This is a genomic window from Peptoniphilus ovalis (genome assembly GCF_018919265.1).
GTDB lineage: Bacteria > Bacillota > Clostridia > Tissierellales > Peptoniphilaceae > Peptoniphilus_A > Peptoniphilus_A ovalis.
Map to the genome: position 1 here is coordinate 115,344 of NZ_JAHLQO010000001.1, position 57,671 is coordinate 173,014.

Annotated in this window: 50 protein-coding genes (2 of these 50 cut by a window edge); 9 read left to right on the forward strand and 41 right to left on the reverse strand. The window is 31.9% G+C overall.

Annotation, left to right across the window (positions count from 1 at the left end):
* Window positions 1-247: the 3' end of a 3-hydroxyacyl-CoA dehydrogenase family protein gene (locus tag KQI68_RS00540; RefSeq protein ID WP_216547988.1), read on the forward strand. Its footprint begins 716 nt before the window's first position; the window shows 247 of its 963 coding nt (coding positions 717-963); the start codon falls outside the window, past its left edge; its stop codon occupies window positions 245-247.
* 96 nt (window positions 248-343) lie between these two features.
* Window positions 344-571: a type II toxin-antitoxin system PemI/MazE family antitoxin gene (gene mazE / locus KQI68_RS00545; protein WP_216547989.1), complete on the forward strand. Its 228-nt coding sequence runs from the start codon at window positions 344-346 to the stop codon at window positions 569-571.
* A gap of 105 nt (window positions 572-676) precedes the next feature.
* Here the strand turns inward: mazE and KQI68_RS00550 are convergent, their stop codons facing one another.
* From KQI68_RS00550 to KQI68_RS00600, 11 genes are all read right to left on the reverse strand, one after another.
* Window positions 677-1,675, reverse strand: coding sequence for a zinc-ribbon domain-containing protein (locus tag KQI68_RS00550; protein ID WP_216547991.1), 999 nt, complete (start codon window positions 1,673-1,675; stop codon window positions 677-679).
* Between the two features lie 9 nt (window positions 1,676-1,684).
* Window positions 1,685-2,233 carry an NYN domain-containing protein gene (locus KQI68_RS00555; RefSeq protein ID WP_216547992.1) on the reverse strand — a complete coding sequence of 183 codons (549 nt, stop codon included), beginning with the start codon at window positions 2,231-2,233 and terminating at the stop codon, window positions 1,685-1,687.
* Window positions 2,234-2,245: 12 nt separating this feature from the next.
* Entirely contained in the window at window positions 2,246-2,953 is a 708-nt protein-coding gene (gene rlmB, locus KQI68_RS00560; RefSeq protein WP_216547994.1) for a 23S rRNA (guanosine(2251)-2'-O)-methyltransferase RlmB, read from the reverse strand.
* Window positions 2,950-3,711 carry an FAD-dependent thymidylate synthase gene (thyX, locus tag KQI68_RS00565; protein WP_216547995.1) on the reverse strand — a complete coding sequence of 254 codons (762 nt, stop codon included), beginning with the start codon at window positions 3,709-3,711 and terminating at the stop codon, window positions 2,950-2,952. Before thyX ends, rlmB begins: the two co-directional genes overlap by 4 nt.
* Window positions 3,708-4,115 carry a Mini-ribonuclease 3 gene (locus KQI68_RS00570; RefSeq protein WP_216547997.1) on the reverse strand — a complete coding sequence of 136 codons (408 nt, stop codon included), beginning with the start codon at window positions 4,113-4,115 and terminating at the stop codon, window positions 3,708-3,710. Before KQI68_RS00570 ends, thyX begins: the two co-directional genes overlap by 4 nt.
* On the reverse strand, window positions 4,100-5,497 hold the full coding sequence (gene cysS, locus KQI68_RS00575; RefSeq protein ID WP_216547999.1) for a cysteine--tRNA ligase: 1,398 nt from the start codon (window positions 5,495-5,497) through the stop codon (window positions 4,100-4,102). Before cysS ends, KQI68_RS00570 begins: the two co-directional genes overlap by 16 nt.
* 23 nt (window positions 5,498-5,520) lie before the next feature.
* A complete protein-coding gene (locus KQI68_RS00580; RefSeq protein WP_216548000.1) occupies window positions 5,521-6,027 on the reverse strand; it encodes an NUDIX hydrolase in 507 nt (168 codons plus the stop codon).
* Between the two features lie 121 nt (window positions 6,028-6,148).
* Window positions 6,149-7,741, reverse strand: a complete 1,593-nt coding sequence (gene pyrG, locus KQI68_RS00585; protein ID WP_216548001.1) for a CTP synthase — start codon at window positions 7,739-7,741, stop codon at window positions 6,149-6,151.
* Between the two features lie 8 nt (window positions 7,742-7,749).
* The gene (locus tag KQI68_RS00590; protein ID WP_216548002.1) at window positions 7,750-9,822 is read right to left on the reverse strand and encodes a glutamine synthetase III domain-containing protein; all 2,073 of its coding nucleotides are present in this window, start codon (window positions 9,820-9,822) and stop codon (window positions 7,750-7,752) included.
* Between the two features lie 136 nt (window positions 9,823-9,958).
* On the reverse strand, window positions 9,959-11,188 hold the full coding sequence (locus KQI68_RS00595) for a sensor histidine kinase (protein WP_216548004.1): 1,230 nt from the start codon (window positions 11,186-11,188) through the stop codon (window positions 9,959-9,961).
* Complete coding sequence (locus KQI68_RS00600; protein WP_216548006.1) at window positions 11,188-11,880, reverse strand: response regulator transcription factor; 693 nt, start codon at window positions 11,878-11,880, stop codon at window positions 11,188-11,190. Before KQI68_RS00600 ends, KQI68_RS00595 begins: the two co-directional genes overlap by 1 nt.
* 73 nt (window positions 11,881-11,953) lie before the next feature.
* Here KQI68_RS00600 and KQI68_RS00605 point away from each other — a divergent pair, with 73 nt between their 5' ends.
* Entirely contained in the window at window positions 11,954-12,877 is a 924-nt protein-coding gene (locus tag KQI68_RS00605) for a YihY/virulence factor BrkB family protein (RefSeq protein ID WP_216548007.1), read from the forward strand.
* Here KQI68_RS00605 and KQI68_RS00610 read toward each other — a convergent pair.
* The 3 genes from KQI68_RS00610 to KQI68_RS00620 form a co-directional block, all read right to left on the reverse strand.
* Entirely contained in the window at window positions 12,874-13,479 is a 606-nt protein-coding gene (locus KQI68_RS00610; RefSeq protein WP_216548009.1) for a ComF family protein, read from the reverse strand. The two genes, KQI68_RS00605 and KQI68_RS00610, sit on opposite strands and share 4 nt — an antisense overlap.
* Window positions 13,463-15,640, reverse strand: a complete 2,178-nt coding sequence (gene recD2 / locus KQI68_RS00615; RefSeq protein ID WP_216548010.1) for an SF1B family DNA helicase RecD2 — start codon at window positions 15,638-15,640, stop codon at window positions 13,463-13,465. Before recD2 ends, KQI68_RS00610 begins: the two co-directional genes overlap by 17 nt.
* 132 nt (window positions 15,641-15,772) lie before the next feature.
* Entirely contained in the window at window positions 15,773-16,165 is a 393-nt protein-coding gene (locus KQI68_RS00620; RefSeq protein WP_216548012.1) for an ATP-binding protein, read from the reverse strand.
* 179 nt (window positions 16,166-16,344) lie between these two features.
* On the opposite strand from KQI68_RS00620, the gene rd reads away from it, so the two are divergent.
* Window positions 16,345-16,506: a rubredoxin gene (rd, locus tag KQI68_RS00625; protein WP_216548013.1), complete on the forward strand. Its 162-nt coding sequence runs from the start codon at window positions 16,345-16,347 to the stop codon at window positions 16,504-16,506.
* Between the two features lie 446 nt (window positions 16,507-16,952).
* Here rd and KQI68_RS00630 read toward each other — a convergent pair whose 3' ends face one another.
* Complete coding sequence (locus tag KQI68_RS00630) at window positions 16,953-18,218, reverse strand: Glu/Leu/Phe/Val family dehydrogenase (protein WP_216548015.1); 1,266 nt, start codon at window positions 18,216-18,218, stop codon at window positions 16,953-16,955.
* Between the two features lie 358 nt (window positions 18,219-18,576).
* Between KQI68_RS00630 and KQI68_RS00635 the strand changes: the two genes are divergently transcribed.
* Window positions 18,577-19,461, forward strand: coding sequence for a YitT family protein (locus KQI68_RS00635; RefSeq protein WP_216548017.1), 885 nt, complete (start codon window positions 18,577-18,579; stop codon window positions 19,459-19,461).
* 30 nt (window positions 19,462-19,491) lie between these two features.
* On the opposite strand, the gene trxB is transcribed toward KQI68_RS00635, so the two are convergent.
* Window positions 19,492-20,439 (reverse strand): thioredoxin-disulfide reductase, encoded by a 948-nt coding sequence (gene trxB / locus KQI68_RS00640; protein WP_216548019.1) that lies wholly within the window; start codon window positions 20,437-20,439, stop codon window positions 19,492-19,494.
* 81 nt (window positions 20,440-20,520) lie between these two features.
* On the opposite strand from trxB, the gene KQI68_RS00645 reads away from it, so the two are divergent.
* Window positions 20,521-21,414: a DUF2207 family protein gene (locus tag KQI68_RS00645; RefSeq protein ID WP_216548021.1), complete on the forward strand. Its 894-nt coding sequence runs from the start codon at window positions 20,521-20,523 to the stop codon at window positions 21,412-21,414.
* Window positions 21,415-21,433: 19 nt separating this feature from the next.
* Here KQI68_RS00645 and KQI68_RS00650 read toward each other — a convergent pair whose 3' ends face one another.
* The 3 genes from KQI68_RS00650 to KQI68_RS00660 are packed head-to-tail and all read right to left on the reverse strand — an operon-like array spanning window position 21,434 to window position 23,474.
* Complete coding sequence (locus tag KQI68_RS00650) at window positions 21,434-21,997, reverse strand: GNAT family N-acetyltransferase (protein WP_216548023.1); 564 nt, start codon at window positions 21,995-21,997, stop codon at window positions 21,434-21,436.
* 8 nt (window positions 21,998-22,005) lie between these two features.
* The gene (locus tag KQI68_RS00655) at window positions 22,006-22,425 is read right to left on the reverse strand and encodes a PaaI family thioesterase (protein ID WP_216548025.1); all 420 of its coding nucleotides are present in this window, start codon (window positions 22,423-22,425) and stop codon (window positions 22,006-22,008) included.
* Between the two features lie 14 nt (window positions 22,426-22,439).
* Entirely contained in the window at window positions 22,440-23,474 is a 1,035-nt protein-coding gene (locus tag KQI68_RS00660) for a DNA polymerase IV (protein WP_216548027.1), read from the reverse strand.
* Between the two features lie 79 nt (window positions 23,475-23,553).
* Between KQI68_RS00660 and KQI68_RS00665 the strand changes: the two genes are divergently transcribed.
* Window positions 23,554-24,183, forward strand: coding sequence for an HAD family hydrolase (locus tag KQI68_RS00665; protein WP_216548029.1), 630 nt, complete (start codon window positions 23,554-23,556; stop codon window positions 24,181-24,183).
* A gap of 799 nt (window positions 24,184-24,982) precedes the next feature.
* Here the strand turns inward: KQI68_RS00665 and KQI68_RS00670 are convergent.
* The 18 genes from KQI68_RS00670 to KQI68_RS00755 all read right to left on the reverse strand — a co-directional run bounded on the left by KQI68_RS00670 (window position 24,983) and on the right by KQI68_RS00755 (window position 48,248).
* Complete coding sequence (locus KQI68_RS00670) at window positions 24,983-26,758, reverse strand: thioredoxin domain-containing protein (protein WP_216548031.1); 1,776 nt, start codon at window positions 26,756-26,758, stop codon at window positions 24,983-24,985.
* On the reverse strand, window positions 26,755-27,690 hold the full coding sequence (locus tag KQI68_RS00675) for an NAD(P)/FAD-dependent oxidoreductase (RefSeq protein WP_216548033.1): 936 nt from the start codon (window positions 27,688-27,690) through the stop codon (window positions 26,755-26,757). The genes KQI68_RS00670 and KQI68_RS00675 overlap by 4 nt, the downstream gene beginning before the upstream one ends.
* An 8-nt stretch (window positions 27,691-27,698) precedes the next feature.
* Entirely contained in the window at window positions 27,699-28,304 is a 606-nt protein-coding gene (locus tag KQI68_RS00680; protein WP_216548035.1) for a histidine phosphatase family protein, read from the reverse strand.
* Entirely contained in the window at window positions 28,301-29,923 is a 1,623-nt protein-coding gene (locus KQI68_RS00685) for a MutS-related protein (protein ID WP_216548037.1), read from the reverse strand. The genes KQI68_RS00680 and KQI68_RS00685 overlap by 4 nt, the downstream gene beginning before the upstream one ends.
* 122 nt (window positions 29,924-30,045) lie before the next feature.
* The gene (locus tag KQI68_RS00690; protein WP_216548039.1) at window positions 30,046-30,987 is read right to left on the reverse strand and encodes a D-2-hydroxyacid dehydrogenase; all 942 of its coding nucleotides are present in this window, start codon (window positions 30,985-30,987) and stop codon (window positions 30,046-30,048) included.
* Window positions 30,988-31,179: 192 nt separating this feature from the next.
* A complete protein-coding gene (locus KQI68_RS00695) occupies window positions 31,180-32,556 on the reverse strand; it encodes an MATE family efflux transporter (RefSeq protein WP_216548041.1) in 1,377 nt (458 codons plus the stop codon).
* 714 nt (window positions 32,557-33,270) lie between these two features.
* Complete coding sequence (locus KQI68_RS00700; protein WP_216548043.1) at window positions 33,271-35,346, reverse strand: heavy metal translocating P-type ATPase; 2,076 nt, start codon at window positions 35,344-35,346, stop codon at window positions 33,271-33,273.
* A gap of 9 nt (window positions 35,347-35,355) precedes the next feature.
* Window positions 35,356-35,673: a DUF6110 family protein gene (locus KQI68_RS00705; RefSeq protein ID WP_216548045.1), complete on the reverse strand. Its 318-nt coding sequence runs from the start codon at window positions 35,671-35,673 to the stop codon at window positions 35,356-35,358.
* A gap of 428 nt (window positions 35,674-36,101) precedes the next feature.
* Entirely contained in the window at window positions 36,102-37,988 is a 1,887-nt protein-coding gene (locus KQI68_RS00710; protein ID WP_216548047.1) for a stalk domain-containing protein, read from the reverse strand.
* A gap of 316 nt (window positions 37,989-38,304) precedes the next feature.
* Window positions 38,305-40,590: an Ig-like domain-containing protein gene (locus KQI68_RS00715; RefSeq protein WP_216548050.1), complete on the reverse strand. Its 2,286-nt coding sequence runs from the start codon at window positions 40,588-40,590 to the stop codon at window positions 38,305-38,307.
* 378 nt (window positions 40,591-40,968) lie between these two features.
* Window positions 40,969-41,511, reverse strand: a complete 543-nt coding sequence (locus KQI68_RS00720; RefSeq protein ID WP_216548051.1) for a hypothetical protein — start codon at window positions 41,509-41,511, stop codon at window positions 40,969-40,971.
* A gap of 251 nt (window positions 41,512-41,762) precedes the next feature.
* Window positions 41,763-43,448 (reverse strand): ATP-binding protein, encoded by a 1,686-nt coding sequence (locus tag KQI68_RS00725; protein ID WP_216548052.1) that lies wholly within the window; start codon window positions 43,446-43,448, stop codon window positions 41,763-41,765.
* A gap of 1 nt (window position 43,449) precedes the next feature.
* Window positions 43,450-44,130, reverse strand: coding sequence for a response regulator transcription factor (locus KQI68_RS00730; protein ID WP_216548054.1), 681 nt, complete (start codon window positions 44,128-44,130; stop codon window positions 43,450-43,452).
* Window positions 44,131-44,134: 4 nt separating this feature from the next.
* The gene (phoU, locus tag KQI68_RS00735) at window positions 44,135-44,764 is read right to left on the reverse strand and encodes a phosphate signaling complex protein PhoU (RefSeq protein ID WP_216548056.1); all 630 of its coding nucleotides are present in this window, start codon (window positions 44,762-44,764) and stop codon (window positions 44,135-44,137) included.
* Window positions 44,764-45,519 carry a phosphate ABC transporter ATP-binding protein PstB gene (gene pstB, locus KQI68_RS00740; RefSeq protein WP_216548058.1) on the reverse strand — a complete coding sequence of 252 codons (756 nt, stop codon included), beginning with the start codon at window positions 45,517-45,519 and terminating at the stop codon, window positions 44,764-44,766. Before pstB ends, phoU begins: the two co-directional genes overlap by 1 nt.
* Complete coding sequence (gene pstA, locus KQI68_RS00745; protein WP_216548060.1) at window positions 45,519-46,400, reverse strand: phosphate ABC transporter permease PstA; 882 nt, start codon at window positions 46,398-46,400, stop codon at window positions 45,519-45,521. Before pstA ends, pstB begins: the two co-directional genes overlap by 1 nt.
* Window positions 46,393-47,310 carry a phosphate ABC transporter permease subunit PstC gene (pstC, locus tag KQI68_RS00750; RefSeq protein WP_216548061.1) on the reverse strand — a complete coding sequence of 306 codons (918 nt, stop codon included), beginning with the start codon at window positions 47,308-47,310 and terminating at the stop codon, window positions 46,393-46,395. Before pstC ends, pstA begins: the two co-directional genes overlap by 8 nt.
* Before the next feature lie 11 nt (window positions 47,311-47,321).
* The gene (locus KQI68_RS00755) at window positions 47,322-48,248 is read right to left on the reverse strand and encodes a substrate-binding domain-containing protein (protein ID WP_216548062.1); all 927 of its coding nucleotides are present in this window, start codon (window positions 48,246-48,248) and stop codon (window positions 47,322-47,324) included.
* A 504-nt stretch (window positions 48,249-48,752) separates the two neighbouring features.
* Between KQI68_RS00755 and KQI68_RS00760 the strand changes: the two genes are divergently transcribed.
* Complete coding sequence (locus KQI68_RS00760) at window positions 48,753-49,943, forward strand: MFS transporter (RefSeq protein ID WP_216548063.1); 1,191 nt, start codon at window positions 48,753-48,755, stop codon at window positions 49,941-49,943.
* A 31-nt stretch (window positions 49,944-49,974) separates the two neighbouring features.
* On the opposite strand, the gene KQI68_RS00765 is transcribed toward KQI68_RS00760, so the two are convergent.
* The 3 genes from KQI68_RS00765 to KQI68_RS00775 form a co-directional block, all read right to left on the reverse strand.
* Window positions 49,975-50,985, reverse strand: coding sequence for an aminomethyl transferase family protein (locus KQI68_RS00765; protein WP_216548064.1), 1,011 nt, complete (start codon window positions 50,983-50,985; stop codon window positions 49,975-49,977).
* Window positions 50,986-51,100: 115 nt separating this feature from the next.
* The gene (locus tag KQI68_RS00770; protein WP_246541199.1) at window positions 51,101-55,114 is read right to left on the reverse strand and encodes an FtsX-like permease family protein; all 4,014 of its coding nucleotides are present in this window, start codon (window positions 55,112-55,114) and stop codon (window positions 51,101-51,103) included.
* Window positions 55,108-55,809 carry an ABC transporter ATP-binding protein gene (locus KQI68_RS00775; RefSeq protein WP_216548065.1) on the reverse strand — a complete coding sequence of 234 codons (702 nt, stop codon included), beginning with the start codon at window positions 55,807-55,809 and terminating at the stop codon, window positions 55,108-55,110. The genes KQI68_RS00770 and KQI68_RS00775 overlap by 7 nt, the downstream gene beginning before the upstream one ends.
* Before the next feature lie 142 nt (window positions 55,810-55,951).
* Between KQI68_RS00775 and KQI68_RS00780 the strand changes: the two genes are divergently transcribed.
* A complete protein-coding gene (locus KQI68_RS00780; RefSeq protein WP_216548066.1) occupies window positions 55,952-56,536 on the forward strand; it encodes a TetR/AcrR family transcriptional regulator in 585 nt (194 codons plus the stop codon).
* A 99-nt stretch (window positions 56,537-56,635) separates the two neighbouring features.
* Here KQI68_RS00780 and KQI68_RS00785 read toward each other — a convergent pair whose 3' ends face one another.
* Window positions 56,636-57,671, reverse strand: partial view of an FAD-dependent oxidoreductase gene (locus KQI68_RS00785; protein ID WP_216548068.1) — the final stretch only. It continues 1,412 nt past the right edge of the window; the window shows 1,036 of its 2,448 coding nt (coding positions 1,413-2,448); the start codon falls outside the window, past its right edge; the stop codon is at window positions 56,636-56,638.

Below are 57,671 nucleotides of genomic sequence, written 5' to 3' on the forward strand. Positions count from 1 at the left end.
TTTAGAACTTGGTGGAGGAAGCGAAGGTATTGCAGGATTTATGAAAAACATAGGACCTTCTATGGAGCTTTGGCTTGAAGACTTGGCAGATTGGGACAAGCTTCCAATAAGTCCAGAGGAGATTGGAGAAATCACTGCACAAGAGCTTAGAAATAGAGATGAGAAGCTTGGAAATAATAGAAAATCTCTTGGAGAATACAGGACTAAAATGCTAGTTGAGTTTTTAAAATTGCATGGAAAGATTTAGAGTTTAAGCAGACAGTCCTAAAGGACAGTCTGCAAAGTTCTATTACATGTGTCGACTTTTAGACTCTTCTCAAATTTTATTGATTGAGGTGATTGTATGTTAATAGCGCAAATAGAAAAGCTCGGAGATTCTTATTTTATTAAACTACCTGAGAAATATGGAAAAAAATTAGAAGTAAATAATGAATACTTTGTAGAATATAAAGATGATGGAAATATAATCTTAATTCCAAAATTAGAAGATTCATTTAAAAAAGCAAAATTTGGAGAACTTTACGAAAAAGAAGTTTGGGGAAATTTTGATTCAATGGAAGAAGAACTCTAAATAAATGTCTGTAGAGATTATTAAAATATGGGACTGTCCTTCAGGACTGTCCCATGCTTCAATAATTCTAAATAAATACAAAAAAGGGGCATGATGCCCCTTAATTTATTTCGCTTCTCCATTTAATGTTCTATAACTTATCCAACCATTTCCAATATTGCACCATGTTCTTCCATCGGCACTCTTTGTATCAAATACATAAACTGCATCGCCTCTGTAAAGTGAATAAGAAACTCCATAGGAAAATCCTGGTCCACTTCTTACATTTGCTCTTTTTGATGTTACATATTGATAAGTTCCTATTAAATTAGCTGCGTTTGATTTCTTAAGTTTTACAACTTGTGCTTCAAGTTCATCAGCTCTCGCCTTTTGTTCCTGAATTTGTGCTTCACTTTTTACTTTTTCTTCGTAACTTACTTTGTCAGTTGTTATTTTATCCTTTAAACTTTTAAATTCTTCATTTTCAGAATCAACTGCAATATATGCTTCAATTGCACTTAGTGCAGAGTCGTACTCATTGTTTCCAATTAATAGAGAAATTTCTGAATTAACTGCTGCGTTAATTTTTTCTTTTAGTTTCTCCTTTTTAGAAATTACTTCAACATCTTCTGTGTTTATATTTTCTAAATATTCTAAAGCTCTGTCATAAGCTCTATTTTCAAAGTTTTGTGTAGCTTTTGCTAGATTTTCTTTCGATTCAAGACTTGAGTCAATTTTATTTATTTCATCTAAGTATTTTTTATTTTCAGTTTTTTCATAAAGCTCTCTATACTTTTCTCTTGCAATGTCATAGTTTTTAGATTCCATGTTAGCCACTGCAGAACTTTCAAGTTTGGATAATTTATATTTATTAAATCCAAAATTAAAAATAAGTGAAAATGCAATAAGCCCTACAACTACAACTGCAAAGATAGTCCCTTTTTGTTTAAATCCCATTGAATTATCTTTAAAAGAATTATTTTCAACTATTTTTTCAGTATCATATTCATAATCTTTATTAATATTTAAAGTTTTGTCGAAATCATCATTTTGTAATTTCGCACCACAGTCCATACAGAAAAGAGCTTTGTCGTCATTTTCTGTTCCGCAATTTCTACATTTCATGTTAACCTCCTAACCATCGCCATTTTCCTGAATAGATTTTTTAAGTTCAATTAGCCTTGTAATGGTGTTTTCATCAAAGGGCGAAACTCTATTTTGTTTTAGTTTCTTTGCAACTAATTCCACTTTGTTTTTAGAATTCTCTACTTCAGCTTGAAGTTCTCTTGCAGAAATTCTCGTGCCACCGCGGGAGAGAATTATTTGCTGCTCCACATTGTCACTTGTTGCAACACGTACATTTGTAAGCCTTCCAATCTCATCTAGCTCTCTTTCAATATAGTGGTCAGCTGTTTCAAATTCCTTTGTGTAAATTATATCTATTCCATCTCTGTGATATGTCTTTCCGCCAGATTTTTTCACCAAGTAGGCATCAAAAACGAGAATTATATGTTCCTTAGTTGTATGAGAAAATTCGATCATATCATTAACTAGGGCTTCTCTTGCCTCTTCAAGTGAAATATTTTTCAATTTTATTAAATTGTCCCATGAATTAATAATATTGTAGCCGTCTACAAAGAGGTAATTCACTCCTCTTTTGTATCTAGTTCTCTTTCTTCTCATTTCTACTAAAGCCTATCTAAAAATTTCATACATGACAATTGCAGCTGCAACTGATGCATTGAGTGAATCAAAATCTGAAAAATTTGGTATAGTAATTATCTTGTCTGAATTTTTAATTAGGTTTTTAGAAACTCCCTTGCCTTCATTTCCTATAATAATTGCTGCCTTACCTGAGAAATCAGTTTCTCTAATATCCTCACCTTCAAGGTCTGTTGCATAAATCCAAAATCCAGCTTCTTTTAATTTTTCTATTGACTGAGAAATATTTGTAACCTTGCACACATCAATATCATAAATTGCCCCAGCAGATGATTTAACCACTGTGTCATTAACAGTTGATGCGCGTCTGTTTGGAAAAACTATTCCATCAACTCCGAAGAAATTACAACTTCTTGCAATTGCCCCAAAGTTGTGTGGATCTTCTATTTTATCAAGGATAAATAATTTTGCATCTTTTTTGTCTCGAAGTTTATTGATTAAATCTTCAAGTTCAATGTACTCAAAATCAGATACAAGAGCCACAACTGCTTGGTTATTTTTTGTCCCAGAAAGTTCTTCTAATTTTTCATTGTCACTTGTAACAACGGGAACTTTTAAATCCCTTGCCATTCCTATAATTTTTTTAATTGAGCCTGTGGCATTTTTGCCCACATAAACTTTTTCTACTTCTTCATTTTTAAGAGCCTCAATTACAGGCCCTCTTCCGTAAATATATTTCATATTAATTCTTCAAACTTCTTTCTAACTTCAGTTATTTTACCGCAAGTCATCTTGCCTTCAGGGCATGGTCCCACAACGCATGCTGGTCCTGCATCTTTAAATAAAATTGGAGAAATTTCTAGGACCTGTCTTAACATTTCTGTTGCAAGCTCTCTTATTTCCCACTGAGCCCTCTCGCAGCATCTAACTTCAAAGAAATGTTGTAGAGTTCTCACATTCATTGTAACAACAATTTTAGTTTCGCAGGCATTTGGAAATACATATCTTGCATCTTCAATTGATTCTTTTTCCACAGACTTTCTTGCCTTCTCAGGATCCATTCCATCTTCAATTAATTTCTTAGATTTTTCATCTACTAAGATTTTTACAAGATTGTCGTAATCTTCTTGATCTCTTTTCATTGACTCGATAAAGATTTTTTTCGCCTCTTCATTTTCTTCAATTGCAGGTGGAATAATGTATTCAAAACTATTTAGTCTTACATATCTTTGTGATTGTTGTGAATAAGATGCAAGTCTATGTCTTACTAATTGATGAGTTAGAGTTCTTGAAACTCCCTCAATTGCAAAGGTAAAACTCACATGTTCAAGTGGAGATAAGTGAGAAAAAGACATAAGTCTATTTAAAAATTTCTCAGTAGACTCCTCAGTTAAATTTTCTGTAATTTCTTCAACTCCAACTGGAGAGTAACAAAGCTTTGCCGATGCGGCAATTGTCTTATCTGGATTCATTGTGTGGGAAATAATTTTTACCTTCATTGGACCATCCTCCTAAATATTTCTCTAATTCTTTCGTATCTCTTTAATAAATATAAATAACCAAATAATGCTTCAACACCAGTTGCGTAGCGATAATCTATGGGATCAGCATTTTTAGGAACTGTGTGTGATTTTGCATTTCTTCCTCTTTTAAAGATTTTCATCTCTTCTTCCGTAATTTCATCTTCTATCTTTTCAAATAGAGCTCTTTGAGATTTTGCTCTGACATATTTAATACTTTCTCTGTGAAGCTTGTTTGGATTTTTCTTTTTGTCTAAAATCTCACTTCTCACTAAAATTTCAAAGCAAGCATCTCCAATGTAAGCAAGGGCAAGTGGCGACATCTCCCTTATATCAGATTCTGAAAATTCTTTGATTTCTAAAAAGTTTAAATTCTCTTCCAAGTTGTACCACTTCTTGTATCTTCAATTTCAATGCCCATTTCCTTTAGTTCATCTCTAATTTCATCGGCTCTCTTGAAGTTCTTTTCTTTTCTTGCAGCATTTCTTTCTTCGATTAATTTTTCAATATCTTCTGATAAATCTTCCTTTTCTTCTTCCATAATTCCCAAAACTCTTGTAAGTTTTTTGAAAATAGCTAATGTTTCTTCTAGGAATACTTTGGAATTTTCTTCAGAAGTTTTTAAATTTATGTCCTTAACTAAATCAAAAATTGCAGTGATAGCATCAGCTGTGTTTAAATCATCTTCCATTGATTTTTCAAATTTTTCTACGTGAACATCAAAGGATTTTAAAATTTCCTTTTCTTCATCTGTAATTGAATCAACAGTGGACTTTTCAATGGCATTTTCAAGCTTGTATTTAGCATTATACAATCTTTCACGAGAATTTTTAGTAGCTTCCATTACATCTCTAGAAAAGTTAATTGGTGAGCGGTAATGAGTTGTCAAAAGGAAAAATCTAAGTATTTCTAAATCAAACTCTTCAGAAACTTCTCTTACTGTGAAAAAATTGCCTTTAGATTTACTCATCTTTTCATTATCAACAGTAATCATTCCATTGTGAAGCCAATAATTTGCAAAAGGAACTCCGTTGCAAGTTTCTGATTGAGCAATTTCGTTTTCGTGATGAGGAAATTGTAAATCCTCTCCACCAGTGTGAATGTCAATATTATCTCCAATTAAAGTCTTTGCCATTACTGAACATTCAATATGCCAGCCAGGTCTACCTTCGCCCCATGGAGCTTCCCAGAAAGGCTCGCCTTCTTTTTTATTTTTCCAAAGAGCAAAGTCTTGTGGATTCTTTTTGTTGTCGTTTATATCAACTCTGTGGCCAGAAATTAAATCTTCAAGATTTTTCTTTGATAGCTTGCCATAATCCTTGGCTTTGGAAATGTCAAAATAAACATCTCCTTCAACTACATAGGCAGCATCTTTATCAATTAAAGTTTTTATAAAATCAATTATCTCATCAATATGTTCAGTCGCTCTAGGATTTAAAGTTTCATAATCATATAAATGAAGACCATTTGCATCTTTTTTAAATTCTTCGATATATCTTTTAGTAATGTCAGTTGTCGAAACTTTCTCTTCATTTGCCTTGTTAATTATCTTATCGTCAATATCGGTGAAGTTTACTACAAATTTAACATCCATTCCCTTGTAATTAAAATATCTTCTTAGGGTATCAAAAACTACAAGAGGTCTCGCATTACCCACGTGGATAAAATTATAAACTGTGGGACCGCAATTATAAATACCAACCTTGCCCTCTTCTATGGGAATAAATTCCTCTTTTTTTCTTGTCAAAGTATTGTATAATTTCATAATTCCTCCTATAAAAAAACGCCTCACTTGAGACGATTATTTAAAACATTTTTGAAAAATTTTTCATAATAACTTAGTCCAATAAAACTGCCCCTTTGAACCATTTGCATTATTTCATCACTCGTTGCAAGAGTAGCGTCCATAACCTCTTCCTCTTGTAAAGTAATCTCTTCAAGTGAAATATTTTTTCTAACTAAAAAAATATGAAATATTGTATTTTTTTCAACGATAATTCTCTTAAGTCTAAGTTCTTCTTCTGAGATATCAATTCCAAGCTCTTCTTTAAACTCTCGAACCATTCCCTCTTTAGGCGTCTCGCCTGAGATTACAGAGCCACCTGCAGAACAATACCACATCCCTGAAAAGGATTTTTTGTTAAGAGATCTCCTCTGAATAATAAATTTATTATCATCTCTTAAAATCCAGCCCTCAGAAATAATATGATACTCGTTTCGTCTTAACCTCGTGCCTTTTTTAATTGCTTTTCTTTTCCATTTACCGTTTTTATCATATACGTCCCAATATTCCACTTTAAAACTCCTCATGACTATTTTACACTATTTGTAGGTAATTTTAAAGATAGATTGATGTTTATAAATTATAATTTTAGATTAAAAAAGAACTATCTTAAATTAGATAGTTCTCAAAAATTTATTTATTTTTTATAGCCGCTTTTATAAATCCATTAAATAGTGGATGAATTTTTGTAGGTCTTGATTTAAATTCTGGATGGAATTGACATGCAACAAAGTGAGGATGGTCTTTAAGTTCTATTATTTCAACTAAGTCCTTGTCTTCATTTATTCCAGAAAATACTACTCCAGCCTTTCTTATTTCGCCTCTAAAGCTGTTGTTAAATTCATATCTATGTCTATGTCTTTCTTTGATTTTTTCTTCGCCGTAAAGTGAATATACATAGGAATCTTTGTCAATTGTGCAGTCATAATCTCCAAGTCTTAATGTTCCTCCAAGATTTTCAACTGTCTTTTGATTTTCAAGTAAATCAATCACTGGATAAGATGTTTCTGGGTCGATTTCTGTTGAGTTAGCACCTTTAAGTCCAAGTTTATTTCTCGCAATATCAATAAGTGCAATTTGCATTCCGTAGCATATTCCAAAGTAAGGAACATTGTTTTCACGAGCGTATTTTGATGCCTTAATCATGCCTTCAGTTCCACGAGAACCAAATCCACCTGGCACGATAATTCCATTTAAGCCTTCTAAAATCGACTCATCTTCTTCGATTTCTTCAGAGTTAATCCATTTAATCTTTACATCAACTCCATTTTCGCATCCCGCATCTTGTAGTGCTTGTGTTACAGAAAGATAGGCATCGTGAAGGCTTACATATTTTCCGACAAGACCAATAGTAATTTCGCCCTTAATATCTTTAAATCTCTCAACCATTTTCTTCCATGAATAGTTGGATTCTGGTTGATTATTAAGTTCTAGCTCTTTTAAAATATAATCATCTAGTCCTTGTTCGTGGAAAACTAGTGGCACTTCATAAATTAAATCTACATTTGTTGATTGGATAACTGCTTCAACTGGAACGTCGCAGAATAGAGAAATTTTTTCTCTCAAGTCTCTTGTTACAACTCCATTTGAACGCACAATTATTACATCAGTCTTTATACCATTGCTCATAAGTTCCTTAAATGAGTGTTGAGTTGGCTTAGTCTTTAGCTCATCTGATCCAGGAATATTTGGCACAAGAACTGTATGAACAAATAATACATCAGACTTTTCATTTTCTGAGTGAATTTGTCTAATTGCCTCTAAAAATGGCAGTGACTCGATATCTCCAACTGTACCGCCGATTTCAGTGATTACAATATCTGCACCAGATTCTTTGGCAGCTTTATAAACTGCATTTTTTATTTCATTAGTAACATGAGGGATAACTTGAACAGTAGCACCATTGTAATCGCCACGTCTTTCCTTTGCAATTACCCTTGAATAAACCTTGCCTGTTGTAATTGATGCTCTTTTAGTAAGCTCTTCATCGATAAATCTTTCATAATGTCCAAGGTCTAGGTCAGTTTCTGCACCATCCTTAGTTACAAAAACTTCTCCATGTTGATAAGGACTCATTGTTCCTGGGTCAACATTAAGATAAGGGTCGAACTTTTGCATAAATACAGAAAGTCCCCTCTCTTTTAAAAGTCTACCAATGCTAGCTGCAGAAATCCCCTTGCCAATTCCTGATACAACTCCACCAGTAACAAATATAAATTTAGTCATAATTCCTCCTAATTTAACGAATTAAAAATGTCCTCATAAGTTGGCAGATTTAAATTATCCCTTGAAATCATAGTTTCCATATCATCTGCCACTTTTCTAATTTCTAATAACTTTGTCTTTATATTTTTTTCAACATATTCCGCTCTTTTTTGAAGTTCTTTGATTTCACTAGCGTGGCTTAAAAGTGTCTTAAGGTTTTCTTCTTCCGCCATTAGCTTTTCAACTCTATTTTCTATTCTATCATATTTTGTGCTAAGGGCTTTATTATTTTTAAAGGAAAGTACTTTTGATAAGTCTCTCATCTCTTTAATACCAGCAGGTGTGATGTCTTTTTCAATCATATCTACAAGAGTCTTAGCCTCAAGGGTGTGGTAGATTACAACTTCTTCAAGATAAACATCATAGCTTGCCTTTAATTCCTTTTCAGTGTAAATATTTCTCTTTAAGAAAATATCGCTGTAATCAAAATCTTTTAAAGCCTTTAGAGCATCAAAATAAGTCTTGTGATTTGGAAGACCACGCTTTTCTGCTTCAACTTTCCACTCATCAGAATAATTATCTCCATCACAAATTACTCTGCCGTGATTATTCATTATATCTTTTACAATTTCTATGATTTTTTCACGTAATTTATTTTCATCATTTTCTAAATCTCTTATCTCTTCATAAATTCTTGAAAGAGAATCTGCAATTGCACAGTTAAGAGTGATATTTAAATCAGATCCAGTTTTTGAAGAACCAAGCATTCTAAATTCAAACTTGTTTCCAGTAAAGGCAACAGCTGCAGTTCTGTTTCTGTCACTTGAATCTTTAGGAACATTTAAAAGATTGTAGCCTTCGAAGACTCTCTTGTTTTCTTCTTTATATTCCACTCCATCTCTAATTGAGTTAAATAATTTCTCCAAATCGCTTCCAAGGAAAACTGAAACAATAGCTGGAGGTGCTTCGTCCGCTCCAAGTCTAAAATCATTAGAGGTTGAAGATGCATGAAGTCTAATTAAAGTTTGGTATTTGTCCACTGCCTCAATAAGAGCAGCGGTAAAAATTAAGAAAATATTATTGTGATATGGATCATCGCCAGGGTCGAATACATTTAGACCATAATTTGTAGTAATGGAATAATTGTTGTGCTTTCCAGAACCATTTACTCCATTAAAAGGCTTTTCGTGGAAAAGACAAACCATATCGTGTTCAAGGGCAGTTTCCTTTAAAATATTCATAAGGAGTTGGTTGTCATCAATTGCAACATTTACATTTTCAAATAAAATTGCCATTTCAAATTGATTTGGAGCAACTTCATTGTGTTCAGCTTCAGAATAAATTCCCAAAGCGTAAAGTTTTTTATTGACATCAGTATAGAAATCATCAACTCTTCTTGGAATTTGACCAAAGTAGTGATCAGATAACTCTTGTCCCTTAGGAGAAGATGCTCCCACAATAGTTCTGCCAATATTTTTAAGGTCGCTTCTCTTGTTGTAAATTTCCTTGTCAATTAAGAAAAATTCTTGCTCAAGACCAACCTTAACCCTCATTCTGTAAGCATGAGTTTCTTTATTAAGCATATTTACAATCTTAATTCCCTCTTCGCTTAAAGCTTTAGTTGAATCAATAAGAGGACCTCTCTTGTCTAGCTTTTCGCCATTGTAGGACATAAAGATTGTAGGAATATAAAGCACATCTCCAATGATAAAAGAATTAGCAGTTAAGTCCCAATAAGTATAACCACGAGCTTCAAAAGTTGATCTCATGCCGCCACTTGGAAAAGATGAAGCATCAGGCTCACCCTTAATAAGTTCCTTTCCAGAAAATCTGTTGATAGGTTCATTGTCAGAAGTTCTAGAAATAAAAGACTCGTGCTTCTTCGCAGTGTGACCACTTAGTGGTAAAAACCAGTGAGCAAAATGAGTAGCACCATTTTTAAGAGCCCAGTCTTTCATAGCATGAGCTATGGCATCAGCTGTCTCTCTGTCTAAATTTTTCTCATCTCTTAGAGCATCCTTCCACTTTAAATAAATTGGGTAGGGAAGATATTCCTTCATTTTCTTTTTGTTAAAACTATTAATACCAAAATTTTCTATCATATTACACCCCTTGATAAAAACAAAAAAATGGCAGTAAATTAATAACTGCCATTATGAAAAAACTTCTTTGGTTTCTTTTTATTTTATTTTAAAAATTATTTTTTGTCAATAATTCATCTATTCACTTTAAAATTTTTTACTCTCTTATTTCTTCATAATCCTTAGATAATCTTACCCTTGCGATAAAAAACTTCTCATCACTATTGATTTTAAGTTTTGCATCAAGTATTTCTGTTAGATTTCTAACTATGTGAAGTCCAAGGCCTGATCCTTCTGTATGTCTTGATTTATCTGCTTTTACTAGTTCTTGGAAGAGGTCTTTGCTATTTTCTATTTTTTCTATTGGTTCATTTTTTATATAGAATTCTACACTCTCGCCCATTTCTACAACTCCGCAGTAGACTTTTGTGCCAATTTTTGAATATTTTGCGGCATTTGAAAGCAGATTTTCTACAATCCTTACAAATAAATTTACATCTGTATAAATTAGTATTTCATCGTTTTCACTTTCGTAGACAAAATCTAAATTATTTTTTGTAAATAGGCTGTCGTAATCTAAATATATTTGAAGTACTAGTTCGTTTATTTCAAACAGTGACCTTTCAACTTCTATATCTTTGGTATTTGTCTTTGATGCAAATATTAAATCTTGTATCAGTTCTTTAAGCCTTGTGGAATTTCTATTTAATACATTTATAAATCCTTTTGCTTCTTCGTCCATCTCTTCTTTTGTTGTCAGTAAGTCAGAGTAATTTATTATTGATGTGAGAGGTGTCTTTAAGTCGTGGGAAATATTTGTGATTAAATCCATTTTAAGCTGTTCTGATTTTAGATTTTCTTCCATCAACTTTCTGTCACGTTTTTTAAAGTCTTCCATTAGATTTGTTATTTCATCAAGATATTCGTTTTGAAAACATTCTGGTATGTTAAATTCATAGCCATAGAGTATTGATTCTACAAGTTCTATGGAAAGTACATTTTGTGCAAACTGCATCTCCACTGTTATAATTGCTCGAAGTATCATAAATAATAATACATTTAAAAGTGTGATGTCGCCTGGAATTAGGCTGTAGAAAAATGCGTATAGAATAATCATTGTCACATTAAGAGTTCCAAAGATTGTGAAGTTTTCAAAATGTTTATACTTAAACAAATTGTAGGTTAAGATTGTGTCAAAAAATCTCTTTCTATAAATTTTTACGAGAATTATGACAAGTGAAACAGTTATGGAAAATATAAAATAATTGTTAATGCTTAGGAGCTCTCCTATTATTATCGCTGTCAAGATTATATTTTCCACAAAAACTCTGTCAATTAAATTTGTCATTAGTTCTTGAAGTGATTTTAATAAATCTCTAAGAAACATTATTTTGCCTCGATTTTATATCCCATTCCATAAACTGATTTTATTAAGTCAGGTTTTCTCGGGTTGATTTCTATTTTATCCCTTAAATGCGATATGTGAACAGAGATAATTTTTCTAACATTTATCGCTTCTTCTTCCCAAACAAGTTCATAGATTTCATTTGATGAGAAAACTCTGCCAGGATTTTTCACAAAAAGCAGCAAAATTTTATACTCGTAAGGTGTCAGGTTTACTATTTCATCTTCCACCATTACTTCTTTTGATTCATCATTTATTGAAATTCTTCCAATTTTAATATTTTCTGTATTTATATTAGATGCTCCAAGGGAGAAATATCTTCTAATGAGTGAGTTTACCCTTGCGTTTAGTTCAACTGCATTAAAAGGCTTAGTTATATAATCATCTGCACCTACATTAAGTCCTATGATTTTATCTGTTAGTTCGCTCTTTGCAGACAAGATTATTATTGGAATATTTGTCTTTTCCCTCATCTTAATAATAAGGGTGATTCCATCCATTTCTGGCATCATGAGATCAATTATTGCAAGGTGAATCTCTTCTGTATTTAAAATTTCTAAGGCATCTTTTCCATTTAATGCTGTGTATACATTGTAGTTGTCTGATTTTAAATATATTGCGATGGCATCTAAGATGTCTTTTTCATCATCACAAACTAGAATATTGTACTTCATTTTATCATCCTTTATAGTTTTAGTTCATTGTCCTCATTTAAATTATACTATATAATAATTAGAGAGGTGACCAATGAAAATATTAAAAAATTTTATCGACAAGAATAAAAACAAAAAATTTTTTACATTTTTTGATAAATTTCTTTATCGAATTACTGACCACGATACTTTCGCCTACGGTGCGAGTTTAACATATTTCTTAGTATTATCTATTTTTCCATTTTTAATTTCTTTAGTTAATGCTATTAACTATTCTGGAATTCTAGATCCAGAGTACATCATAAATTTTATGGATGTACTGCCAGCAGATATTCAAAGAATTGTACTTAATTTCTTAAAAGAATTAAATAATTCATCTTCTGGAAGTTTTTTGACTATTTCTTTTATCGCAGGTCTTTTTACTGCATCTGGTGCAGTTAATAAGCTAATTAAAATCATCAATCAATCTTATGGTTTTGACGAAAAGAGAAATTTTATTGTGCTAAGACTTACTGCTTTATTTTTCACAATTGCACTAATCGTCATGATATTTTTACTAGTCTTGACACAAATTTTTGGTGGAATCATCTATTCAAATATTATGAATTTTTTGGAAATAGACAATTCTCTATTTGATACAATTTGGATTATTGCAAAAAATGCAATTCCAGTGATTTATATGATTATTACTTTTGTGCTATTATATAAATTTTCTCCATCAAATAGCAAGAAAAATATGATTACATTTAAGGGAGTTATTCCTGGCGCAATTTTTGCAACTCTTGGAATGATTATTGCATCACTTGGTTTTGGATTTTATGTATCTAATTTTGGAAATTATTCCGTAACTTATGGCTCTCTTGGAGGTATTATTGTTTTCTTAGTTTGGCTTTATTTGATTTCTGTAATTATTCTTATAGGCGCTGAAGTAAACTCCACTCTTTATTCAATGAAGTACTTCCCAACTCTTAACAAATGGCCAAGAGGAGACTCAATATTTAAGGGAATTTTAAATTAAGCAATTTTTGTGGCTGCAATTAGTGCAGTCACTTTTTTAATGCCAGCATTTTTACTAGCACGAGCAAGTTCACTAATTGTGCTTCCTGTTGTTATAATGTCATCTACTATAATTATCTCATCTCTGTAATTTATCACTTCGAAGGAATCTTTTAAATTCTTGCCTCTCTCTTCTTTGTGAAGTCCATGCTGATCTTTTGTGGCTCTTGTCTTTTTGAAAACTTCTACAAATTCTATGTCGATTTTTTCAGCGATTTTCTTTGCAAGTATCTCAGCATGATTAAATCCTCTTGTTTTTAATTTTTCCCTATGCATGGGAACAAAGGTCATTACTCCACTAAATCCGCCTTTATAAAATAGAGCTTCTGCCATTAAATCTGCTATTATATCGGCACACTCCATCTTGTTTTTAAATTTAAAATCCAGTAGTAGTTTTCGCATAACTCCAAAATAATTCGCAGCAATTATAATATCATCTACATCTTCTAAGAAGTCATAATTAAAGGGCGGATTTTTAATTATTAATTCCTCACAATTTTCGCAAAGTCCACTGCGACTCACTGAAGTTTTACAAATTGGGCATCTATTATTTTTTAACAGCACTTGCAACCTCTAATTTCTTACACAAATTGGAATATCTGTGCTTTGTCTTGTTATTATTAATCATTTGTACTAAATATTCGCTTCTACCTATTAAAACAACTGCTTTTGATGCTCTCGTAATGGCAGTATATATTAAATTTCTCGTAAGAAGAATTGGTGGCGCCCAGTAAAGAGGAATGATTACAATTGGAAATTCCGAGCCTTGTGACTTGTGAATTGTCATGGCATAGGCAAGGGATAGCTCCTCCACATTGCTTGCTTCGTATTCAACTTCTCTAACTGAGTCAAAAAGGACTGTTAATTTTTTATTCTCTTTGTCAATTTTTGAGATGTAACCCATATCGCCATTAAATACTCCCTTTTCAGACTCTTCGTAACAATCTGATGAGAGTTTAGATTCAAGTTCGTAATTGTTTTTCGTTTGAATAACTCTGTCGCCAAGTTTAAATTTTCTTCCGGCAATTTCTACAAATTCTTCTGATTTGTTTAGGTGATCTTGAAGCTCTTTGTTAAGATTTAAAGTTCCGTGAACTCCCTTTTTTGTTGGAGTTAAGACTTGAATATCGGATTCCTCAACATTAAAATAATTTGTAAGTCTTGATTTTACTAAGTCTTTTAAAGTTTCAAGGCCTTTATTTTCTCCTCTTTCAGAAATCATAAAGAAATCTCCGCGATTTAGAATAGGCATCTTTCCATGATTTATCAAGTGAGCATTTTTTACAATCATTGATTCTTCTGATTGTCTGAAAATTTCTTCGAGATTTGCAAATTCTATAACTCCTGATTTTAAAATATCAGATAGTACATTTCCCGCTCCAACTGATGGAAGTTGATCTTTATCTCCTACAAGTATTAGTCTTGTGGGTGGATCAATTGAAGTTAAAAGTGTCTCCATTAAGAGAATATCCACCATACTCACTTCATCGACAATTAGCACGTCACATTCAAGTTTTTCAACTTCTTTAAAGCCTTCTCCACCAAATCCAATTTCTAGGAGTTTGTGAATTGTAAAGGCATCACGACTTGTCTGCTCCTTCATTCTCTTTGCAGCACGACCTGTTGGAGCTGCAAGTTTTATTTTTTTATCCATGGATTCAAATATATCTATAATAGCCTTTAATGTAGTTGTCTTACCAGTTCCAGGCCCTCCGGTAATTACAAAAACTCCTCTATTTATTGATTTTTTTACAGAATCTCTTTGTGATTTTGATAGTTTAATCTTTCGAAATTCTTCAATTTCAGAAATTTTTGCATCAATGTCAATATCTTCATCAAAGGAAATGTTTAAGTCGTTTAATTTCCCTGCTACATAATTTTCTGCTTGAAGATATCTTGCTATATAGCAGTTGTAATCTTCTCCATCTTTCTCAACAAAGAAATTTTTTTGAAGTGTTAAAGTTCTTGCAAGTTCATCAATGTCGTTAAATTCAATATCTAGAAGTTTTTCTGTCGCCTTTATTAATTTATCCATTGGAAGATAGGAATGCCCATCTGATGTTGCAAGCATAAGTGCGTATTTAAGTGCTGCGATTTTTCTCTCGTCAGAATTTTTATCAAACCCTAAATTTTTTGCGATTTCATCTGCCTTTTTAAATCCAAGACCTCGCACTCTTCCAATTAAATCATAGGGGTTTTTCTCTACAATATTTACTGACTCTTCGCCAAACTCTTTATAAATTTTTAAAATTATTGCAGAGGATATATTATAATTTGAAAAATACAAAAATATTTTTCGCATGGCATATTGCTTGTCTAGCGCCTCTTTAATATCTTTGAACTTCTTCCTACCAATTCCCGTAATGGAAAGAAGTCTTTCGGGACTATTTTCAATGACATCTAAAGTTTCGTCTTTAAATTTATCTACAATTCTCTTTGCCATTTTCTCGCCAATATGAGGAATCATCGCACTTGATAGATAATTTATTATTCCCCTTTCAGTTTCAGGGACAAGCTCTTTTATCTCATCAAAGGCAAACTGCTCTCCATATTTTGCATGATATGTAAAATCTCCACTGAATTTGTAGCTTGCACTAGTTCTAAAAATAGTTGCACTTCCAACTACAATTACCTCGCCATCTTCTGTGGAAATTAGGGCAACAGTATATCCATTTTCTTCATTTCTAAAAATAATTTTCTCCACAATTCCCTCAAGAGAAATCATATTAACACCTCAATGATATTGTATCAGTTATTTGAACTTATTAAAAACAATTTATCTATTATATTAAATATTTGCAATAAAAAAACCTTGAAATATCAAGGCTTTTTTGGATATGTAAAATAAACATAAAATTTAGAGGTATTTTATGGCTATAACTTCGTTATTATTTAAAATTAATTTGTCAGTAAGAGCTTCAACTATTACAAGTCCTCTGCCATTACAGTGCTTTTTCGTGCAATCATACAAAGAGGTATCAAACTCTACACCTCTTCCTTCATCTTTTACAATTATTTTTAGAAAGTCTTCGTTTAAAATCAAATCAAGATAGACCTTCTTATTTAAATCTTCACAATTGCCGTGCATGGCACCATTTATTACTAATTCATTTAGTATAACTTTTATATCAAATAATTTATCTTCATCTATAATATATGGGTTTAATTTTGAAATTGCTGTATCTAAAAAGGTTTTAATTAGTGATAAGTCACTATTCACAAATCCTTTGTAATTATATAAAGTATTCATAATTCTCACTCCACTTAATATTAAAATACCCAATAATTAAAGTTTTTAACAGGATAATTTTTTCTTATGATGCTGTAATTTGAGTAAAATTTAAAATTTACTTTATTATATTGGCTCAATTGGGTATAATTAAAATAGCTCTTGCTAATGCAAGTAATTTTTAGAGGAGGAAGATTAAAATGAAAAAATATGAATGTACACTTTGTGGATATATTTATGATCCAGAAGTAGGCGACGAAGATAATGGAGTAGAAGCTGGTACAGCATTTGCTGACCTACCAGAAGATTGGGTTTGTCCACTTTGTGGAGCTGAAAAATCAGACTTTGAAGAAGTAGAATAATAAATACAAAAAACACCTTTAAAGGTGTTTTTTTGTTTTGTAATTATAATGGAAATGAGCTTTCTTTTAACTTTTAAGGCTGCCCTCGCAAATGAAACAATAAAATATGCAGACAGCCCTCGCTGAAAAACAAAGGGGCAGAGGCAGCATCTAAATAGCATATGAGGACAGCCCCTTATAAAATTTTAAAATTTAATTTTCATGAAGGTTTAATAATGAAAAAATATTAAATTAATAGGAAGGGACAGCCCTCTAGGACACGCGGCAGCTTGCTAAATTAGAGCAAGAAAAGAAACAACAAAAGAGACAAGGAGGACAAGTCCCGAGTTTCATAAAGCTTATTCTTTTATTCCAAGTTCATTCTTCTCAAACTCTGAATATAAAAATTAAAAAACAAAAAAAGCTGCAATAATTGCAGCTTTTTTTAATCTAATTTAAACTTGGGATTAATACCATCCTCTAAGTTTCATTGCGTGGTCTATTGATTTAATAGCGTACATGTAAACTCCTTCTCTAGGAACTACATCAAATTCATCACATACGTGGAATACGCCTTCAATAGCTTTCATCATGTCAGCTTCTTGTTTTTCTTCAACTTCAGCTTCTGTCCAGTACATTCCGTATTGGTTTTGTACCCATTCATAATAAGATACTAAAACTCCACCTGAGTTAGTTAAGATATCTGGTGTTAGAGGAATTCCTTTTTCAGCAAGAACCTTATCTCCTTCTGGAGTTGTAGGACCATTTGCAGCTTCACAAACTAGTTTACAGTTAAGTTTTTGAGCAACTTCTCCTGTAATTACATTTTCAAGTGCTGCTGGAATTAAGATATCCCATTCATGTGTCCAGAAATCATCAGAAGAGATTTTTTCTGCATTTGGATATCCTAGAAGTGTGTGGTTTTCTTCTTTATATGCTAGAAGGTCTTTAAAGTCTAATCCATTTTCATTGTATAGAGCGTAGTTTCCTTCTTTTTTGTCCCATTCAGCTACTGCGTAAACTTTTCCGCCTTGTCTTTCAATGTTTTTACAAGTGAAAGATCCAACGTTTCCGAATCCTTGAACTGCGATTTTAGCGTGAGCAAAGTCTACTCCTTCACGTTTAGCAGCTTCTCTAGCAACTACTGCAACACCAAATCCTGTTGCTTCGTTTCTTCCTTCAGATCCGCCAAGACCAACTGGTTTACCAGTAAATGTTCCGATGTCTTGTCTATCTCCATTAAGTTTAATGTATTCATCGATAAACCAAGCCATAACTTGTCCATTAGTTCCAACGTCTGGAGCTGGGATGTCGATTCTTTCTCCAAGATATTTGTAAAGTCCTCTTACCCAACCTCTTGCAAGTTGTTCTAATTCTCTATCAGATAATTCTGATGGATCTACAGCGATACCACCTTTTCCTCCACCGTATGGAAGACCAAGTGCTCCACCTTTGAAAGTCATCCAAAGTGAAAGAGCTTTAACTTCGTCAAGGTTTACTGCTGGGTGGAATCTAACTCCTCCCTTTGCTGGACCTACAGCTGTTGAGTGAGCTGAACGCCAACCTTTAAATGTTTTAACTGAACCATCGTCCATTTTAACTGGAATAGAGATTTCAATTACTCTTTCAGGTTCTTTTAGAATTTCATATACTGCTGGATCGCAGCCTAGTTTGTCACAAGCAGCCTTTACCTTTTGTTGTGCGGCTACTAATGGATTTAATGTATCTGTCATCTTAAACACTCTCCTTTTCTTATGTACCATTTTTATGATAACAATTTCATCTGTCATTATTATATCAAAGACATTTTTTTACTTCAAGAGAGATTTATAAGTTTAACTAATTGTTAGATTTTATAAAAATCAATTTTTATTTTGTTTTTATTTTAGTAAAATATCTTCATTTCGTAAGTTTTAATAAATAATTATTTAATTTTTGTTATAAAATTATAGTTTTCAGTCAATAAAAAAATTTGCAATTTTTATTTTTTGTTTTTACAATTTTAATTGACATCCTTTTCATACATTTTAAAATTTGGAATTATTTGAAAAAGATATATAATGGTATAAAATAATTAATAGGAGGTGCTTAATGAGTTTTAAAAATCTAGATTTAAGAAGCTGGATTTTTTCCAAGACATTTTTTAGAAAATTAATGTCAGTACTTATTTGTAATTTAATAGTTGGTTTTTCCATTGTATATATAATTAGGCCTAATGAACTTATTTCAGGTGGTATGACTGGTCTTTCAATACTTATTGCAAACCTAACTGGTTTTAGTTTACCACTATTGGTATTCTTTCTAAACTTGCCAACTTTTATACTCAGTATAATATTTTTAGATAGAGATTTTACATTCTTCTCAGGTCTTTCAGTGCTACTTCTTTCTCTATTTATTTCTTTTTATCAAAATTTACTACCAGGATTTCATCTTACTAAGGAGCCAATCCTTGCTTGTTGTTACGGCGGGGTGTTAAATGGAATTGGTGCAGGTATTGCATTTAGAAGCGGTACATCAACTGGTGGACTTGATATAATAGCTGCAATTTTTAAAAAGAAATTTAATATTTCTGTTGGCAATGTTTTAATGGGATTTAATTTACTTATTGTATCTTCACTGGGATATTTATATTCCTTTGACAAGGTGCTATTTACTTTAATACTTATGTATATTAACTATTCAGTTATAGATAAAATTCAACTTGGCGTTGGAAAGCAAAAGCAAGTGTTTATAATTTCTGAACATAACGAAGAAATGGCTGAGTGCATTCACGAGGAAATTGGTCGTGGCTCCACTTTTATAAATGGAGTTACTACTTATAGGAGAAAAAATATCTACATACTTTATGTAGTTTGCTCTTCAAGGCAACTTGTCAAGGTGAGACAAATTATTCGAGAACACGATCCCGATGCCTTTGTTTCTGTGTCTGATACATCTGAGATATTGGGCAAGGGATTTAAGGAGATTTCTTTATAAAAATAAAGCAGGTATTAGTACCTGCTTTTCTTATGCTTTAAATCCTTCGTAAAGATTTCCTTCTTCTTCGTCTATATATTTTTGTGCGTTCATTGCTGCTACTGCACCATCTCCTGCCGCATTTACTACTTGGCGTACTGTTTTTTGTCTGATATCTCCTGCTGCAAATACTCCAGGGACATTAGTTCTCATTTCGCTATCAGTTTTGATATAGCCATCTTCAGTGATTTCAACCTTGTCTTTAAATAAATCAGTTTGTGGAATATATCCGATAAATACAAAAATTCCAAATGGTGAATCTGATTTTATAGATTTTTCTTCACCAGTCTTAGTATTTTCTAAAATCATTTCATTTACAATTTTATCGCCCTTGATTTCTTTAACCTGGCTATTCCAGATAAAGTCAATCTTGTCGTTGTTAAATGCTTTTTCTTGTAAATCTTTTGATGCTCTAAGTTCATCTCTTCTGTGAATTATATAAACTTTCTTAGCAAAATTAGTAATAAAAATTGCCTCTTGAACAGCAGAGTCTCCACCACCAACTACATATACATCTTCATCTTCATAAAAAGCTGCATCACATGTAGAACAGTAGCTTACACCTCTTCCCTTGTATTCCTTTTCGCCAGGTGCTCCAATTTCTCTCGGGCTAGCTCCAGTGGCAATGATAACTGTTTTTGCTTCATAATCTTCAATATATCCCTTGATTTTTTTAACTTCGCCATCAAGTTCAACATCAGTAACTTCATCCATTACAATTTTTGCACCAAACTTTTTAGCTTGCTCAGCCATTTTCTTTCCAAGTTCAGCACCTTCTATACAATCAATTCCTGGATAATTTTCAACATTAGTTGTCTCAGCAATTTGTCCGCCTTCAAGACCTTTTTCTATAATAAGTGTTTTTTTCTTACTTCTTGCAGCGTAAAGACCTGCAGTTAAACCCGCTGGACCCCCGCCAATGATAATAATATCGTACATCTCATCCCTCCATCTATTCATTACTTTAATTATACCCAATTAAAAATTTTTAACATATGATATAATTTAATTGGTGATAAAATGGATTTGAATTTAAATATTTCCTTTTCAAGCTTTGTAATTACTAATGTTTTAATGATTGTTCTTTCTCTATTTAATTTGAAAGTATTGATAAAAAAGAATAATTTAACTAATAGTAAAGATGTTGATTTAAAATATTACGAAAAAAGTTATTTTTATAAGGGTGGAAACTACATATACGACAGTATAATTTCAGTTTTAGTTTCACTTTTTTCAAGAAATAAAATTGATATTAGTAGAAAAGATTATAAGGCAAGAAATGGCGAGATGAAAACTTCTTATGAAATAAAAAAAATAGACAATAGCGGAATAGATGATTTCGAAGAAAAATTACTGGACACTTTATTTTCTTTTTCTGATGGCGAAGTTATTTCAACGAGAGCTTTAAACAATACAAGAAAAACTTCTCCTGATGATTACAACAAACCCTTTAACGAACTTATTTATTATCTAGAAGGCAGGATGAAAGACTACGGACTTATTAGTCGTGAGAAAAGTACTTCAAAAAGTGTTTTAAGTTTTGTAATTTTTTCATTTTTATTTTTAATAGGTGCTGTAACTGTTTATAATGGCCATTATTTTGGAGCTATTAGTATAATTCTTTCAATAATACTCTACGGATTTTTAATAGCAAGCTTTTCAAAAATGACTGATAGCGGCAAGAAAAAATTGAGAAAACTTGAAAGCTTGGAAGAAAGTCTTAAAAAACTTGATTTAAAAGTAGATAATCCAACACTTGTCGCAATTGGATTTGGTCTAAAGTATGAAAATATTAAAGAAATTTATAAAAAATCCAGTGAAAATGGAATGGGAATATTTTTTGAAGATGATAAACTTTTCTACGATACTTTTAAAACAGCATTAGTGGGTAATTTTTTATTAACTAGAAATTAAAAAATTGTAGGCATCATGTCTACAATTTTTCTTTTTCATAATCAATTTTTATAAGTCCATAAACATTGGCATCCACAATTCCTCTGTTGTTAAAGTCATTTGCCAAAAGTTTTCCCTCAAATTTCAAACCACATTTTTCCATAACTCTTCCTGAGGCAGGGTTATTTGGATCAAACTGCGATTCAATTCTATTAACACCGACTTCCTCAAAGAAAAACCTAATAACTTCTCTAAAGGCTTCTGTGACAATTCCCATATTCCAAAAATTTCTACCGATGCAATAACCCATGTGGACCTTGTCTATTCTCTCATCTAAACTTCCCACAGAAATTGTTCCAATAACTTCTCCAATCTCTTTAAACTCAATTGCCCATTGATAGAAATTTTTCTCAGCATAATTATTTATCCACGAATTTATTACATCTTTGCTCTCATCTAGATTTTTATGAGCCTTCCAAGTTAAAAATTCAGTAACTTTTTCATCGCTCATCCAGTTCTTATAAGCAAATTCAATATCTCTTTCTTCAAACTTTCTTAAAATAAGTCTGTCTGTCTCTAAACTAGCTGTTCCCTTATTATTCATAAATTCCCCTAATCAAAAATATTTTCTTCAACTTCTCCAGTATTGTAAAAAGTGAAAGTCCCCTTGGCAAGAATTTTATTATAACTTGTGTAAGCTGTTGCTTCTACTATTGCTGTTTTTCTACCTTTGTGTATCATCTTCGTCTTCGAGAAAATTTCTTCTCCCACTGGTACATTTGATATAAAACTAATGCTTGAATTAAGCGTTACAACTTTCATTCCTTCTATAAAACAGAGAAGTCCCGATGCAGTGTCAAGAAGGGAAAAAAGTTCGCCACCGTGAATCATTCCGTAAATATTCTTTTGATGAGAGCCTGGAACCATTTTTAAAACCAAGTCATCTCCAACTAAGTTTACAAATTCCATTGAAGAATATTTTGTAAATTCATTGCTTTCAAATAATTTTTTTACACTTTCAATATTTTCCATAAATTTTCTTCCCCCTAAAAAAATGAAAGTTGTCTCTTGTTTAAATCTGTCAAATTTGAAACAGTTAGACCAATTAGTCTAAGCTTTGAGCCTTCATAAGAATCTTCAAAAATTTCAATTGCCTTTTCATATATATCATCTTCTTCAAAAACTGCGAGCTCATAAGTCTTTGACCTGGTCTTAACTTTGAAATTTTCATCTTTCATCTTCAAAGTCAAAGTATAGCCGGCAATTTCCTTTATTATTAAATCTTCAGAAATTTCTTCCGCAAAATCTTTTAAATAATTTTCTAAAATTTTTCTAGAACTTGTAATCTCAAAAGTAGATTCAGTGCCTAGGCTTTTTCGAATAGTTTCTGGTGTGACCTCTCTCTTGTCAATTCCGCGAATCCTGTTGTAAATTTCTTCTCCTGATTTTTTAAACATTCCCATTAGAAAATCCAGCGGAAGTTCATATAAATCTGCCACAGTATTTATTCCAATATTTCTTAACTTTGCTTCAGACTTTCTGCCAATTCCGTGAATCTTTTTAATATCAAGGGGAAGTAGAATATCAGGAATATCAGATTCTTTTATAATTTTTATCCCCTTGGGCTTGTTCCAATCACTGGCAAGCTTTGCCAAAAATTTATTATAACTCATGCCACAGCTGACATTTAAACCAGTCTTTTCACGCACCTCATTTTGTAGAACTTTCAAAAAACTCTCATCATAATCTATTCCAGTAACTGCAAGATAGGACTCATCAATTGAAACTTTTTCAATCTTATTTGAATATCTTTTTAAAACATCAAAAACCTCACGAGACTTTTCTAAGTATCTTGCTCTTCTCATGGGCTTAATAATTAAATGATTGCATAGATTTTTTGCCATATACATTGGCATTGCTGAGTGAATACCGTATTTTCTTGCAACATAATTAGCCGTAGTTACAACACCATGATTGCTCTTTCCACCTACGACTACTGGTTTACCAATTATGCTTTTGTCATCTAATTCTTCAACTGATGCGTAAAAGGCATCAATGTCAACATGAATAATAATTTCCATAAAACATCACAAGATTAGTATATCATATTTAGATTTTAAATAAGCTCTGTATTTGATATAATCAGCTAGAGGTGCTCAATTGAAAAAAACAGTTTATCTTTATGACTTTGACAATACAGTTGTGGACTGCGAGTCCATAGTAGAGCTTTGGAAATACGCCTACAGAAAGAAAAAACCTATTAGAAAATCCACAAGAGATTTAATAATAGCTTACTTTAAATCAAATGTAAAAAAAGATTTCAAAATTACAAAAAACGCAATGGTTTCCATACTTAAATATTTCACAGATGATGAGATGCGTGAATTTGTAGTTGACTTTTTGTTGCCAAAATTTGTTTTTAAAGAATTCGAAGAAACTTTTGCAACACATGAAGAAGATTCAGTGAAAATACTTTGCTCAGCATCAGCAACTAATTATTTAAAATATGTAAAAGAAGTCTATGACTTTGATTACATAATTGGAACAGATCTCGATTTAAATTACAAACTCCTCTATGAAAACAATAAAAAAGAAGTTAAAGTGGATAATATAAATAATCTGCTGAAAAGAGAGGGAATTGAAATAGACTACACAAGTTCAAGAGGCTATTCAGATTCCTATAAAGACGATAAATATATGCTTGAGTTGGTGAATTTGAAATATCTTATAAATTCTAAAGTCGTGGAAGAGGGATATGTAAATTTATTTTGGAGAAGGAAGAGTAAGTAGGGTAATTTTAAAATAATTTTTAATTATATAGATTAATTTTATTTCTTAAAGAAATTTTCTAAATCAAAACTTTAAATCCTTATTGGAGGGGCCTTAGGGCGTCGTGTATGCCCTTAGCCCCTCCAAACCACCCCAGAACACCCACGACGTACTGGAGGTCCAAAAAAATCAGTCATGCTAAATTTTCAAAACTCGTTCGCTTCGCTCTCTCAAACAATTGAAAATTTTTTACGCATTACTGATTTTTTTGCTTATGAGGCATAGTTGCCTACGTTACTATTTAATTAGTAAGGGACAGTCCCAAGCTAGATTAGGCTTAACTTTAACTAACCAAAATTTATTAAGAAGTGTTATAATAACTCATCATACGGGACAGCCTTTATATTTTTTAGGGACTGTCCCTGACTGGTTAAAAAGGGGACTGTCCCATTTTTAATTTCATAAATCGACTTTTGTGAATTAATAATTTAATAATATAATTTATTTTTAATTAAATTATTAAAAGCTATGAGCTTTTATTCTTCTTGGGAAGGGGCGGCTAGGCCTTCGGAATTGGCCTCGCCCCTTCCCAATAAAGAATAAAACCTTTGGTTTAAAATTAATTTTAATAATCGATAAAATTATTTCTTCAGATGGGACAGTCCCAAAAATCATCCAAGAAGTCTTGCTTGTTAAAAAGATTTTATTTTTATGCAGACAGCCCTAAAGGGCAGCCTGTTAAAGTCTAACTCTGAAAATTTTTAAACTTATATAAATTTCAAGAGTTATTAATATAAAACTTTATTATTTTAAAATATTTTTATAAAATATAATCTTCAATCATAACCGCTATTTCATCGTAGGATTTTTCACCTTTAAATTCAAAGACTTTCTCTCCATCTTTATAAAGCGAAACTTGCGGAAGTTGATAGATTTCATATTTGTCTGCAAAGTCTTTATTTTTATCTAAATCCATGTAGAAACAATTCACTTCTCTAAATTCTTCTTCCAACAATATTTCTATTACTTCAATCAACTGATCACAGTGTGAACATCTTTCTGCTCCAAATACCACAATTGCATTTGAAAGTTCTTTAATAGTCTCTTTAAAGTGACTTCCTGAAATATTTTTAATTCTACTTTGATTTCTTCTTATGACTTTTTTATTTTCTTCCAAATCCTTAACTGATTCAGACTCTTGTGAAAGTGGGTCAATATCATTTGAAAGTTCTGCATCTGCTACATTTGTTACTTCAACTGATTTAAAATCTCCAGCTCCTTTTAATTTAAAATATGACGCGTCTTTTATTTCTTCTATATCATTTTCAAAATCATCTACGCCTAAATATTCATAAGGATATCTGTAAACTCTGTAAATCATGTTGTTCTTTAGCACATTTTCAGTGTTAGTTCTGTATGGACAAGTCCACTGCCAAACTATTTCTTTATCCCTAGTTATCTCTATTACAAGCCCTTCTGTCGCCAAAGTAATTATTGTATTTCCATTGGGAAGTCTTTGCAAATTTCCACCATAAGGCGAATAAAATTTATATCCATTAATTGGAATAGAAAATCCAAAGTCCCTTGGATCAACTGACCACTTGACTCCAAGTGTTACGGGATTTATTTCGAGAATTCTCGAATAATGTCTTACATAAGGAAGAAGTCCCGATGGCGAAGTAAGTGTTGGGCTTCCGTAGCCACATCTTCCACCATTATCAAAGATAAGAAGATTTCCCTCTCCTTCTAGTCCCTTGGGAATAATGCTTGCAAAAGTTGAGCCCACAACTGGGTCTAGCTTTTCAAAATCAGAAAACATTGGACCAAGTTTATAGCAAATTCTATTTCTTTTCTTGTCGATTATTCCAATTATATTTGCAGCTCTTGCAGTAAATAAAATATTGTCAGGATGAAATCTCGGATCGCCTTGGTCATACCACTTATTTTCTCCAATTGTAGAAATTGAAGTTACATCTAAGTAGTTTCCTACAGGTTTTTCAGTCATTCTAAGGTTTGGGTTTCTGTAAATCACATTTTTTGCAGCTTCAGAAAATCCAAGCTCATCAAAATGTTCGCTAAAAGAAAATTTCCAAATTACATTTCCTTCATAATCAATTTCTAAAATCACATCGTCTAAAATTGTCTTATCAGAAATCCTCTCATCTACAATTTCATCATGAACTAGTAAAAGTGTGTTGGGATTTTCAACTATCTTTTCTCCAGGGTAATAATATCCAACGCTGTTTCCCTCTCTTTGAAAATCAGAATGTGCTCTAGCCATCCACTTAGGTCTGTAGCCTCTGTCTTCAAAAAATGTGTGCTTGTTAAAGCTCTTTTTCACATCGCCATCTTTGTCAAATTCTAAAAGACTTATTCCATCACTTACTCCAAAATCTGATGAACGAAATGAAGAAATACTCATAAAATTTTTATTTACAAGCATTTTAGCTGGCATTGGATTGACAGAAAATCTCTTGAGCTCTGTACCGTCCATTTTTGTAACTAGAGCACCATCTTTTGCCGTTGAAATTACATTTATTCCATTGTATGCTTTGTCTTTGTTGTAAACTACTGTACCCCTTGGATAAACTCTCATCTCTCACCTCTGGCCCTAATGTATCTTTCAGCATAGACAGATGCAATTGCACCATCGCTTGTTGCAGTTACAATTTGTCTAAGACTTTTGTCTCTAATATCTCCAGCTGCAAAAAGCCCTGCTGTCTTTGTCTCCATCTTATCATCTGTTTCTACAAATCCAAATTCATCTACATCTACTAAATCTTCTAAAAAATCTGAATTGGGACTCATCCCTGCAAATATAAATATACCATCAGATGTTAAAGTAAAGTTCTTATCAAGCTTTTCGTTGTGCACTTCAATTCCACTTACCTTGTCATCCCCAAAAATTTTAGAAAGTTTTGAGTTCCAAGTGTAAGAAACTTTTGGATTATTTTTAATTTTTTCAACTTCAAGAGCATTTCCATCAAATTCGCCCTCATCATGCATAATTATCATATTAATTGAATTTACAAACTTTGAGAGGTAATCGGCCTCTTCAAGAGCAACATCACCAGACCCAAGAAGGTGAATGTCCTTGTCTTTAAAATAATCCGCATCACAAGTTGAGCAGTAAGAAACTCCACGCCCTGTAAATTCATTCTCTCCAGGTACTCCCAAGACTCTTGAGCTAGTTCCTGTTGCAATAATTACAGCCTTTGCCTTGTACTCTCTTCTCCTCTTAGTTTTTATTATAAATTCATCATCTACCTTTTCAATACTTGTCACAGTTCCGTGGACAAATTCATTAGTAGAAAAGTTTTCGGCTTGTTGCCTAAATTCAGAGGCAAGCTCCCTTCCAGTAGTCTCAATAAAACCTGGGTAATTAACGATTTTTAAAGTGTCATTAATTCTTCCTCCATAAGAAAACTTCTCAATGATAAGAGTATTTAGCATGGACCTTCCCGCATAAGTGGCTGCACTAAGACCTGCAGCGCCTCCTCCAATTATTATTAAATCATAATTATTCACAATACACCTCAAATTGAATCAACTGAATTTTTTGGCGCTTTCTTTATAATTTTAAATTCGCCATCTTTATAATCTACTATGTTAAACTCGCCATTTCTTCTAACTCTATTGCTCCAAAAATCTTTCACTGCAATTTTTTCAATAATGTCAAACATTGCAACAATAGTTACACCATGAGCCACAATTAATATATTTTCATCCTCTTCTGGATAAATAGCCTCTTCAAAAAACTTTTCGACACGATTCATTAAGTCGAAAATACTTTCTCCATCATCTCTATTATATTTTTCAGGATGATTGAAATAATCATTGTAAAGCTCGCTATCTTCTACCTTCACATCTGTAATCTTTCTACCAGACCAATCTCCAACATTTATCTCGCGAAGAAGTGGAGTTGTTATAACTTCTCTATCTCCTGCAATTAACTTTGCAGTATCAAGGGCTCTTTTTAAATCAGATGAGTAGATTTTATCGAATTTAATGTCCTTAGATTTTTCTCTTAAAGACTTTCCCATTTCAATTCCCTTATCAGTGAGAGGAGAATCAAGATGACCTTGAATAATATCTTCCTTGTTCCACTCTGTCTCTCCATGTCTAGTAAAATAAATTCTCATCTATTCTCAAACTCCTTTGACATCCCCTTAGCTTCTTCTATAATCTTTTGCGGATAATTCAAGCTTTCTAATATATTAATTGCATTTCTCGTTTTTGTAGGTCCTTCCCTTAATAAATAATCAAATTTAATATCTCCATCTACAATTTCCTCTTCAAAATGCATATTTTTAAATTCATTCTTTAAAAGTTCTGTAAGTTCAATATCATGAGTTGCAGCAATTACATGATTTTCTTTTGATAAGTATTTTAAAGTAGCAGTAGCTGCTGAAATTCTATCTACTGTATTTGTTCCTCTAAAAATTTCATCTAACAAGATAAACTTTTCTTTATCATCATCTATCATCTTTTCAATAGCTTTTGCTTCAGCCATAAAATAAGATAAATTTTTCATTATAGAATCTGAAATATCTATAGCTGAAGTAACTATCATTGGCTTAATATTAAATTCTTCTCCAAAAAATATTCCAAAGGAAAGGGCAAAGACTGCATTAATACCACAAGTTCTAAGGTAAGTTGATTTTCCAGATGCATTAGAGCCAGTAAGTAAAATAGATTTATCCATATTTAAATCATTTGGCACCGCATCTTTTATCAATGGATTATATAATTTTCGCCCATAAATTCCATTTTCAAAGCTTGCATCTCTAGTATCATATGCTAGAGAAATTGATGTAACCCCTATCTCGCAGTCAATTTTTCCTACTAAATAATATAATCTAAAAATTTCTTCACGATATGATTTTAAATATTTTGCTGATTTTGTAAATTTTCTTGCTTCTGTTAAGAAGATAATATTTCTATAAGTTTCAGCAAAATCCATCTCTAGATTTCCAGATAAGTATTTAAAGGATTTTAGAGCCTTTCTTAAAGGTTTAATTTTATCTAGAATACTTAATATTTCTTTTCTCTCTTCTTCAAAAATATTAAAATTTTTATTTGCAATTTTTTCTGATGTAAAAATAATTGTTTTTAATTTTATTAATGCGCCTAACTTTCCCAAAGTTTCTTTGTTGAACTTTTTGTAAATATAAGTATTTATAGCTAGAAAAGTCATGGCAAATACAATTCCCAAAGCTTTGAAAAATATAAAAGTTATTAAAATATATATTATGCTAAAGGAGAAAACTTTAGATAGAATATCAAGCTCTCTTTTAACTTCTATATCTTCATCAATAAGTTCGATGACATCTTCTTTGAAAAATCCAATATTTGAAAGATAAAATTGCATCTTTTTCATTTCGGAAGTATTGGTCTTGTATTTCATTCTATTATTTTGAATTTTCAAAAGGTCTTCTTTATCTAAAACCAAGCTTCTAATTTTATAATAGAAATATTCAATTCCTAATTTTGACCTAAAGTGATTCATTTTAGAAATTATTTCGTTAAAATTTAAATCATCATATGTAATATCAGATAAATTTCCACCAAGTTTTTCATAAATTCCATTAAATTTAAATTTAATTTCATTTGAATGAATATTTCCGAAATTTTCATCAATTTCTCTTTTAATTATTTTTTCTCTTTTTTTATTTTCATAAATAAAATAGGCAAAAATTATAAATAGAAAAATTGTAATTAAAAATATAATTGTCAATATGTCTTTATTTAATAGATTCATATCCACCTCCAGGAATGTCTTAAATACATTATACATTAAAAAAAATTATTTTCTTAAACTAAGAATAAAAAAAACTGCCCCATGAAAATCACAGGGCAGTTAAAATATTTATTTAATTATTTTTATTTTCCAAAAAGTTCGTCAAAGTTTCTTAGTATAACATTTCCGATATCATCTTGTGCATCTATTGTAGATCCACCAATATGTGGAGTTACATAAACTCTGTCAAGTTCGAAAAGTTTTGATTCAACTTTAACATCTTGAGTATCAAGTCCGCCAGTTCCTAGTTCGTCAGCTAATGTATCAAGGTTAGCTCCGCCTAGTTTGCCATTTTTAACATAATCATAAAGGTCGTCTTCGTTGATGATTCCACCACGTGCTGCGTTTATGATGATTGCTCCTTCTTTCATCTTTTCAAATTCATCTTTTCCAAAAAGATCCTTTGTATCAGGAGTAAGTGGCATGTGAAGTGTAACTACATCTGATTCTTTAACAAGTGTGTCAAAGTCAACTAATTTAGCATAATCAACTTTAATATCTTCTGGTTTTAAGAATGGGTCATAAGCTAGAACGTCCATGTGGAATACATTTGCGATTTCACCAACACGTCTACCAATAGCACCAAAACCACAGATACCAATAGTTTTGTTTCTTAGTTCTCTACCAATCCATCTATATTTATTCCAAATTCCAGATTTTACTTCGTTTTGAGCTTGTACAGAGTTTCTGTAAAGGTCAAGAGCTTTAGCGAAAACAAGTTCAGCTACTGCGTTTGCATTTTGTCCTGGAGAGTTTTTAACTGGAATATTTTTTTCTTTTGCATATTCAAGATCAATGTGGTTAGTTCCTGTTGATCCAACAAAAATTGCCTTTAAGTTTTTAGCAGCATCAAGAACTTCTTTGTTGATGAATGGGTCAACTCTCATGAATAAGAAATCATAAGGTTCAATAATTTCTGCTAATTTTTCAGAAGTTGGAAGCATAACCTTATCTAGTTCAATACCTCTTTCTTCAAGTCCTTTGTCAATAACTTCAGACATATAGTCTACCATTAACGCTTTCATTTCTGTAATTCCTCCTTAAATTTTTATGTATTAAAATAATTTGTCTTATCTACATCTCTATTTTATGATAAAAAGAACTCTTTTTCAAGGTAAAAAGCAGAGTTGAAGTAATTAACACTTAATTTCTAAAAATAACCTAAAAAAAGAGTTCTTTTTTACTTTAAGTTAATATTTAATTATAAAAATTTTCTATCAAATCATTTTCCTAGACATATCCCTTAATTTTTGTAATACATCTTTTGCAATAATCACAGTACAAATAGCAGTTATAAAATCTGCCGTTGGTGCTGCAAAAAGAAGTCCTTTGATTCCAAAAATATTTGCAAATATAAAGGCAAAGGGCACAAGTAAAATTACTTGTCGTAAAAGTGAAATTAAGATTCCCTTCTTAGCAAGACCAATTGATGTCAAAAATCCCATTGTAACTGGTTGAAGTCCATTGATAAATGTGAAAAATAACATTATCCTAAAAAGTTTTACTCCAAATTCATAGTAAAGAGGAGAGCCTCCACCAAATAAATTTAAAATTTGCCTTGGAAAGATTTGAAATATTACAAATGATATTGTAGAAACTAAAATTGCGTACTTTGCAGCCTTTTTATAAACTTCTATAACTCTGTCATATTTCTTTGCGCCGTAGTTAAAGGAGCTTATAGGTTGAAGTCCTTGCGAAAGTCCAATGTTTACACAGAAGAAAATCATATTGACCTTCATCACAATTCCAACTGCTGCAAGAGGAATGTTAGAGCCGTATTCTGAAAGTGCACCAAAATGTCTGTAGAAATTGTTCATTAAAACTTGTACGAAAAGTATGGCAACTTGATTAAAACCACTCGCCGCACCAAGTTTTGCAATGTCTGCTATTTTATCTAATTTAAATTCGAAAAATTTATTTTCTAAATCAATGGATTTAAAATCCTTTTTAAAATAAATTACAACCATTATTAGTGAAACAAACTGACCTATTACAGTTGCAAGAGCCGCACCTGCCATTCCCATATTAAATATGAAAATAAAAATTGGGTCTAGTACTACATTTAATATGCATCCTACAACCATGCAGTACATTGAAAATTTTGGCGAGCCATCTGCTCTAATTAGAGTTGAGCCAACATTAACTAAAATCAAAAAAATAAATCCATAGCTAGTTATGGACACATACTGAATTGCATAGGTCATTATCTCATCTGTTGCTCCGAAAAGTTTAAGTAAATCACCCATAAAAACTTGAGTTATAATTATAAAAATAAGACCTGCTATTATTGAAAAAGAAATTGCATTTCTAATGTAGTGCTTTGCACTATTCTTATCGCCACGCCCCAGCGATATATTAAAATTTGCTGCAGCCCCTATCCCACATAGTAGCGCAATTGCTGTACAAATTGTAGTTAGAGGAAAAGCGACATTTGTTGCTGCGTTACCGAGCATACCTACAGAATTTCCTATAAAAATTTGATCAACTATGTTATAAAGCGAGGAAATAATGAGAGCAAAAATGCTAGGTATTGCAAAGTTAAGTAGTAGTTTAGAAATGTCTTCTCTTCCTAAAATGTTATCATCTTTATTCATTTAAATACCCCCCTATATTATATTATCACTAACAAAAAAACATCTCAAGCAAGGAGTACAGAGGTTTTTTATAGCTATGATGGAAGTTTTTAAACTCGAGGCAGTACCGGAGCATGAAATTTTGGGACAGTCCCAAAAAGTATAAAATTATTTTTATAATAAAACATCTTCAATGCCTAGATTATTTTATTTTTAACTTGTCAGGGACAGTCCCCGTTTACATGCAGCTGTCCCCTTGTTCCCAAATGCGACAAATTTTGGGACAGTACACTTCCCTTTTGTTGATTCTTCTTTTCATGTTGTTTTTTTTGCGAGGACAGCCCTAAAGGGCAGCCCTCTTGCTTTTTTTCTTCTTTCATGCTTTTTCTTTGGGTATTTTGAGACTGCTGCATGCCCTATGGGTATCCCGAATCGCTTATAAAAAAATAAGATTAAGTAAGAAAATACTTTATTAAAAAATGAGTTTTATGAAACTCGGGACTGCTGCGTGCCCTGTGGGTATCCCACTTCCCTCTTTTGTTGTTTCTTTTCATATTGTTTCTATTGCGAGAACAGCCCCCTCTTGCATTTTTTTGCCTCTTTTTATTCTTTCTTTTTCAAAAATGGTGATTTTCCCAGAGCAGAAAATTCGGGACAGTCCCCATTTACATATTTGGACACGCACCAGTTCATAAAATAAAAAAAGAATGCATCGCTGCATCCTTTTCTCATTCATTAAATTGTGTAATCTCTCATATTCTTACCTGCAATGGCAACAGTTGAAGCATTGTGAATAAGCGCAGAGTTTGTGTTGCTCAAAAGTCCAAGCACTCCAAGTGCAATTAGACTTCCGTTAATTCCAATGATTTCTCTGTAATTATTTTTAATTCTCTTGTCTAATCCCCTTGCAATTTTAATAACATCAATTAGACTCTTTAAATCATCAGTCTTTATAGAAATATCTGCAATTTCCTTAGCAATATCTGCACCTTTATTCATTGAAATTCCAACATCAGCTGTTGAAAGTGCAATTGAATCGTTAATTCCATCGCCTATCATGACAACAGTCCTGCCAAGTGCTTTTTGCTCTCTCACATAATCACTTTTGTCTTCAGGAAGTACTTGAGATTTGTAATAATCTAAATCAAGCTCTCTTGCCACAGCTCTTGCAGAATTTTCTGCATCTCCTGTTAGCATTACAATATTTGTAAAACCAAGCTCTCTTAATGAATCTACAGTGTATTTTGCATCTTCACGAATTGGGTCTGCAATACATATAACTGCAATTAATTCATTGTCAAAGGCAAGATATAAAAGTGAATAATCTTCTTTTAACTCTTCAATTTTTTTCTCTTGCTCCTTAGATATTTTTATTCCTTCATCTTCTAAAATGAAGTGAGCAGATCCAATTAATGCAGGCTTATCATCAATGCTTGATCTAATTCCATGAGCCACAATGTACTCAGGCTTTGAGTGCATTTCTTCGTGGTGAAGATTTTTATCTTTGGCTGCTTTTACAACTGCATTTGCAATTGAATGTGGGAAATGCTCTTCAAGACAAGCTGCAATTCTCAAGCATTCATCTGCGTCAAATTCTCCAAAAGCTATTACCTTTTCTACTGAAGGTTGTGATTTTGTAAGAGTTCCAGTCTTGTCAAAAATAATTGTATCAGCTTCATTAAGTTTTTCTAAATATTTTCCACCTTTGACTAAAACTTCTTCTTCTGATGAAGATGAAATTGCCTTCATAGTTGCAATTGGAATTGTAAGTTTTAATGCACAAGAAAAATCAACCATTAAAAATGACTTTGCTTTTACAAAATCTCTTGTCACAAGATAAGTTAAAGCCGCTCCAAGGAATGAATATTTTACAATAGAATCCGCCATGGACTCAGCCTTTTTCTCTGCAAGTGATTTATTCTTTTCGCTTTCTCCAATTAGTTCAACTATGTGATTAATTCTAGAGTCGTCGTGCTTTTTAGAAGTCTTAACAAGGATTGCTCCTTCTTCAAGAACAGTGCCGGCAAATACAGTCTTGCCTTCAGTCTTTTTAACTGATTCAGATTCACCAGTAAAGGAAGCTTCGTTTACAAGACCAATTCCCTTTACGATTTCGCCATCAACTGGAATAGTTGAGCCCATTGTAACTTCAACTAAATCTCCAACTTCTACATCTTTTAATTTTTTAGTGTATTTTTTATCTCCATCTACTACAAAGACTTGATCGATGTTTAGTTTAAGAGAATTCGCCAAATCTTTTTTAGATTTTTTGAGAGTGTAGTCTTCTAATTCTTCGCCAAGATTTAATAAGAACATAATATTTCCTGCATCTGCATATTCTCTTGAAGCAATTGAAACTCCAATTGCAGTTGCATCAAGCACTTCAACGCTTAATTTCTTATTAAATAATGCTTTTATTCCATCTCTTATAAATGGATATGCCCTAATCGCTGTTAAAATTGGTCTAAGTGGCATAGGCATTAAGTATGCAAAGACTATTCTTCTGTAAGCCGCATCTCTTAAAATATGAAAAATTTCCCTATCATTTTGTGGCACAAAATCTGCATCTTCAATTTCAAACTCATCTAAATCAGATAGATTTAAATTAAGTAAAAATTTTGCAATCTTTGGCAAGAATTTTTCTTCATATTCAACTGTGATTGAGCTTGCGATTTGAGAAATCTTACACGATTTAACTCCAGTAATTTCCTCAACTTTGTATTTTAATTTATTTAAATTTTCTTTTTTGAGTTCATCTTCGAAGACAAATCTACTTCTTCCAGGAACTCTGTGGGCAATTGTTGCTATCATTTTGCCCTCTTACTTTTCTTCAGTTTCTTCTACTTCTACTACTTCAACCTCTTCAACATCTTCTTTAGCTACTTCTTCAATATCAACTTTAGCTTTTCTTTCAGCTTCTGCTTTTTCGTCTTCTTCTTTTTTTACTTTAGCTTCAGCAACTAAATCTTCTGTAGAAAGTTTGATGTTTTCAACAGTTTTATCAAGACCTTCTTTAACTTTAAGACCTTCTGCAACTGTGGAAACAGCTAAATTTTTAACAGTTTTAGATTGAAGAACTTTTCCTCCAACAACTCCTGCTATAACTCCAAGTCCAATATTTAATAATTTTTTATTCATTATAAAACCTCCTGATATTGTTATCTTTTGGAACAATAATATACCAATTGATAACTAAAATCAAGAACTTTGATTTATTTATTTATATCAATATTTCTTTGTATGTTTTTGAATAAATATGGCTTAAAAATTGTTTTTCTAGAATTATTTATTTTTTTAATTTAGGTTCTAATGTTTATTAGTTGTTTTAAATTATATGAAAAGCCCTAAAAGGCGGATTACTATTAGGACAGCCTTTTTTTAATTTTAGAACATTATTTTTATAAATTTACATACAAATTGTGTTTTAGACTTAATTACAAAGGACAGCCCCAGTTAACAGCTAAAATTATTTCAAATTTCTAATGGAGAGAGGTCCCATGAAGTGAACCCCAAAAGACCTCAAAATAACATAAAAAAGCTCCCCTAAGGGAGCCAAAAATTATTATTTATTTTTTTAATTCAATAACAACAGTTCTTGTTGCACTATCCCATTCAATATTTCTTCCTGATCCTTTATCTCCGTGAGTTAATCCAAGTGCTCTTGCTACTTCTGATATTGGAAGCATTGTTCTGTCATTCTTGATTTCTGGTTTTACTTGGAATTGTTTTTTTACTCCATTTACATAGAAGTCTGCTGAGTCAAGATAGAATATTATAATGTCTTTTCCATCTGAGATTATTGCAGATCTAGAGCTGTTTCTATATGTTACGTCATATCCTAGTGATTCTGCTACAAATCTTATTGGAAGCATTGTTCTGCCATCTTTGATATATGCTTCAACGTCCATTGTCTTTGTTCTGTCTGCACCATTAATTCTTTGAGTGATGTTCTTAGATCCAATTGTTATTACTGTTCTAAATGTTTTAGTGTCAGTAGTTGTTGTTTTTGGAGTTGTTTCTTTGTGATATCTGTCTACATAGAAGTCTAGGTTTGAAGTTGATCCAATATATGTGTTTAGGTCAACTTTGAAGTATCCGTTAGAATCAACATAAGATGAGCCTAGGAAGCTTCCATTTCTATATACTGCTACATATCTATTAGGATATGATTTTAAATATCCTGATACTGTGTCTCTTGCACTGTCAAGGCTTAATGATGTTGGATATACTTTGTAATCATAGTTGTAGTAATATCTGTCATAATATCTTCCATCATAGTAGTAGTTATAGTAATTATATCCATTTGAATTAGTTATAGAATATTCTGAAAGTAAAGTTGTTCCACTATAAGATTTTAAACTAAATTTATTTAGGTTGTAGTAATAATTATAGTAATATCCATCATAATATCTGTCTGGGTAATATCCATAGTGTCTGTAATAATCGTCCCAGTCCCAATATTTTGTTCCATCCCAATATCTATATCCATTCCAATATCTGTAATCAGAAGATCCGAAAGAATAAGAAATTGAGAATTTACCATTTGCATTTGCTGTAGCATAGTCTCCAGTGTAGGATCCATCTTTGTAAAGTCTAACTGTAGAATATGGTTCAGCATAACCTTCAACTCTGTTGTAATATACTGTTACATTTGTTATTTCTTTAGCTACATGATTTTTAATAAGTTTATCTCTAGCATCTTTTAATGCTTTTGTAGCTGCCTTAACTTGTTCTGCAGTAGCATTTGCATCTAAAGCCTTTGCTGCAACATATGCATCTTTATAAGTTTTTAGAGATTCATCAGTATATATAGTCTTATCTAAATCTTCATATGCTTTTATTGCGGATACTAAATCTTTTTTAGCTTGTTCTAATTCTTTTTTAGCTTCAGCTTCTTGGTCTTTTTTCTTTGCTTCTAATTTTGTTTTATTAACCCCATTAGCTTCTCCAGAAAGTTTATTAACAGCGTCTATTTCTGTTGCGTTATCTATCTTATCTGAATATTCTTTCTTTTCTGTATCAGTAAGTTCAGATAATTTACTTACTTCTTCTTTAGCAGCTGTTTTTGCTTCTTGTAACTTTTTAGCAGCTTCAGCTTCAGGGCTTGTTGATTGTTGTTTATTTCCTTCTCCTGAACCTGCTCCACCACCATTTTCATTATTTGAATTTTCACCAGCTGGATCTGTTGCTTCACCTGTACCAGTTTTATCTCCTGTTTGAGCTTCATCTTTTTTAGTTTTTAATGGATCAACATCTTGATCGCCAGCTCCAGCTCCGCCTACTACTGGTTGTTCTTCCGTTGAAGTTTTTTCTGGTTTGTTTGCTGTAACAGTTGTCCCATTGCCTGTTTGTGTTCCACTAGCAGGTGTTCCTTCAGCAAGTGCAGAAACTGGTAAAGCTGATGTAGCCATTACAGCCGCTAATGAAAGTGTTAATAGTTTTTTCTTTTTCATTATTCTCTCTCCTTTTCTAAATTAATAGATTTAAATTTAAACTATGTATTAGGAAATCTATTTCCTTTATTATACTATAATATTACCCAATTATCGAATTTTTATTTAATTTTTTATATAAAAGAGCTAATCTTTGATATTTTTTATCTATTAGATATAAATTAATTTCAAATTTTCTAATAATTTTTTTAACTCCACAAAAGTAGCTAATTAAATCTTAATAAAATAAAACCCAAGGCTAAATCCTTGAGTTTTTTTAAATTTAAAAGCTCCACAAAAGGAGCTTCTAAAAGTTTTTATTTAGTTTTAATTTGTTTTATTTTTTTAATTCAATAACAACAGTTCTCGTTGCACTATCCCATTCAATATTTCTTCCTGATCCTTTATCTCCATGAGTTAATCCAAGTGCTCTTGCTACTTCTGATATTGGAAGCATTGTTCTGTCATTCTTAATTTCTGGTTTTACTTGGAATTGTTTTTTTACTCCATTTACATAAAAGTCTGCTGAGTCAAGATAGAATATTATAATGTCTTTGCCATCTGAGATTATTGCAGATCTAGAGCTGTTTCTATATGTTACGTCATAGCCTAGTGATTCTGCTACAAATCTTATTGGAAGCATTGTTCTGCCATCTTTGATATATGCTTCAACATCCATTGTCTTTGTTCTGTCTGCACCGTTAATTCTTTGAGTGATGTTCTTAGATCCAATTGTTATTACTGTTCTAAATGTTTTAGTGTCAGTAGTAGTTGTTGTAGTTTTTGGAGTTGTTTCTTTGTAATATCTGTCTACATAGAAGTCTAGGTTTGAAGTTGATCCAATATATGTGTTTAAATTAACTTTGAAGTATCCGTTAGAATCAACATAAGATGAGCCTAGGAAGCTTCCATTTCTATATACTGCTACATATCTATTAGGATAAGATTTTAAATATCCTGATACTGTGTCTCTTGCACTGTCAAGGCTTAGTGATGTTGGATATACTTTATAATCGTAGTATCTATCATAATCATAATAGTATCTATTGTAATATCCTGGATAATAATATCCATCATAATATCCATCGTAATAATATGCCTTTGAATTACTTAATGATTCATCATCTATTAGTCTGCCAAGTGAGTCGTAAGATTTTAAACTAAATCTGCTTAAATCATAATTATAAGTGTAGTAATATCCATCATAGTATCTGTAGTATGGATAGTCATTCCAATAATATCCGTAATAGTCGTAATATTCATCCCAGTCCCAATATCTTGTTCCATCCCAGTATCTATCGTTCCAATATCTGTAATTTCTTGAACCGAAAGAATAAGAAATGCTGAAATAGCCATTGGAATCAGCTGTTGTAGAATATCCAGTTCTAAATTCGTCTTTGTAAAGTCTCACAGTGGAATATGGTTCTGCATATCCTGTTACTTTGTCGTAGTATACTTTAACATTTGTTATCTTATCAGCTAAAACTGTTTTTGCAGGAACTACTGTTACTTTTGAAGTTGCTTTAATAGTGTTATCAGCTTGGGAAGTTGCAGTAATAGTTGCTGTCCCTTCTTTATGTGCTGTTACTTTTCCACTTTGGTCAACTGTAGCCACATCAGTGTTGCTTGATGTCCATGTTATATTCTTATTTGTTGCATTGCTTGGAGTTATTGTTGCAATTACTTTTTGAGCTTCATTTGGTGTAAGTGTTATATTATTTGAACTTAAACTTATAGCTGTAGGTTTTACTTCTACAGTATTTTCATTTACAGTTACTGATGCTGTATCTTTTATATTTCCATCTGCTTTTGATACTGCATTTATTGTTGCTGTTCCTGCTTTATGTGCTGTTACTTTTCCACTTTGATCAACTGTCGCCACATCAGTATTGCTTGATGTCCAAGTTATTTCCTTATTTGTTGCATTGCTTGGTGTTATTGTTGCACTTATTGATTGAGTTCCATTTGGTGTAAGTGTTATATTTTTTGGACTTAAACTTATCGCTGTAGGTTTAGTAGTTTCTCCTCCATTATTAACATATATAATAACCCCAGCTGATGTCTTTTCATTACCATCTTTGTCTGTATATGTTACTGTAATATTAGTTTGTCCTTTATTAACACCTGTAACTATTGCTTCTTTGTTATTTTGAGAGTCTGCCGCTACTGTCGCAACAGTTGGATCAGAAGAATTCCATTGAATTTTTCCTTCGTAAGTTTCAGGAGTAGGTAATGCCCTTAACATAGTTGTTTCATTAATTTTAATAGTATTACTATAAGTCGAGTCTTTTCGAGCAACAGTCATACCAGTTGCTCTTTTTACTTCCTCTTGTGCTCTTACTTCTATTGGTTCTTCAATTGGGGCGAACATTAATTCTGATTCATTTTCTTTTTCTACTTCTGTTTCTTCAATTATTTTTACTTCTTGTTTTTCTTCTACTGGTGCTAATTTTAATTCTGATTCTTTTTCTTTCTCTACTTTTCTTTCTTCTAATTGTGATTCTACTTTTACACTTTCATTAGCATTATCAGAAGTTGTATTTGTTTCTGCAAACGCAGAGATTGGTGCTGTTGTTGTCATTACAACTGCAAGCGATAATGCCGCTAATTTTTTCTTTTTCATTCATCTCTCTCCTTTACAAAATTTATTAGATTTATTATGAATTAATATTATGCACCTATTTGTATTTCTATCTTTATATTGTAATAAATTGGTACCCATTTATTGTGAAGATTTTTAAATATTACAAAGATTTTACTAAACTTTTACAAATTGCTTTTTAGTTTTATGTAAGAAGTGACAATTAAGTCACTCCTATTGTATTTACGCTGCCATTAGTTCTCCTAGATTAACTATTTCAGCTTTTACAACATCTCCATTTTCATCTTTAATTTCTATTTTATAGGATTTGTCCTTTAAATCTTTTGGTAGATTTATTTCAAATTTTGCATTTCCAAAGGCATCTATTGGTTCTTCTGGTTCTACTAGTTCTATTGTTTCTTATAGTTCTATTGGTTCTTCTGGCTCTTCTAGATTTTCTTTAGCATAAGTTAATTCAGATTCTAATGAGAAAGTATTTCCATATTGATTTGAAAGGCCTAGTACTAATTTAACTTCATCGCCATTTTCTAAAGTTTTTTCAATTTCTGCAAGTTTTGCATCAAATTCTTCTGCAGCTAAAGTTTCAGCATCTGCACCTAAATCAGAACTTCTTGATAATTCTTTTGCCTCTCTAGTTTCTTCAGTAACTTCATCTTTAGTAGTTTCATTATTCCCATCTTCTAAAGATGCTCCGGTGCCAATATCACTTGCACTTACTACATCGTTTTTATCAGCTTTCTTTTCTGAAGCTTTTTCACCGCTTTCACTTCCGACTTCATCTGTAGCGTTAGAGTCTACCTTTGTAGTTTCTGTAACTTCTGCTACAGTTGATTCCGTTTCAAGAGCTGTAGTTTCTTCTTGTGCCATTACATTAAGTGGCAAGAAAATCATAAGAAGAAAAATTACTAAAACTCTAGAAATCTTTTTAAAACTTTCTTTCATTTAATACCTCCTCATCCAGTTTAATGGTATATTAAAAATATGAACTTACTATTGATTCTTTGTAAATATGATTTAAATTAATCTCTGGAATTGTAAATAAATATAATTTTTAATTTTGCGAAAATAAGTAACGATACCTGTGCTTATCTTGACAGGATACCCATAAGCAAGCGGCAGTCCGTATAGTTTTAATTCATAGTCCTATAATGCAAATAAAAAAATCCGCCAGGGATTTCCCTAGCAGATTTTAATTATTCTATTTCTTTTTCTCTAGTTTTCTTTAAGATTATTTTAAATTTAGTTCCAAGACCGAGCTTTGAGCTTATTTCAAGCTTGCCATCTATGGATTGTAGTACATGCTTTACAATTGAAAGGCCAAGTCCTGTACCGCCGATTTTTCTTGATCGAGATTTTTCAACTCTGTAAAATCTTTCGAAAATTCTCGATAAATCTTCTGAAGGTATTCCTATACCAGAGTCGATTATATCAATTTCAAGATTATCGCCAGTATCTCTTATTTCGATATCAAGTGTGCCGCCTTCTTTATTGTATTTTATACCATTGTTAATTATATTGGAGAATAATTCCCACATCATTGTCTTGTTTTCGCAAATCTTTCCGTCGCCATTAATGCTTACTTTTAGATTTTTATCTTTTATTAAAACATCTTGAGTCTTTATTATTTCGCCAATAAATTCATTTAATTTTATTTCTTCTGTAGAGAATGTCGCATCTCTTTCAAGCCCAGAGATTTTCATTATGTCTTCGATAAGATTTAGAAGTCTCTTTGAATCGTTATAAATTAGTTTATAAAATTCATTTTTGCTCTCTTCATCAACCATATCATTAACTAAAAGTTCTGAAAAACCACATATTGATGTAAGTGGTGTTTTTAGTTCGTGACTTACATTTGATGAAAATTCTTCTCGAAGCCTTAATGCTCTTATCTCTTCAGTTTCATCGATAAATAGTATTACTACACCCTTAACTCTTTTATCTTCAAACACTGGATTTACATAGGATTTAAATTCTCTGTTTTCAATATTTATTATTGTTTCAGAGCTATTTCCATTAAGGGCATCATCGATTAGCTTAATTATTTCATCATCTCTTATTAAATTTAACACACTCTCACCTGTCAACTCTCTTTTTACACCAAAGAGTTCCCTTGCGGAGTTGTTGACAGATAATAGATTTTTATTTTCATCAATTATAATTAGTGATTCTTTCATATTTTTTAGAATGGTTTGTATTGTGTCTCTTTCCCTTTGAATTTCCTTTAAATTGTTTTTTATTACACGATTTTGTTTATTAATTCTAGTAATAAATGGACTGATTTCTGGAACTTCATCTGTGCTTATATTAGAAAAATCTTCTTTTATATTATTAAGAGGCGCAAAAGTTTTTCTCGTAAGTCTTCCCGATACTATTGATGCCACAATAAATATAATACATGAGAAAATTAAATCTAATGGAAGTACCTTTGAAAAGGCTCCAATTAAATTGTCCAATTCTCTTGATAATCTAATTACTTTTCCATCATCAAGTCTCTGGCTAGCATAGTATAAATCTTTTGAAAGTGTATTTGAATATCTAGTTATGGAAGCAAACCCGTCTTCTTTTGCCTTTATAAACTCAGGCCTATCCTTGTGAGTTGGCATAAATTTTGGGTCTTCGTAAGAATCAAATACAACTGATCCATTTTCATTTATAAGGGTTATTCTAAAATCTCTTTTTTCTTCGGCTAGGATTTTTAAATACTCATTGTCCTGTTCAATATTATTTAATGCTTCTGATGTTATTGAGGTCATGTTTTGCAAATCTCTATTGGATCTTTGTACATATCCGTAATAGTAAACAAACATAGAAACTATTGTTGAAAGAAATAAACTTAAAAGGGAAATACCAAGTAGATATCTGAAAAATCTTCTTTTCATATTAGTCTTTACTAGAAAGCATGTAGCCAACGCCTCTAATTGTCTTAATATACTTTCTCTTATCCTTTAGTTTATCTCTCAATAGCTTTATGTGCATATCAACAGTTCTTGTTTCGCCTTCGTAGTCATATCCCCAAATATATGTTAAAAGTTTTTCTCTGGATATAACTATGTCTTTATTTAGGATTAAATATTTTAAAAGTTCGTATTCTTTAAATGTAAAGTTAACATGTTCCCCATCAATTGTGACAGTTCTCTTTAAATTGTCTATTACAATATCGTTAAATTCTAAAATATTTTCGCCCTTGTCTTGAATTTTTGCTCTTCTTGCAATTGCTCCAACTCTAGACAAAAGTTCCATTACAGAAAAAGGCTTTTTGATGTAATCATCTGCTCCCTTATCAAGTGCAGAGATTATATCGTATTCTGTAGTTTTTGCAGTAATCATCATTACCCAAGTATTTTTAGTAGCTGGATTTTCCTTAAGTTTATTTAGTATTTCTATTCCGTCAATATCAGGAAGCATAATATCTAAAAGAACAATGTCCGGCTCTTTTGATTCAAGCTCGTTAAAAAAGTCATTGCCGTTTTCAAAGCATTTAACATCATAACCCTTGCTTTTTAATGAATATTCAATTAACTTTAGTATCGATGTATCATCTTCTACAACATAAATTAACATGTAATCATCCTTTAATTGAAAATATTACCCACTGTGCAATGTTTACAGCGTGATCTGCAATCCTTTCTAGATATTTTGCAATCATTATAAAATCAATCGCAGCAGCAGGATCAAAGTCTGATTTAATTATATCAATTAATTCGTCTCTAATCATTACAAAATAATTATCAACTACATCGTCCTCTTTGTCTATTCTTTCTGCAGCTTCAATATCCATGTTTACAAAGGAATCAATGGCATTGTTGACAAGTGTAATTGTTGCTTCAGCCATGTCCTTAATTATTGGAAATCTATTAGTTTCATAATCATCTGGTAGAATCATGCAAATTTCTGCAATGTCTCTGCTGTTGTCTCCAATTCTTTCCATATCTGTAATCATCTTTAGAGCTGCTGAGATTCTTCTTAAATCTCCTGCAGCCGGTTGTTGTTCCACAAAAAGTTTAAGACAATGTTTTTGAATTATTTCTTCATATATATCAATTCTTTGTTCATAATTTATAACTTCATCGGCAAGTGTCTTGTCCTTTTCATCTAAAAGTGAAATAGACTTTTTAATAGAGTTTTCTATTAACATTGCCATTTCAAGTAATAAATTGTTTAAATGTCTTAATTCCTCGTCAAACTTTTTTCTCATTAGCCAAACCTTCCTGTTACATATAACTCTGTCTTTTCTTCTTTAGGATTTGTAAATATCTTAGTAGTGTCGTCAAATTCTACAATAACACCATTTAAGAAGAATGCTGTTCTGTCTGAGATTCTTGACGCTTGTTGCATATTGTGAGTAACAATTACAATTGTATATTGTTCTTTAAGTTCTTGAGCTAGGTCTTCGATCTTTCCAGTTGAGATAGGGTCAAGTGCTGATGTTGGTTCGTCCATTAAGATAACTTCAGGATTAACTGCAAGGGCCCTTGCGATGCAAAGTCTTTGTTGTTGACCACCTGAAATTGAAAGAGCTGATTTTTTTAAATCATCTTTAACTTCGTCCCAAATTGCAGCTTGTTTTAAAGAATTTTCTACAATTTCGTCAAGTTCTGTTTTATTTTTAATACCGTGAGTCTTTGGACCATAGGCGATGTTTTCGTAAATACTCATTGGAAATGGGTTAGGTTGTTGGAATACCATCCCAACTCTTTTTCTCAAATTATTTACATCGTAATTTTTTTGATAAATATCTTCTCCATCTAGAGTTACAAGTCCATCAATTCTACATCCTACTACTAAGTCGTTCATTCTGTTTAAGCATTTTAGTAAAGTTGATTTACCACAACCAGATGGTCCTATAAATGAAAGAATTTCATTTTCCTTAACATCTAAGTTTACATTGTGTAGAGCCTGGAAGTCTCCATAGAATAAATCCAGATTTTCTACAGTCATTTTAGAACTCATTAATCTACCTCCGAAAGTTTGTTAGCAAGTTTAGTTGATGACCAGTTAATTAATAATACAAGTACTAAAAGCACCATTCCTGTCGCATAAGCTTCTCCAACATGCATACCTTCAGATGATAATACATACATGTGAAGTGCAAGAGTTCTTGAAGAAGAGAAAAGTGATTTTGGTAGAGATGTAGCAGTACCTAGTGTATACATTAGAGCTGCTGTTTCACCAACTACACGACCAACTGATAGGATAATTCCAGATAAAATTCCAGGAATTGCAATTGGAAGAACAACTACAAAGATTGTTCTAAGTTTTCCTGCACCAAGTGCAAAGGATCCTGATCTAACTGATGGGTGAACTGATTTTAGTGCTTCTTCAGTTGCTCTCATTATAATTGGTAAAATCATTATTGATACAGTTAGTACACCTGAAAGAACTGAGAATCCCATTTTTAATTTAGTTGCAAAGAATAACATACCAAATAGACCATAAACAATTGATGGAATACCTGCTAATGTTTCTGTTGCAAGTCTTATCGCTTGAACTAATTTGTTTTCAACATCTGTATATTCAACTAAGAAAATTGCTGTGAAAATTCCAATTGGTGATGCAAGTAAAATTGAAAGTGCAACTGTTATTAATGTTGTTACAATTGCTGGTCCCATGGACACATTTTCTGTAGTATAGGTCATAGAAAGCATTTCTGGTCTAAAGGAGAATATTCCCTTAATTACTACGAATAGTACTAGAAAAACTAGCACTGCAAAAGTCAAAGCTGAAAATAGTCTTGTGAAAATTTTATAAAAAGAAAATTTCATTCCATAGTGTAATGCGAGCACTAAACCTATGAAGAATAAAATTACTCCTATTGTAATATACTTAGCCATTGTCACGCTCCCTAGTCTTTAGATAGAAAAATCCAATATTTATAATAAGGATAAATATAAATAATATTGCTGCAGTAGCTATAAGAGCTTGTCTGTGTTCACCAGCTGCATAAGCCATTTCAAGAACGATGTTAGTTGTCATTGTTCTTATTCCCTTAAGTGGGTTAAATGTAAGTCTAGCTTGATTACCTGCAACAAGGATTACCGCCATTGTTTCACCAATTGCTCTACCAACACCAAGGATAATTCCTGCGAAAATACCTGATTTAGCAGCAGGAACCATTACTCTTGTAATAGTTTCATCATGAGTTGCCCCAAGAGAAAGTGATCCTGAATAATATGATTTAGGAACTGTTCTAAGAGAAGACTCAGCCATTGATATAATAGTTGGTAAAATCATAATAAGAAGTAGAATAGATGCTGATAGCATATTCATACCTGTTCCACCAAAAAGTGAACGGTTAATTGGCACTATAATAGTAAGTGCAAAGAAACCATATACAATTGATGGGATACCAGTCATTAGATTAAGCGCTGGCTTTAAAATTCTGTAAATATTTTTCGGACAATCAAATGCTAAATAGCAAGATACCATTATAGCAACTGGTACTGCTGCAATTGATGAGAAGGCTGTGATTAGAACTGAACCAACAATCATTGGAAGTATTCCGTAGCTTGCTGGTGTGTTCATAGGAGCCCATTTGTCATTAAATAAGAAATCTCCTACTCCAATTTTAGCTATAAAACCAAAAGAATCTTTAAAGATAAATACACATATCAATAATAAGAAGAAAATTGACAGTATAGAACAAAGCAGGAAGAAATACTTAAATATTTCTTCCTTTGTAAATGCCTTTTTTTGGTTGTTTTTATGGAGTACCGTATTTTTAGTATCTTCCATTTTTTTCATCCTTTTTTAAATTATAGTGCGTCCCATTCAGTAACTTCGCCAGTGAAGATTTGTCTTAATTGTTCCATTGTTAAATCTTCTGTTGGGTTTTCTTTGTTTACGATAACTGCGATACCGTCTCTTGCGATAACTGTGAATTCAAGAGCAGCTTTTTCTTCGTCCTTAAGTTCTCTTGAAGCCATACCAAGTTCTGCAGTTCCTTCCATAGCTGCTGTCATACCAGCTGAAGAACCATTTGATTGGATATCGATTTGGCAGTTAGGGTTAAGAGCTTTGTAAGCTTCTGCAAGTTTTTCCATTAGTGGAGAAACTGAAGTTGATCCTGCGATTGTGATGTGAGCATCATTGTCAGTTGCTGTATAAGCTTGACCAGTAGCATCTCCTACATATCCTTCTTCTTCAACGATTTTTTGTCCTTCATCTGACATAATGAAAGTGATAAGGTCTTTTGCTTTTTTATCAACGTCTGCTTTGTAAGCTACGTTAAATGGTCTTGCAAGTTTGTAAGATCCGTTTTTGATATCATCTGCAGAAGCAACAACGCCTTCAACGTTAACTGCTTTAACAGTGTCGTTTAAAGAACCAAGTGAAATATATCCAATAGCTTGTGGGTCATTTTGAACTGTAGTAAGAACTGCATCTGTAGAAGATTGAACAGCTGCTTCTTCATAAGTCTTATCTACTTCTTCGTCGCCTTCTTTAACAAGAACACCAGTTAGTTCAGTAAAAGCTGATCTAGTACCTGAGCCTTGTTCTCTTGAAATTACGTTAATTCCACCTGTAGCTGCACCAGTTGTTTCAGTTTGAGCTGTTTGTGCAGCATTGTTTGTAGCAGTTTCTTCAGCTGCTTTTTCGTTTGCTTTATTACCTCCACAAGCAACAAGAGAAGCTGCAAGAGCGATAATAGTTCCTACCTTACTAAATTTTCTTAAATCCATTTGTCTTTCCATCCTTTCAAAAATTAAAATAATCTTTATTTCACTTGCTATTATAGAAATATATTGTAAATAAGTAAGATAACAATTGTAAATTTTGTGTAAAATAATTTACAATGTGTGAAAGTTTTGTGAACATTAATCCAGGGTTTTGTAAAAAAAATTTAAAATTTCTTTATAATATATAAGATATTTTTAGAAAGAATTCTTTCTTATTTATGTAAATAATTTATTTTTTAGATTGAATTTTGACTTGTTTCTTATGCAGGAAATATACTTTAGGACTTCCGTTATCTCTTGTAATTGATGTAAAACTTTAGCAACCTCGCTCTTAGGGCTATTTGTTTAAATTAAAACTTTTATAAACCTTACATCAATCCTAAAGTAAATCCAGTAAAAATTTAATTTATCAAAAAAGTAAAAAAAGGTATATTAACAATTTTTAGGGTATTTATTATATAATTAATATTAATAATTTATGAAATAATAGAAGAAAAGAGAGTGAATATGAAAGAGAAAAAATTATCAACAAAAGCTGTGCTAATTGAAATTATAATGTTTTTAGCTTATGCTTTCTTTGCAGTTAACTGGATCAGTGGTTCTAACTTAACTCCAAAAATCTTAGAAGTTTTTAACATTAAAGGCCCAAATGCTGTCAGCTTAATCAACAATGTGGTTACTGTTGCTAAGATTCTTGGAAACTTAATCGCAGCTACAATTTTTACGAAATTATACCCTAAAAAATCAATTGCACTTGGTGCTTTTTTAGTGCCTGCAGGTGCACTTCTTGCTGCTCTATCTCCAAGCTTTCCAATATTTTTAATTGGTAGATTCATCATGGGATTTGGTGGTGCACTATTTGTAGTTTACTTCTCACCAGTAGTTGTAAATTATTTTCACGCAGACCACAGACCTGTTGTTAACGCACTTAATAACGTATCTTACAATGTTGGATCAATTATGGCACTTCTTTTATTAGGACCAGTTATGAAAATTGTGGGACTAGGCAGATATGCATTAGTTGTCTTTGCATGTGTATCCTTTGCAATTTTTATTGGATGGATGATTATTGGAGAAGACTTTGCTATAACTGAAACTGGGGACAAGGACGAAAAAGATTTTACTTTAATAGATGCTTTTAAAGAGAAAATTGCAATTCTTATGCCACTAATGTATTTTGGGCATTTGACAATGTATATGGTAATGCTTAATATTTTCCCAAATACAAACTTTTCTCCAATTCCAGCAAATTTAATTTCTACATTATTTACAACTGGGGCATTAATTGGTACACTTCTTTCAATCTTTGTTGCGAAAAAATCTAAGAAGAGAGTTCCAGTTTTAAGAGTTGCAGGTATTCTTACAACTGCAATTATGCTTGCTCTTGTAAATACAACTAATGCAACACTAGCAAGTATCTTAGCTCTAGCACTTGGTACTATAATGTATGTTCCGCTTACAAATTTCGTTCTTATTCCACAAGAAATTCCTGGAATGTATTCAGAAAGACTTACTCAAATAATGTCAGTTTATTGGGCACTTGTTTATATTTTCGAGACAATTGCATACCAAGTTATTGTAAATATTCAATTTAGAATGGGAGACAAGGTTGCACTTATTGCAACGGGAATCCTATCAGGTACATTTATCATCGGTTCCTTCTTGATGAAAGAGCCAGAAGAATGGGCAAAAAAGTAAAAAAATAATGAGGGTTTTAGCCCTCATTTTTTTATGCATGTGTTCTTTCATTTTCTTTGTCGTAGAAAACTCTGTCAGTTAGTTTTGCTTTGACCTCGCCTTCTTTAGTTTTAATTAAGACTTCTTTATCTTCTTCAAACTTATCTTTTAAGATTAAAGCATAGCCGATGAACTTTTGAACAGTGTAGCCATAAGTGAATTTTGTAACTTTTCCTATGACTTCTCCATCAAGTATTATTTCATCTCCAGGCTCAATATCGCAATTTTTTTCAGTGTAAAAACCAACTAAGTCTCTTTTAACATTGTCTTTTTCTTTTAATAGAGCATCTTTACCAATGAAGTGCTTGTCTAAATCAACTGTCCAGCCGTAACCAACTTCATAAGGATTTGTTCCTTCCAAGTCACTCATTAGGACAAATCCTTTTTCTGCAGGAAGTGACTCAACAATTATATCTGTTGTAATATTTACAAGACCATAAGCCTTGCCTGCTGTAACTAACTTTTCTTCAAGCTCATCTTTTTTATCAGATGCTACATAAAGCTCGTAACCAAGCTCTCCAGTAAAACCTGCTCTAGCAACATAAATTTCTAAATCTCCCACTTTATTTTCTCTAATGTGGAAGAATTTTAAATCAGAAATATCATTTTCAACAATATCATTGATTAAGTCTCTAGATTTTGGACCTTGCACAGCAAACATAGTTACCTTTGAAGTGATGTCTTCATACTCAACGTCATATTCATCAGAAAACTTGTCGAACCACTTAATCATTTCGTCAATGTAAAGAGTGGAAACAGCAAAATGAGAATCATCAAGTTTAAAAACAATTACATCATCTTTAATAATTCCATCTTCGCCAAGCATTGTAGTATAAGCAGCTTCACCAACTTCAAGACCTGAAATATTATTTACAAACATCTTGTCTAAAAACTTAGCAGCATCCTTTGATTTTACATCTAGTAGAGAGTGAGTAAAATCATAATAACCTACACCATTTCTAACAGCTTCGTGCTCACGTCTTCTTAAATCATTATCTTTCATAAAATCACCTCGAATATATAAAAAACAACTTCTTATAAATGATATACCCTAAGTAATTACTTTATAACAATAATGTAATGAAAAATAACTGGCATTGTGCCAGCTATTTTATAACTTATTCATTAGATTTTAATGCACCTAGTGGATTTATTTTCTTTATTCTAAAGTGGAATATTACCATTATCACAACATTTACAAGAGCTGTTATTATTGCTGATAGGATAAATGGTTTTGCTGAGAGGTCTTCTGGTAGCATCGCCATAAATGGCACTACTATTTGAAGCACTCCGTAGTGGAGGAATTTTCCTACTACTAGTCCAATTATTATTCCTATTACTGCTAAGATGTAAGTTTCTTTGTAAATATATGATGTTGTTTCTTTTGGATAAAATCCTAAGACTTTTATTGATGATATTTCTCTTATTCTTTCTTCTACATTTATGTTTGTAAGGTTGTAAAGTACGACAATTTCAAGTATCACAGTCATTATTAAAATTATAAGCTCAACTTTTGATATTGAGTAAAGGAACTGATTGATTATTCCCTTTAAGTCATCAAGTGTCTGTGCATTCATGACTGATTTGTTTTCTATTATGTCATTTGCAAATTTATCCAAGTCTTCTTTGTCGTCTGATTTTATTAAATCTGTGTTTAATACTAAGTCAGAGCCTGTTAATTTTTCAAAGTAATTTTTGTCCATATAGATGTTGTGACCCATGTAGTACTGACAAATTCCAGATACTTCTACTTCAAATTCATTTCCATAGACATCTCTTATTTTAATGGCGTCTCCAGGTTCGATATTCTTTAGTTTTGAAAGCTTTTCTGTTATTATTGCTCCCCTCTTTGGAATTTCCATCTCTTCTGATGTCTTATAGTCATAAATTTTATTGAAGTTTTTAAATTCTTCATTGTCCCCTGGAACTATTACATTTACATCTTGATCCATTTCATCGTAATCGACAGTAAATAATTCTTGATAAATTTCTGTGTAGTCGTAATTTTTTGAGTCAACAATTTTTCTATAATCTTTGTACTCATCTTCAAACATTTCTTTTTCATAAAGCACTGAAAGATCGTAATTTAAAATATTTTCAAATTGTCTTGGCTCAATTTTTGAAACGGACTCTGCAATTCCGTAACCTAGTACAAGTAGTGCAGCACAGCCCATTACTCCAACAACTGTCATAAACATTCTCTTCTTAGACAAGAATAAATTTCTTGCAGTTACTTTTGATAAAAAGCTCAAGTTGTTCCAAATAAATGGAATTTTTTCAAGTAAAATTCTATTGCCTTTTACTGGTGGCTTTGCACGAAGTAGACTCGCTGTGTTTTCCTTTAGAATTTTATTTAGTGTTAGTATTGCTGCAACTGTTGTAAATAAAAATCCTACAACTATTGCAAAAATCATTCTAAGTGGGAAAAGTGTAATTAATAGATTGTTTTCAAAAATAGTCTTTGTTGAATAAGCATTTCCTATGATTGATGTGATAATCAGCGACCCACTAATTGCTCCTAATATTCCTCCAATAAGTGATGCAAGTGCTCCATAAAGTAAAAACTTCTTAGAAATTTCTTTATTTGTATAACCGAGAGCCTTGTAAGTTCCAATGATTGTTCTATTGTCATCAACCATTCTAGTCATTGTTGTAAAACAAACTAGAAGTGCAATTGCAAAGAAAAATATTGGAAAAATTAGTGAAAGCCCATCTACTCTTTTTGAGTAGTCGATATAGGTGTTAACTCCACCTGAAAGATGTCTTGGAGTTATTGAGTATCTAGGCTGTTTTATAAGGCTTAGATATTTTCTTCCGTCTGCAATTTTTTCTCTTGCATCAGAAATTTCTCCATCTGCCTTTTCTTTGTTTTCATCGTACTCGCTTTGTCCCTTGTTTAAATCTCTTTCAGATTTGTAAAGTTTATCTCTTGCTGAATCCAGTTCTTCTTTGGCACTTGCAAATTCCTTGTTGGCTCTTTCTTCTCCTCTATTGAGCTCACCTTGTCCACTTTTGTATTTTTCCTTTGCAGCATCAAGTTCTGACCTGCCATCGATGTATTTATTGTAATTTTCGTCGTATTCTTTTTTGCCTTTTTCGTATTCTCTTTCGCCATCTCTTAGCTTTTCTTCTGAAGAGTCAATTTCCCTTTTTGCCTTTTGAAGTTCAAGCTTTGCGTCCTCTAGCTTTCTTTTATTAGCTTCAATTTCGCCCTTGCTCTTTGCAAATTCTCTCTCGCCTTTTTCTGCTTCGATTATTCCTTCTTGTAATTGTTTTTGACCTTCATCAAGCTGAGTTTTTGATGCATCAAGTGTTGCCTTTGCCGATGCAAGTTTTTTCTCAGATTCATCGATTTTTGCAATTCCGGCTTTTCCCTCTGCGATTTTAGATTTTAATGAAGCAATATCTCCATTAAATCCTGGAACTTGTTTTGAAATTTCTGCAACTATATTATTAAGTTCCGCTTTTGATGTTTTTAAAATCTCAGCCTTTTGGTTTAATCCTTCTAAATTTTTATTTAGCTCGACTTTACGAGAGTTTAAATTTTCAATCTCACCTTGAACTCTCGCCTTTTCTTCTTCTGGAAGTTCTGGGTTTGCAAGGGAATTATTTAGAGCGGCAATATTTTTATCAATTTCAGAAATTCCTGCATTTACTTCTGCTATTTGCGTGTTAGTCCTTTTTATTTCATCATCAATTGTTCCGTATTTCTCTAGGGCCCCCTCTGCAGCGGAAATTACTTCTGAAGCTGTATAAATTTTACTCTTTGCATCTTCGTAGCTATTTGCGCCCATTTCGCTTACAAGTCTTTGTTTACCTGCTTCAAGTTCATTTAGCCCTCTTAGGTATTCATCGCGACCATTATTATATTTTGCAAGTCCATCTTCTAATTTTCTTTTGGACTCTTCAATTTTTGCCCAGCCGTCATCAAGTTTCTTTCTGCCATCTTGAAGCTGCTCTTCTCCTTGCTTTAAAGCTGTTTCAGATGATTCAAGCTGACCTAAACCTTTCGAGTATTCATTTTTTCCATCAGATAACTTAGTTTTTCCATCTTCGATTTCTTTTTTGGCATCGTCAAGTTTTTTCTTTCCATCTCGAAGTTTTTCGTAGCCTGATATTAGTTCTCTTTCGCCATCGTCTATTTCAACTGAAGCCTTGTAGAGTTTATTTCTAGAAGTTGCAATTTCATCTCTTGTTTTTTTATTTTCTCTATTGTATTTGTCTAAGCCCTCTCTATACTGACTTTTTCCTTCATTTAAAGCTTCTCGACCGCTGTCAAGTTTGTCCTTTGCATTGGAAAGCTTAGTTTCTGCATCAGAAATTTTTACTTCAGCATCATCAATTTCTTCACTTATATCTCCCTGAATTTTAATTAATCTTTCCTTAGGTCTATTCTTTAAATCAATTTTAAGTGCACGAGTTTTCTTCTCCATATAGTCCACATACTGGGAGTCTGATGTTGCAAGATTTTCTGTTCCAATGTATTTAATCTTACAAATTGTGGGATTGCCATTAAAATTATTATCGTCAATATATGCAAAGTGCGAAATTTTTCCATATCCTCTTTCAGAAAAAGTCTGTGCAGTCTTATCTAAATAGTCAATTGCATGTGCAAAGCCTACAATTGTATAGGAAAGACGTTCTAAATTATTGTCGTCATCTCCATCATCATCAGGTTTAAAAGAAATAGTATCTCCAAGTTTATATCCAGATTTTTTCATCTCTGAATCCACTACAATTTCATTTGACTTTTTTATATTTCTTCCCTCTATAATTTCAGGTTTTGAAATTTCATAGGGCATATTTAAAATTTTTACAACTGTTGAGTCGCCAGTTATGAAAAGATCCTTGTCAAATCCATATTCAATTTCAGAAATATCCTCATCAGATTCAATTATAGCTATGTCTTTATTTTCAAAGCCTATGGGACAAGTTATTTTCATATCTTCTTGATTTAAATCTACTATTTTGTCCTCAATTGTATTTCTCATGATTTTCCCAGTGCTTATTAGTCCTGTCAAGACAAAAACTCCGAGGAATACAATAAGTATGATAGAAATAAATCTTGGAAGAGATTTTTTTATTTCCCTAAGACTGTCTTTTAGTGCAGCATTCACGCCATTACCTACCATTCTATTTCCATAATATCCTTTGGATTTTCATTTAAGTAAACATCTTTTATCTTTGCATCTGCAATTTCAATTAATCTGTCGGCAGATTCTTTAATTGCAGAGTTGTGAGTGATTACAACAACTGTGGTGTCTGTCTCTCTTGTAAGGTCTTGTAAAAGCTGTAAGATTTGCTTTCCTGTTTTATAGTCTAGTGCTCCTGTTGGTTCATCACATAGTAGGAGCTTTGGATTTTTCGCAATTGCCCTTGCAATAGAAACTCTCTGCTGTTCTCCACCAGATAATTGTGAAGGAAAGGAGTCAAGTCTTTCGCCAAGTCCCACAGATTCTAAAACTTTTTTAGGATCTTTTGCATCTTTTACAATTTGTGTTGCAAGCTCTACATTTTCAAGTGCAGTTAAGTTTGGGATTAAGTTGTAAAATTGAAACACAAAACCCATGTCGTATCTTCTGTAATCAATTATTTCTTTCTCATTTAGCTTCGCAATATCTTTTCCATCTACTATTAACTCTCCGCTTGAAGCCTTTTCCATGCCGCCAAGCATATTTAAAAATGTAGACTTGCCTGCTCCACTGGCTCCAAGTATAATTGCAAATTCATTTTTTTCTATTTCAAAATTTAAATTATCATTAGCAATAACATTTCTCTCGCCCGATGAATAAATCTTCGAGAGATTTTTTATCTCAATAAATGCCATAAAATCACCTTCTATAATTATATCAAAATATTAAGATTCTATTTAATGAACAACATGTTGATTCTTGTATAAAAATATTATAGAATGAGTTATGTTAAAAAACAATAATCACATTGAAGTGATTTGTTGATTAGGTGGTTTTATGAATAAGGAAAATGAAAGCAAATTAAAAATTAAAAATTCTTTTATAAATTTAATTTCCAAGAAGGGTTTTGATGCCTTAACTGTTACTGATATTGCAAGAGATGCAGAAATTAACAGAGGCACATTTTATCTTCACTACACAGACAAATACAATTTAATCGATCTTTTAAAAGAAGATATAATGACTGATTTGGAAAATATTTTTTACAGCGAAGTTGAAAATGAAAACACAAATATTGATGAAATTATTTCTTATAATATAATTTTAAAATCTATAAATTATTTAAAGGAGAACTTCGACTTAATTAGAGCAATGTTTATTGCAGAAGGCGAATCTAATTTCATGCTAAGTTTAAGAAATATTCTTGCGAATTTACTTTTTAGTAAACTTAAAGATTCAGCAGGACTTGATTTTTCTAACAGCCCTATAAAATTAGAATATTCTATAGAATTATTTCTTCACTCCATAATTTCTGTTATAAGTCTTTGGATTAGGAGAAATGGAGTTGAAACTCCAGAAGAAATTGCAGAGATTATTTCTATTTCTAAAAATATTGCACCTAAAAATTTGATTAGTGGCTAAAAATAATTTTTATAATTTATTAGTAATATTTAGTTTTATATTAGAAAGTATTTAAGGCCTATGTAAAAAAACACTCAGTATTTGAGTGTTTTTCTTAGTTTATATAAAAAGATTCATATTTGAATTGTCATTGTCTTCAAGCATCGCCGCAACTCCACCTACTTCGACTCCGTCTATTAATTCCTCTTTTTTTAGACCCATGACATCCATGGACATTTGACAAGCTGTCATTTTTACTCCTGCCTTTTGAGCATTTGATATTAGTTCCTCTAGAGATGAAACTCCCTTGTCTTTCATTACTTTCCTTATCATTTTTGAACCCATTCCAAAGAAATTCATCTTAGATAATCCAAGTTTTTTAGAAGATTTAGGTAACATCATGGAAAACATCTTTGACATGAAATCTTTTTTAACTTCTGGAGCATTTTCTTTTCTCAATATACTAAGTCCCCAAAAAGTAAAAAACATATTAACTTTATTTCCCATCGCTGCAGCTCCCGTCGCTATTATAAAAGAAGCTATAGCCTTATCTAAATCTCCATCAAATATAATCATTGTCTTTTCCTTGATATTGGTGGGACTTTGTTTTATTTTTTCAGTTTTCTTTCCCTTTTGAATTCTTGCAGAAAATTTTCCTTTATCCGAACTACTTTTTAATAAAGTATTACCTGTATTATTTGCCCATGATTTTATATCTCTTGCAAATCCTGGATCTGTAGCTACTACTTCTATTATTTCTCCAGGAGATAAATTTTCTAATGCTTGTGATACTTGAACTATAGGACCAGGACATGAAAGTCCACACACATTTAAAAATTTTACTTCTTTATCAACATCTTCATCTTTATTTTCGAAACTTTCAAATTTATCTTGTTCTGTTGACATATCTGAATAATTTGAAGATTCTTCTATGTCTGAATAAGTTCTATACCCACCTAAGATATTGTGAGCTTCATATCCTTTTTGTTTTAATATTCTCTCAACAATATAACCTCTGACACCTACAGCACAATAAATCGCATAATTTTTATTTTTATCAAGTTCGTCTAGTCTATTCCTTATTTCAGTAAGTGGCATAGATATTGCATCTTTCATCATCCCAGAAACCTGCTCAACTTCTTCTCTAACATCTAAT

Coding starts and splice junctions, on each gene's coding strand:
- mazE (WP_216547989.1), top strand. CDS start 344: ATGTTAATAGCGCAAATAGAAAAGCTCGGAGATTCTTATTTTATTAAA.
- KQI68_RS00550 (WP_216547991.1), bottom strand. CDS start 1,675: ATGAAATGTAGAAATTGCGGAACAGAAAATGACGACAAAGCTCTTTTC.
- KQI68_RS00555 (WP_216547992.1), bottom strand. CDS start 2,233: ATGAGAAGAAAGAGAACTAGATACAAAAGAGGAGTGAATTACCTCTTT.
- rlmB (WP_216547994.1), bottom strand. CDS start 2,953: ATGAAATATATTTACGGAAGAGGGCCTGTAATTGAGGCTCTTAAAAAT.
- thyX (WP_216547995.1), bottom strand. CDS start 3,711: ATGAAGGTAAAAATTATTTCCCACACAATGAATCCAGATAAGACAATT.
- cysS (WP_216547999.1), bottom strand. CDS start 5,497: ATGAAATTATACAATACTTTGACAAGAAAAAAAGAGGAATTTATTCCC.
- pyrG (WP_216548001.1), bottom strand. CDS start 7,741: ATGACTAAATTTATATTTGTTACTGGTGGAGTTGTATCAGGAATTGGC.
- KQI68_RS00590 (WP_216548002.1), bottom strand. CDS start 9,822: ATGATAGAAAATTTTGGTATTAATAGTTTTAACAAAAAGAAAATGAAG.
- KQI68_RS00595 (WP_216548004.1), bottom strand. CDS start 11,188: ATGTTTCTTAGAGATTTATTAAAATCACTTCAAGAACTAATGACAAAT.
- KQI68_RS00600 (WP_216548006.1), bottom strand. CDS start 11,880: ATGAAGTACAATATTCTAGTTTGTGATGATGAAAAAGACATCTTAGAT.
- KQI68_RS00605 (WP_216548007.1), top strand. CDS start 11,954: ATGAAAATATTAAAAAATTTTATCGACAAGAATAAAAACAAAAAATTT.
- recD2 (WP_216548010.1), bottom strand. CDS start 15,640: ATGATTTCTCTTGAGGGAATTGTGGAGAAAATTATTTTTAGAAATGAA.
- KQI68_RS00620 (WP_216548012.1), bottom strand. CDS start 16,165: ATGAATACTTTATATAATTACAAAGGATTTGTGAATAGTGACTTATCA.
- rd (WP_216548013.1), top strand. CDS start 16,345: ATGAAAAAATATGAATGTACACTTTGTGGATATATTTATGATCCAGAA.
- KQI68_RS00630 (WP_216548015.1), bottom strand. CDS start 18,218: ATGACAGATACATTAAATCCATTAGTAGCCGCACAACAAAAGGTAAAG.
- KQI68_RS00635 (WP_216548017.1), top strand. CDS start 18,577: ATGAGTTTTAAAAATCTAGATTTAAGAAGCTGGATTTTTTCCAAGACA.
- trxB (WP_216548019.1), bottom strand. CDS start 20,439: ATGTACGATATTATTATCATTGGCGGGGGTCCAGCGGGTTTAACTGCA.
- KQI68_RS00645 (WP_216548021.1), top strand. CDS start 20,521: ATGGATTTGAATTTAAATATTTCCTTTTCAAGCTTTGTAATTACTAAT.
- KQI68_RS00650 (WP_216548023.1), bottom strand. CDS start 21,997: ATGAATAATAAGGGAACAGCTAGTTTAGAGACAGACAGACTTATTTTA.
- KQI68_RS00655 (WP_216548025.1), bottom strand. CDS start 22,425: ATGGAAAATATTGAAAGTGTAAAAAAATTATTTGAAAGCAATGAATTT.
- KQI68_RS00660 (WP_216548027.1), bottom strand. CDS start 23,474: ATGGAAATTATTATTCATGTTGACATTGATGCCTTTTACGCATCAGTT.
- KQI68_RS00670 (WP_216548031.1), bottom strand. CDS start 26,758: ATGAGAGTTTATCCAAGGGGTACAGTAGTTTACAACAAAGACAAAGCA.
- KQI68_RS00680 (WP_216548035.1), bottom strand. CDS start 28,304: ATGAGAATTTATTTTACTAGACATGGAGAGACAGAGTGGAACAAGGAA.
- KQI68_RS00685 (WP_216548037.1), bottom strand. CDS start 29,923: ATGAATCTATTAAATAAAGACATATTGACAATTATATTTTTAATTACA.
- KQI68_RS00690 (WP_216548039.1), bottom strand. CDS start 30,987: ATGAAAGCGTTAATGGTAGACTATATGTCTGAAGTTATTGACAAAGGA.
- KQI68_RS00695 (WP_216548041.1), bottom strand. CDS start 32,556: ATGAATAAAGATGATAACATTTTAGGAAGAGAAGACATTTCTAAACTA.
- KQI68_RS00700 (WP_216548043.1), bottom strand. CDS start 35,346: ATGATAGCAACAATTGCCCACAGAGTTCCTGGAAGAAGTAGATTTGTC.
- KQI68_RS00705 (WP_216548045.1), bottom strand. CDS start 35,673: ATGAATAAAAAATTATTAAATATTGGACTTGGAGTTATAGCAGGAGTT.
- KQI68_RS00710 (WP_216548047.1), bottom strand. CDS start 37,988: ATGAAAAAGAAAAAACTATTAACACTTTCATTAGCGGCTGTAATGGCT.
- KQI68_RS00715 (WP_216548050.1), bottom strand. CDS start 40,590: ATGAAAAAGAAAAAATTAGCGGCATTATCGCTTGCAGTTGTAATGACA.
- KQI68_RS00720 (WP_216548051.1), bottom strand. CDS start 41,511: ATGAAAGAAAGTTTTAAAAAGATTTCTAGAGTTTTAGTAATTTTTCTT.
- KQI68_RS00725 (WP_216548052.1), bottom strand. CDS start 43,448: ATGAAAAGAAGATTTTTCAGATATCTACTTGGTATTTCCCTTTTAAGT.
- KQI68_RS00730 (WP_216548054.1), bottom strand. CDS start 44,130: ATGTTAATTTATGTTGTAGAAGATGATACATCGATACTAAAGTTAATT.
- phoU (WP_216548056.1), bottom strand. CDS start 44,764: ATGAGAAAAAAGTTTGACGAGGAATTAAGACATTTAAACAATTTATTA.
- pstB (WP_216548058.1), bottom strand. CDS start 45,519: ATGAGTTCTAAAATGACTGTAGAAAATCTGGATTTATTCTATGGAGAC.
- pstA (WP_216548060.1), bottom strand. CDS start 46,400: ATGGCTAAGTATATTACAATAGGAGTAATTTTATTCTTCATAGGTTTA.
- pstC (WP_216548061.1), bottom strand. CDS start 47,310: ATGAAAAAAATGGAAGATACTAAAAATACGGTACTCCATAAAAACAAC.
- KQI68_RS00755 (WP_216548062.1), bottom strand. CDS start 48,248: ATGGATTTAAGAAAATTTAGTAAGGTAGGAACTATTATCGCTCTTGCA.
- KQI68_RS00760 (WP_216548063.1), top strand. CDS start 48,753: ATGAAAGAGAAAAAATTATCAACAAAAGCTGTGCTAATTGAAATTATA.
- KQI68_RS00765 (WP_216548064.1), bottom strand. CDS start 50,985: ATGAAAGATAATGATTTAAGAAGACGTGAGCACGAAGCTGTTAGAAAT.
- KQI68_RS00770 (WP_246541199.1), bottom strand. CDS start 55,114: ATGGTAGGTAATGGCGTGAATGCTGCACTAAAAGACAGTCTTAGGGAA.
- KQI68_RS00775 (WP_216548065.1), bottom strand. CDS start 55,809: ATGGCATTTATTGAGATAAAAAATCTCTCGAAGATTTATTCATCGGGC.
- KQI68_RS00780 (WP_216548066.1), top strand. CDS start 55,952: ATGAATAAGGAAAATGAAAGCAAATTAAAAATTAAAAATTCTTTTATA.